Source organism: Coprobacter fastidiosus, assembly GCF_982245605.1.
Genome location: NZ_CEVCIF010000025.1, coordinates 1 through 51684 on the forward strand (window position 1 = coordinate 1; position 51684 = coordinate 51684).

Sequence of the window (51684 nt, forward strand, 5' to 3'; positions counted from 1 at the left end):
AAAATTGTTCCGCGGAAGTTCAAAGTATATAAATAACCGACAGGAGTATGAAACGGATATTAATCACTTTATCGGCATTGCTACTGATCACGACAGCCAGGTATGCACAAAAACAGGTTCGAGAAAACGTTCCCAAAGCAACAAGACAGAAATATGGATTGAGACAGCTAAAATAACTACAAATACTTACCGGATTTCCCAATGACAGAAACAAATAGAACAAGAGTAGATGAATTTACAGAACCGAAGAAATATATAGATAAATTAACCGGTCTGATTTTCAGCATATATATCGTCTCTCTACCTATACTCTGGAATATCTGTCACAGTCTTTTATTGGGAAAAGAACTACTTATAGTTTGTACTCTGCTATTTTGCAGCATCCTTTATGCCGGAACAGCAATTTCAAAGTCAACCGGTTTTTCCAAACAAAAATTTATAAACATATCTTATGCCGATATATCAATCGTACTATTCTCCTTTATTCTTGTTTTTAATTCCATTAAAAACGGCCGATTGATTTTTATTCCGGTAGAAGAATGGTGTGCCATATTAGCGGTCTATCTTCTGATGCGGAATATACGATGTGCAGACATAATACCGGAGACACTTATTCTCAGCGGAACGATGCAATCGGCAATAGTCTTATTCCAAAAAACCGGATATATGAAGAGTAACAACGAATGGTTCGAGATTACAGGATCATTCGGCAATCCCGGACCATTAGGCGGATTTTTGGCTATCTGCATCGTTATATGCCTGTGCCGGATATATGAAACCCGAAAGCAAAACAAAATAATACATAGCATATATATTATTGCCGCCGGAACAATGCTAACGGCTTTTTGTTTTGCCGATTCGCGCGCGGCATTTGTAGCAACAGCAGCAGGTTGCTCATTTTATTTCTTTCAAACAATACGGATTTTTCTGAAAAAGCATCCGCATATTATCCCGATAATCGGAGGAATATTGATATTGTCATCCATCCTTATATTCAATTATCGGGAAAACTCGGCAAACGGCAGACTCCTGATCTGGAGAGTGTGTTCGGAAATGATCTGTCATAAGCCGTTCTCAGGATACGGAACCGCATCATTCGGACAGGATTATATGCTGCACCAAGCGCACTATTTCGAAACGCATCCCGACTCGCGCTTTTCTCAAACTGCCGATGATACGGTCTACCCTTTCAATGAGTTTCTACATATATTGGTAGAACTCGGCATCCCGGGATTATCGGCAATCGGCGCTTTCTTGATCTCTCTATTTTTATCCCGATCGAAAAACGGGACAAAACGGATTTTAAAAGCCGGATTAATCGCTTATTTATGCTTTTCGTTGTTTTCCTATCCGAATTCGGTCTTCCCTCTATTTGTCCTTTTCGGAATATTTTCGGGATGCATCGAGAGCCGGAAGGTATTTAAAATACCGGTATCCGCCTTGACAACGGGAAGCCTGCTAATTCTATCGGTTTTGATCTGTTCCGTTTCAATTCGGGAAATCAGATTTTATTATAACGGAGCGAAAACTCTCGAAAAATTTTTCACGGGAAACAGTTCGGAAGCGATTTTATTTTCAGACCGACATTATGAACAGCTAAAATATAGCGAATCATTCAACAATATTTACAGCATGTGGCTGGAAAAACATCCGGATATAAAAAAGTTGTCGAGACTGCCGGCGGGATGCAACAATTATTGCAATATAGGAAAAACATATATGCTCTCTGAACAATACGACTATGCAGAGGAATATTTGAAAACAGCGTCTTTTATGGTTCCCGGGAAAATAACTCCCAACTATTTGTTATGGCAAAACTCATTACAAAGAGGGGACACGACGACCGCAATCACCATTGCCGAACGGATATTGAAACAACCTTTAAAAGCAGAAAGCACTTATACTCTCCGCGTCAAAAGCGAAATACGTAGATTTTTAGAAACCGAACAGGGAAAAACACAAGTTCCTGCCCAATAAATACTTAGCATCTATCTGAGCGCTAAATATTTTTCCAACTTATCGAATCCGGTCATTACAATCTTATTCGTCACCGTAAAGAACCATACGCAAGGGACAAAGCAGAAAAGAAAACGCTTGGCGGAATAAGCCAAAACATTTTCTATCGTATCCCATTTATAATCGATCTGATATAAAATAATCACATAGAACAGAGATGCCAACAAAATCATAGATAACAGACGAAGGTTATCACGTGTCTTTATCACATTCCGGATATTGACAAGCAGCGAAAGAAGAGCAGCGGAAAACGACCAGCCGTAATAATAATTATTGACATAAAGATCTTTCATATAGTTATAGATAGTCTCGACCTTCTCCCCATCCCAGAAAAAGCGGACAATGGCTATACCTTCGGCATACAGTCCGTTCAGTTTCATAAACAGACTCCAAAGCAAAGCGGGAGACAATGACAACAAAACCGGCAATAAGTCTTTATACTGTTTTCTTCTGAAAGAGTCGTAACCGACAACACAAAGTGCAGCACCGATAAATACGATTCCTTCGGTACGTGTCCAAATATTCAATGCCAGCAAAAGGGAGGCCAGATACAGGTCTTTCCGCTCACGATACCGAAACCAGACGGCAAGATATATGACTCCCAAAGAAGCGGTTACGGCATGTATGACGTTTGTCCCCGAAAGCGAAGAGAAACCGAGCATATCGGGAGTTATCAACATAAAGAAAGTGGCTATTACAGCGCCTGTACGGTTAACTACCCGACATAAGACCGCATAAAAAGCAATCAGGAAGAAAAGATACATCAACCCCGGAATCAACTTCGACATGGGTGCTCCCAATAAATAAACATAGGCATAACTGAGCTGAACCATAGGAGTATAGGTAATATAACTTCCCGGTCGGTGTATAGACGGCATATAATCTCCCTGAAATATGGAAAGGCCTTTTAACGTATGCTCTTGGGAAATGATGTACCCGATCGTATCGAACCCCGAAAGACTGTCCCGGTCATAAGTAGGGAAATAGACACACCGAGAGAAATTCATATATTCCAAAATGATAATGAGGAGAACAAACAGCAGCCATACCAGGTTAAAACCGGAGAAATCGAAAGAGACCGGTTTCCGAATCTCCTGAACAAGTTCTTTCCGACGGAAAATCATCGGGAACGAAAGCGATAGGATGAGCAAGACACTCGCCACTAAAATCGAGACTCTTGTAAGCGGAATACCGACGGCATCCATCAACAGCATCAACAAAGTCTGCAAAGCTATACCTATCGGGAAAGAGAGTCCCAGTTTCTCGATCAAACTGAACTTCAATGATATAAGATTGACCGTCACAAATCCTGTCAGGAACGAAAGAAATATACCAAACGATACCATAATGCTTATTTGTTTTCAGGTTTCTTAACCGGTAAAATACCGTTTTCGAACTTTTCCACTTCATAAGGGACATATTCAAATCCTTCACCGTTTACAATGGCGACATGGGTAATCTCATCGACATAATGGCTTTTTCCGAAATCAAAAGGGATAACCAGTTTTCGGGGATAAAGGAAGCGGAGCGCATATATTTTATTCGATATCTCAGCCGTAAAAGGGCTTTTCCCTTTTGTAAAAGCTTCTGAAGAAGGCCATAAAATAACCGCATTCTCCGGTGTATGTTCCCGAGTATTTTTCAGATACATATAATTAGCCCCGAGCTTTATAGACATTCTACCGTCATAATTAAGGTTCGGATATTTCCTGACAATTTCCATATTTTCAGGAAGCATCGTAAAGCATACCCAGTTATAGGTAGGCTGTAAAACCATGACGACCTTCAATAAAAACAACGTAAGCGCAACAGCTACGATATTCTTAAACAACCATCTGGAATAAGCCGGTTTCACGGCTTTTCCGTTTATTTCCGTTTTCGGGCTTTTTACTGTTCTTTCCTTACTTCCCATAATATCACCTTATCCGATATTTCAACAAAACCCAGATCGCCTCAAGGCCATCTGTCCATTTTATTTTTTTCCCCTCCTCCACAGATCGAGGAGTATAGCTTATTGCCACTTCTTTTATCTTATATCCTTTTTTTAAAACTTTAGCCGTTATTTCCGGACAAAACTCAAAGCCGGTGCAGTCAAGAGGTATCGATTTTAACAAAGACGACCTGAACATTTTATAACAAGTCGGTTCGTCGGTCAAGACCTGCCCGTACAACAAACTCGCAATAAACGAGACTAAACGGCCTCCCCAATAAAATGCCGGATAAGAATGCCGGTTTTGCCTATTCAGGAAACGAGAACCGTACACAACCGAATATTCACCGGAATGCAAATAAGGCAAAAGCAAAGAATAATCGTGCGGATCATACTCTAAATCGGCATCTTGTATAATCACATACTCTCCGGTAATATGTTTTATCCCGGTACGGATAGCCATCCCTTTTCCCCGATTTATATCATGAACGACATATTTTATCGGAACTTCCGGATGTTCCCGGATAAATGATTCGACAAGCATTCCGGTCTCATCGGCAGAACCGTCATCGACAACCACGATCTCTTTTTTTATTTCGAACGGCAATAACACCGACAAAACCCGAGTCAAGATATGACAAATGGTCTTTCCTTCGTTATACGAAGGAATGATCACCGACAAAGTTTTTTCATGATCTGCCATAGACAATAACTGTTTCAGAACATATCTCCGTTCGGACCGACTTCTAATCGTGTCACGGTATAATTGCACCCTATCTCAGAATGAGAAAACAAAGTTATGATTTTTTCTTTAAGTAAATAAATTTAATTTTATATTTCAACAGATCAAAACTATGTTTAGGATTACGCATAAGGGCATTTGACAAACTCTCAATCAGGACTTTGCATATATAAAAAATTTCAGACTTTTCTTTGTTATAGAAATAAGTCTCTATTCATACAATAAACATGTAACCTTCAATTTATATTTTTGTATATTTACGAAAATATAAATATACGTAAAAATGAATTGCTTAAAAACAAAACGATTGATATTAAGGCATTTCACGGAAAAAGATATAAATGCTCTATTCGCCATTTTAAGTGATAAAGATGTAAACACGTTTCTCCCCATGTATCCTTTGAGAAACATAGAAGAGACAAAAAGATACTTTCAATATATAAAAAATTATATTCAACAGAAAGGACTCTACTATGCTATTTGTCTTAAAGAAGACAATATACCTATCGGCTGTATTCATGTAAGTGCTGACGACAGTCATGATTTAGGATATAGCATCAAGAAAGAGTTCTGGCATAAAGGGATTTGCACCGAATCTTGCTTGGCAATAATCGATATGCTGAAACAAACAAATATCCCCTATATCACAGCTACACATGATGTAAATAATCCGAGAAGCGGAAAAGTAATGAAAGCCATAGGCATGACATATCAGTACTCTTATGAAGAACTGTGGCAACCTAAAAATTTTCTGGTCACATTCAGAATGTACCAACTAAATTTTGATGGACAAAAAGACAGAGTATATAAAAAATATTGGGATAAATACCCCAACCATTTCATAGAGAAAATGCCTTTATAATGATGAGATCGTTGATAAAAAGCATAGCATAAGATTTGAAATTTCAGATAACCCAAAAGATTTATGATTATTCTTATTGCAGGAGATACGCATACGGGAAAGACCTTATTAGCGCAAAAGTTGCTGGGAAAATATAAATATCCCTACTTTTCGATAGACCATTTGAAAATGGGAGCTATTAGAAGCGGACAATGTAAATTGTCAACTGATAGCAATGATATGGAATTAACCAATTATCTGTGGCCGATTGTCAAAGAAATAATAAAGACCTGCATCGAGAATTCGCAAAACCTGATTATTGAAGGATGCTATATTCCTTTCGGCTGGGAAAATGACTTTACTGATGAATATAGAAAACAGATAAAATACGTCTGTCTTATATTCAGTCAGGAATATATACGACAAAATTTTCAAGATATCTTGAAATATGAAAATGTTATAGAAAAGAGGCAAACAACAGATATAATCTTGAAAAATATGAACAAAACTAATAGATATAACCTGGAACAGTGTATGTCAAGAAAATACAATTACATTCTAATTGACAAGAGCTATTTAATAAATATAGATGACATATAATATAATCCATCGGTGATGAAGGGTATTCCCCATATAAAAGAAAAAACTTAATGTAATTATTTTATTCCTAAGACACGTGGAAACAATCTGGAAAACCTATAAAAAGAAAGAAGTCAAACGATTTACATTTGACTTCTTTCTTTTTTCGTACCCAGAGCCGGGATCGAACCGGCATGGAAGTGAATCCACTGGTGTTTGAGACCAGCGCGTCTACCAATTCCGCCATCTGGGCTTTTATACGGGGCAAAAGTAGATATTCTTTTTGATTGTGGCAAGCTTTTCAGACTTTTTTTTCAAAAAAAGGATATATATAGATTTGTAAAGAAAAATATTAGTTACTTTAGCAAACGGTATAAATACAAAATATATTTCGGAATAGAATCGGACAAATAAATGAAAAACAGCATTTAATCTGTATTTTATTCGCCCAACCGACACAAAAAAGCTATAGTATGAAAAATAGATATTGCATCATTATGGCTGGCGGAATCGGAAGCCGATTCTGGCCTGTCAGCCGAACAAACCGCCCCAAACAGTTTTTAGATTTTTTCGGAACCGGACATACTCTCTTGCAACTGACCTATGATCGTTTCCGCAAAATCATTCCTCCCGAAAATATCTTCATCGTAACGAACGAACAATATGAAGGTTTGGTAAAACAACAAATACCGGATGCCGATGATAAACACATTTTGTTAGAACCCCAACGAAGAAATACAGCTCCTTGTATTGCTTGGGCAGCATACCGCATACAGTCTATCGATCCGGAAGCCAATATCGTAGTAACCCCGTCAGACCATCTTATTCTCAAAGAAGATGCTTTTGCGGAATGTATCGATAAAGGATTAGAATTTGTAGAAAAATTTCCGGCTCTTCTTACATTAGGAGTAAAACCCAACCGTCCGGAAACCGGATACGGATATATACAGATCGGAGATGAAAGTAACGGAGATATCAACACCGTTAAAACGTTTACGGAAAAACCCAATCAGGAATTGGCTGAAGTTTTTGTAGAAAGCGGAGAATTTTTCTGGAACTCCGGAATATTCATCTGGAATGTGCAGACCATTATTAAAGCGTTCCAACGATATCTTCCCGAAGTCTCGGCTCGATTCGAATCTGGAATCGGAAAATTCAATACATCTGAAGAAAAAGAATTTATTCAGGAAAATTTCCCCGCTTGCCAAAACATCTCCATAGATTTCGGACTGATGGAAAAAGCATCGAACGTATTTGTTCTCTGCGCCGATTTCGGATGGGCAGATGTAGGGACATGGGGATCTCTTTATGATATTTCGTCTAAAGATAAAAACGGCAATGTAAATCAAGAAGGAAAATCTCTCATTTATGAAAGTGATAACAACATCATTGCTGTTCCGAAAGATAAATTGGTCGTCATCGAAGGCTTAAAGAACTATATTGTCGCCGATTCGGACAATGTACTGCTCATTTGCAGAAAAGATGAAGAAGAACGTATCCGACAGATCGTGAATGATGCAAAAGTAAAATTCGGGAACGAATTTATTTGATAAATGGTCCTATAATTTGTCAATTTGAATTTATAACATAAAACGGCAGATTCTTGTAGAAAGGACCTGCCGTCTCTATATAGAAGTAATGAACTATTCCATCACTATCTTTATACTCTTTACAGCCAGTCTTGCCTCAAGCCATCGGACAAAACGCGATTGTTCCGCTTTCGACATAGGTTTCGCATAGCGTACCACAGCTAACGTCATCGTATCCAGTTTTCCGGTTTCTACACTACTGAATACAGATTTCGTAACTGCAATATTTTCAACTAACGGGAAAAGGACTTTAATCTCGGGTGAAATTGCAACACCTATCGTATCATACTGCTGATAACGAGACACGACTGTCCGCAAAGAATCGACTTTCTTATTCAATAAAGCAATCTGCTGCTGATTATCCTTATAAATATCTTGAAACATCATGCTGTTCAGGCTCTTCAAATCAATCTCCTTATTGGATGCAAATCCTTGTGAAAGGATCAATTTTGTACCGGCTAACCCATATTTGGGCAGTCGGGACTCGATCGCCAATATCGAATCTTTCGAAAGTTCTTGTCCTATAAGAGAAACCCGAATAACTTTCTGTCCGCTCTCAAATGAAGCCGTTTTACTTAAAACCTGAATATCAGGTAAATTAAACTGCTGATTCACAAACTGGAATGCAGATGTCTCGAAGTAATTCTGACGTATCATATTATAGGTAATGATCACGCTCGGTGTCATTGTAAGGAGCAGAATAGAATATACAATACGTTGTACGGTTTTCTCACGGTCTTTATCGACAAACTGCTTTTTAGAAAACTTCATTGCCTTTACTCCCATTGTCGTTGCAAAAGCAATAAAAACAGAATTGATAAAGAACAGATAAAACGCTCCGAAAAAATAGTGCATATTTCCATTGGCCAGGCCGAAACCTGCCGTACATAAGGGAGGCATCAAAGCCGTAGCAATAGCCACTCCCGGAATTACGTTTCCCTTTTGTTTGGTAGCCATGGCTACAATGCCTGCCAATCCGCCAAAAAGAGCAATCAACACATCATATATCGTCGGGGATGTACGTGCCAGCAATTCCGACCGGGCTTCATTCAACGGAGAAATCAAAAAATAGAGCGTAGAGGTCAATACGCTGAAAATAGTCGCTACACCTAAATTCCGAAAAGACTTTTTTATCAACTCGAAGTCATTGATTCCAAGCCCCAATCCAATGCCCATTATAGGACCCATTAATGGAGAAATCAACATCGCGCCAATAATAACCGCCGTAGAGTTTGTATTAAGCCCTAAAGAAGCAATAAAAATGGCAAAAATAAGTATCCATATGGTAGAGCCTTTAAATTCTATCCCTTCACGGATGGCCTCGACTGTCACCTGTTCACTTTCTCGGTCCTGACTCTGGTCTAAATAATGCCCCAAAAACTGCCTGACAGCAAGAAACGACTCTTTAAAAAACATATCCTCACTTTTTTATCAATTTATTTATCAACGGAATCTCTTTTATCGGTAAATCCCGTTTTACCATATAAACAACGAAAACAGATAAAAGTGCTGTACGGAACAATAATTTTAAAACCAGATTATCTATATCCACCCATATCGCAACAGCATATAAAACAAGAGTCAATACCGCATAACGTCCCATCGAGGGCAAGTCGTATTTAATCGGGTATTTTTTTTGTCCTATAAAATAGGAAACCATCATCATCGAGAAATAACAGAAAAAAGCAGCCCATGCACATGCCATATATCCGAAACGAGGGACGAACATTATATTTATAGCCGCCGTAACAACAAACCCGAATAAAGAAAACCAAGCCCCCCATTGCGTCTGGTCCGTGAGCTTATACCAGAGAGAAAGATTAAAAAATATTCCGAAAAACAACTCTGCCAACATAACGATAGGAACGACTTCGATGCCTGTAAAATACTCCTTCGGCATAAGAAAACGTACCAGATCCAAATAAAACATCACCCCCAAGAATATGAAGAGTCCGAAAATAACAAAATACTTCATCGCATCTGAATAGGATTTTTTATTTTCATCTCCGGATTCTTTGTTTTTTGCAAAAATAAACGGTTCATAAGCAAAACGAAACGCCTGCGTAAACATAACCATGACAATAGCTATCTTATAAGCCGCACCGTATATTCCCAACTCAGACATCGCATTAGGCCGTGATTCAGCCAACAACGGATAAAACATTTTATCAAATGTCTGATTCATAATACCGGCAATACCCAATATCAACAACGGGAATGAATAACGAAGCATACGTTTCCAAATCACCGCATCAAAACGATAACGAATCTTAAATATTTCGGGAATCAACATCAATAATACAGCTCCCGAACTGATCAAATTGGAGACTAAAATATAGCCTACCATAAAATCAGGATCAAAAAACCATGAAATCAAGGTGGGATTAGTTTTGTATATCCACGGACACAATAAGAAAAAAAACAGATTCAATGCGATATTCAAAAATATAGAAAAAAGTTTAAGCGCGGCAAAGCGTATCGGACGTTTCTGATAACGCAAATAAGCAAACGGCAAAGCGGTAAAAGCGTCTATTGCGATTATCAATGCCACCATCCAAACATAATCGGTATGAGCGGGATACCCCAACCATGCAGAAACCGGCTTCAAAAAAATAAGCATCAATATAAAAAACAAAGACGATGTAGATGCTAAAGAAATCAGTCCGGTAGTATATACTTTAAGAGGGTCTTTATACTCCTTATCATTGGCAAAACGAAAAAATCCGGTTTCGAGTCCATAGGTCAGAATAATCAACAACAAAGCCATATAGGCATATAAATTTGTAACTATCCCGTACTCTGCGGTAGTTTTTAGTGCGTTAATATACAAAAAAACAAAGCACCAATTCAAGAAACGCCCCAAGATACTGCTCAATCCGTATATCGCAGTATCCTTGGCAAGACTTTTCATTCCGGACATAAATAATCGTTTTAAAATAAAGAACCCTGTTCCGAGAAACGGGAACGACGCAAATGCGTATATGCCAAATCGGTCACTTCCCGCCCACGTGGAGTCCGTTTAATAAATCCTTCTTTAATTAAATACGGCTCATAAACTTCTTCAAGAGTACCCGGATCTTCGCCTAAAGCAGTAGCTATGGTCGTAAGCCCTACGGGACCGCCCTTAAATTTATCGATAATCGTGATCAGTATCTTGTTATCGATTTCGTCCAATCCATATTGGTCTATATTCAAAGCCTCCAGAGAGAACTTGGCAATATCTATCGTTATCTTTCCGCTACCTTTTACTTGTGCAAAATCCCGCACACGGCGTAATAAAGCATTTGCTATACGGGGTGTTCCCCGACTACGCATGGCAATCTCATCCGCAGCTTCGATCGTACAAGGGACTTGCATAATCGAGGCAGAGCGTAAGACGATACGGCTCAATACCGTATGATCATAATATTCAAGATGGCAATTAATGCCGAATCGAGCACGTAAAGGACTGGTCAACAACCCGCTTCGGGTAGTAGCTCCGATCAGAGTAAAAGGATTCAGGTCGATCTGTATAGAACGAGCGCTCGGACCTTTATCGATCATAATATCGATACGATAGTCTTCCATAGCGGAATAAAGATATTCTTCTACTACGGGACTCAGCCGATGTATTTCATCGATGAAAAGAACATCGTTAGGTTCTAACGAGGTCAAAATCCCGGCCAAATCTCCGGGTTTATCCAATACCGGTCCGGAAGTGATTTTAAATCCCACACCTAACTCATTCGCCACGATATTCGAAAGAGTTGTCTTTCCCAATCCGGGAGGCCCGTGCAGCAGGACATGATCTAAAGCCTCTTCCCTCATACGGGCAGCCATAACAAAAACCCTCAGATTCTCTATAATTTTATCTTGTCCGCTAAAATTATCAAAAGTCAGCGGACGAAGGGCTTTTTCAAACTCCCGTTCATTTTCAGAAATATTTTGCTCTCTTATATTAAAATCAGATTCCATATACAGGCTAAATGTTTCATACTTTCGAAAAACAAACTTAGATATTTATTTCGGGACAAACGATCTTTATGAAAAAGCATCTGGTTAAACTTCAAAACAAAATCGTTAAAATCAAGAATCTTTGCGCATTTTATTTTTCAGGGCCGCTTTTTTAGCTACTTTTTCCCAAAACTTTCTCTTATAATATAATGCTGTTTCCACTGAAGAAGCAATATCCCAGCCCCGAAGACGGGAATATTCGGTAACAATATACGAAGTTACTTCATCACTCGGGCTGATTCTATCAAAATTACGAAGACACTCCTTTTTCGTCAGCTTGCCAAAACGCATCCTGTTCAAATCTACCAAACTAAAGTGCACGTCATCTCCGACTTGTTCATAAAGGACATTTCCCGGAGAATAATCCAGATGCAAGATTCCCGACTCATGAACTTTTAAAGTAAACTCGGCAAACTTGTCGAGGATATATTCACCCGACCCTATCGAATTATAAAAGTCACGCATCATTCGAGGATAATTTTCCATTTTACTTATAAAATATCCTTGATAAAAAAACAGACCTTTTTTTACTTCTATATAGGCTATCGGTTCAGGAGTGCGTATTCCTTTACTCAAAAGAAACATAGCATAATCATAAGCTCTCTTCGCTTTACTAGGGCGAAAAAAAGCATAGATAATACGGTTGATACAAATCGGAACTTTATAGCGTTTCACTACAACATCGATATCTTGTACCCTGAATTTCTTAATTTGATTACGAGCCTCATAAATCATATCCCCCCCATTACTGAAATCAGAGGGAAGTTGCTTTATAAAAAGTGAAAGTTTCGAATAATCCGGATTAATTACAATATTCATATCACCGAGTTAAAACTCTTCTTCGTTAATTCTATACAAATATACCTATTTTCTTGAATATAGCTTTTTACAAAACTATTTTTGGGCATATATTTCCTTTTTTATCTTATCCGCTATCTCTTCAGGAGAAATTTCATTTAAACAAGCATAATCATTCCGCCAACAAGGACGATTTCCAAATATCGAGCATGGACGACAGGGTAAATCGAGCTGAACAACATTATCCAGAGATTGTCTCCACCCTAAAAAACCCGCATAGGGATGAGTCGCACCCCAAACAGATATAACCGGAAGTCCGACTAAAGAAGCCAAATGCATATTTGCAGAATCCATCGAAACCAACAATTTCAAATGACTCATCAAGGCCAATTCTCCGGAGAAACCCAGTTTCATGTCCGTTAAAGAAACAACCTTATCCGGAAAATCAGATGCCCATCGGTTTAAAACCAAAGACTCTTTTTCCCCTCCGCCGAAAAGAAATATTTTATATTCTCCCGTTTTTGCCAACATTGATATTAGTTGTTCCATCTTTTTTTCCGGATATATCTTTCCTTGATGTTTTGCAAATGGCGCTACACCTATACAATGCTCCTCAGAAGAGTACTCCGGTAATAAGATTTCCGGTAAAGCGGCTTTTTGCTTTCCATAAATCGAAACGAAATTTTCAGGAAAAGAAAAGCCGAGTTTCCTGAACACATCCGTATAACGATGAAAAGAAGTAGGTAATTGCCGCAACTTTTTATGTCGACGTGCCGTAATTTCACATTTAGCAATCCGCCCCTTATTTATATGAATACTTTTAACCCCCGAAAGACGCAATAATGCGCACAATAAACGTGAACGCAAAACATTATGAAGATCAGCTATCCCGTCAAAAGATAACGCCCGAAGCTCTTTATATAGTACATAAATACCTTTTATCCCCCTATGCCGTCCCCGAATTTCAGCCGGATAAATCTTCAAATTATCCGGTCGGTTTATGAATATCCGAGATACCACAGGAGTAGTCAGCATTGTAAAATTCACATCGGGATAAGCTTCACACAACGAGTAAACCACCGGAATAGTCATCGCAACATCTCCCAATGCGGAAAGCCGAATAATCAAAATATTTCTTAATGGTCGGGGGAAAATCACAGAACAATTATTTTTTACCATATAGCACCGGATTCAGGGCCGGATCATTATACATTTTCATTTGCTTATATACTTTCATATATTTCTTCCCCGACTCAATATCAAGTAAAAGCTGATCTATCGCAGAAGACAAATCGATTCGTTGCTCAAGCAACACCCGCAATTTTTCACGGCACTTTTCTATATGTTCCGGAGAAGCGTCACGGCGTTCTACCTCCTGCTGCATATGATAAATCTTAAGGGCCAGAATAGAAAGTCGATCTATTGCCCATGCAGGACTTTCGGTATTGATCTTTGCATCTGCTTCCACCTTTACATTCTTATACTTATCCCAGAAATAACTGTCTATCAATTCGACCAAATCGGTACGATCCTGATTCGACTTGTCAATACGGCGTTTTATCTGCAACGCTTCTGAGGGATCGATAGCCGGATTGCGAATAATATCTTCCAAATGCCACTGGACGGCATCGATCCAATTTTTCAGATATAAATAATAATCGATTGTTTTTTCTTCAAAAGGATTCTGAATCTCAGCATCCACGTCATCTATATTGTGATAAGCCAATGTGGCATTCCAAAATATCCGGTTACTTTTTTCACTAAAAGTCATATCGAGTCTGTTATTGTATAGTTAAGTCTACAAACATAACAATTGTTTCATAAACGAACAATCTTTCGGACAAATAAATACGGTTTAACGCCCTTTACCGAATACATACCGAAAAAAGAGTTAATTTTGTACCATTTCCCGTAGATATGAAAAAGAATATCAATATTATTATCGATAATAAAATACCTTTCATCAAAGGTATTCTCGAACCGTATGCAAACGTTAGATATTTACCCCCTTCGGAGATAACAAAAGATCAAGTAAAGGATACTGATATTTTGATCATACGCACTCGTACACGCTGCAATGAAAATCTTCTTTCAGGAAGCCGTTGCAAATTTATCGGTACGGCAACAATCGGATTCGACCACATCGATACCGAATATTGCAAACAAAACGATATCGAATGGAAGAATGCGCCGGGATGCAACGCCTCATCGGTCGGGCAATATATATTAGCATCTTTGCTTCTGCATGCAGAACAAAACAATTATTCGCTTAAAGGGAAAAAGATCGGAATAGTCGGTGTCGGTCATGTCGGTTCGATAGTCGCTCACCATTGCCGAACTATCGGGATGACTGTTTTGCTCAATGATCCGCCTCGGGCAAATACGGAACAAAACGATACTTTCGTTTCTTTAGACACGATTGCCGAAGAATGCGATTTTATCACTTTTCATACACCGCTTAATCGCACGGGGATATACCGAAGTTTTCATCTGGCCGACAATAGCTTTTTCAAAAAGTTGAGAAAGCAACCCGTTATCATCAATTCTTCCCGAGGAGAAGTTGTCGATAATAAAGCCTTATTAACCGCATATCAAAAGAAAGAAATATCGGATATAATCATCGATTGTTGGGAAAACGAACCGGATATACTTCCTGAATTACTTGAGAGCGCCTTTATCGCGACACCTCATATTGCCGGCTACTCAGCCGACGGAAAATCGAATGCCTCCCGGGCTATGGTTCGGGAAATATCCCGAATACTCGGGATCGAGATCGACACCTCAAAAATAACACCTCCGCCAGCCCCTTTTCCGGAAATAGATCTAAATGTATGTTCGGGAGATCCGATAACGAATGCCGTAATCGCGTCATACGATCCCCGAACCGACACAACCAATTTGCGTTCCGCACCTGAACAATTCGAAAATTTACGCGGGAATTACGGACTTCGTCGAGAATTCGGCGCATATAAAATCATGCTTTCCGCATCCGAAAAAATTCCGGTTTTAAAAGAATTAGGGTTCATTAGCCCCTCAAAATCATAGTCGTGAGACAATATCCTCAATTATCCGAGGATAAAACTCATACTCCAATCGGTGCACTTTTCGAGCTACATCTTCATAAGTATCAGCCGGATCTACCGCACATTTTTCTTGATGGATAATAGCCCCTGAATCATAGTGTTCGTTTACATAATGTATCGTTATACCGCTTTCTTTCTCTCCCGCCTCGACAACAGCTTTATGAACATGATCTCCATACATACCCTTCCCACCGAAACGAGGTAACAACGCAGGATGGATATTTATAATTGCACCGGGATATGCCTGAATCAAATACTTCGGGATCTGCAATAAAAAACCGGCCAAAACGATAAAATCGATATGAAAATCCCGAAGTTTTGTCAGTACATAATACTCCGATTCAGAAAACTCCTTTTTCGTAATGATAAGTTCAGGAACTTTCAATAACCGGGCACGCTCAAGGACATAAGCATCCGACCTGTTAGAAACAACAAGGGAAACTTCAATACTCTTCGATTTGGAAAAATATTGAATAATGTTCTCTGCATTAGTACCCGAACCGGAAGCAAATATGGCAATGTGTGTATTCATTTTTCATTCTATCATTTCAAGTCTTGACAAAACTACAAAAATTTATAAAACAGCCGAAGAAACGATACAATTAATATAAAGGAGCAGTCAAACTCTATCAAGAATACAAGCCTCAATTATTCTGATAGACATCAATATGCCGGTACTCGACAAATACGGAACGACAAAAAAATCCGTGAAATACCTTCATCAGCTCCAATCATTGCCGTAACAGCACCGAAGATGAAGATAAGATCCTAAAAAGCGGATTCGACGGGTACACGTCAAAACCTATCACTATTAATACCAATTACATTAAAAGATAAAATTGTCGATCTATTGACAAATCGAATTCTATTTATTTAATTATGTATCGAAAGATGTTCTAAACGGCAAATAAAAATGCGAAAAATATCCGTTTTCTTCCCTAAAGTCAGTATAGAACAATTCATTGTCCGTTCTATTTTTCCATTGAAAATTGAAAGTTCAAAGAAAAACGGCACAGGAAATCATTATCAAAAAGGATAAAATGAACTCAATTTTTATCTTCAGAGAGCCATCAAGAGGCAAAAAATTGCACAAACAGACTAAAAGTGTGCAGTTTTTTTGATTTTATACAGTAAATATTTTTTTTGTTTGGAGAAAAATGTATTTCTTTGCACAGCAAAAATAAGAAGTAAATTTATTAATTAACTAAAAACTGGAAGTTATGTCTGAAATTGCATCAAGAGTAAAAGCAATCATCGTTGACAAATTAGGAGTAGAAGAATCTGAAGTTACACCAGAAGCAAGCTTCACAAACGATCTTGGAGCAGATTCTCTTGACACTGTAGAATTGATCATGGAATTCGAAAAAGAATTCGGTATCACGATTCCTGATGATCAAGCAGAAAAAATCGGAACTGTTGGCGATGCTGTATCATACATCGAAGCTAACGCGAAGTAACTGAATACTCTACTTTTATGGAATTAAAAAGAGTTGTTGTAACAGGTCTGGGGGCAGTTACGCCATTGGGACTCAACGTTGATGAAACTTGGGAAGCCCTGTTGAATGGAGTAAGTGGTGCCGGACCTATTACTCATTTTGATGCTTCACAATTCAAGACACAGTTTGCTTGTGAAGTAAAAAATTTCGACCCTACACTTTATCTCGATAAAAAAGAGGTGCGCAAATTCGACCGATATGCGCAATTTGCTGTTGCTGCAGCAAAAGAAGCTGTCGGAGATTCGGCTTTAGACCTTGAAAAAGTAGATAAAAACAGGGTGGGAGTTATATTTGCTGCCGGTATCGGTGGTATACGGACTTTTGAAGAAGAAGTCGGCGGATACTTTACCAACATAGAACGCGGCCCTAAATTCAATCCGTTTTTCATCCCTAAAATGATTGCCGACATCGCTGCCGGTCATATCTCTATGATTTACGGATTTCATGGTCCTAACTATGCAACGGTTTCGGCTTGTGCATCATCTACTCATTCCCTGATCGATGCATTCAATAATATTCGTTTAGGAAAAGCCGATGTTATCGTAACTGGTGGAGCTGAAGCAGCAATATCCGTAGCAGGAATCGGTGGATTTAACGCAATGCACGCCATTTCGACCCGCAATGAAGATCCCCAAACGGCATCTCGCCCATTCAGTGCTAGCCGTGACGGTTTCGTTATGGGAGAAGGCGGTGTTTGCCTTATACTCGAAGAATTGAATCACGCTTTAGCTCGTGGAGCAAAAATATATGCAGAAGTTGTCGGTGGCGGTATGTCTGCAGACGCCTATCACTTGACAGCAACTCACCCTGAAGGTCTCGGAGCAAAATTAGTTATGCAAAATGCCCTGAGTGATGCAGAGATGAAGCCTGAAGAAGTAGATTATATTAATGTACACGGTACATCGACACCGGTAGGCGATATATCGGAAGTTAAGGCGATCAAATCTGTATTCGGAGATCATGCTTATGAGCTGAATATAAGTTCAACCAAATCGATGACCGGACACTTATTAGGTGCAGCCGGAGCTATTGAAGCTATGATTTGTGTAAAAACCGTTGAAAATGACATCGTTCCTCCGACAATAAACTTTACCGAAGGAGATGAAGATCCGGAAATTGATTACAAATTGAATTTTACATTCAACAAACCTCAAAAGAGGACTGTTAATGTAGCTCTGTCCAATACTTTCGGATTCGGCGGTCATAATGCAAGTATCATCGTAAAGAAATTCAAAGGATAACGTGTTTCTGAACTTTTATAAAAGAATACGGCTTTTTGTGCAAAAGCACAAAGGGCAGTATTCTTTGTTTTATCAAATACTCGGATTCTACCCCAATAACATAAATTTATACGAACAGGCATTTGTCCACCGTTCATCGGATATCCGTACCCAAGAAGGGCAACGAATCAACAACGAACGATTAGAATTTTTAGGGGATGCAATTCTCGACGCAGTTGTCTCAGATATCCTGTTCAATAAATTTCCGAATAAAAAAGAAGGCTTTTTATCCAATACACGATCAAAAATCGTAAAAAGAGATACACTGAACGACATTGCCATAAAAATGGGATTGGATAAACTCGTACAGACTTCTATCCGGACAAATACTCACAACAATTATATTTACGGCAATGCTTTCGAAGCCTTCATCGGAGCTATATATCTTGATCAAGGGTATGAAACATGCAAAACATTTATCCAAGACCGCATAATCGCACCTTATATAGATTTATCGGCAATTGCACGGAAAGAAGTCAATTTCAAATCAAAATTGATAGAATGGGGACAAAAAAACCGTATCGATGTATCGTTCTCTCTCATCGAAGCCTTTACTGACAAAGAAAATAATCCCATATTTCAGTTTCAAGCAATTCTCGCCGGAAATCCATGTGGAATAGGGATCGGCTATTCTAAAAAAGAAGCTCAACAAAATGCAGCACAAATAGCCTTAACTCGTGTAAAAAACGACCAAACATTCGCCCAATCAATACTTAGTGCACAAAAAAAACAGGAATTAAATCTTTCAGAAAAAGAAAATAACGAAAATTTTAGAGAGCAATTCTCCTTATCTTTTACAAACCACGATTCTCCAGATAAACCTCACGAATCTTAAATAACTTTATTTAATTAATAAAGTAAAAAAAACATTTACTTAAAACTGGTATTATAGGCTCATAAGAACTGTCTGAATTTTCTAATAAGCGAACATTATCAGGTCATTTTTACGTTTTCTCCCGACAAAACTTTTATACCGACCTTAATTTTGATCCAGAATTAGCCAATATCGGAAACTATAATAATATAGAAATCAATATTTCAAACTACCTTGTTAATCTCAATTTTAATTCTTATATTTACCAAGCATGATTAACATTACAAAAATCAGATTTGTACACAACTGCATACACATCATACTTAACCCTAATACCCCAACAAAATGAAACAGATTTTACAAAAACTACTGATTGTAACTTTTTTACTCGCACTTACACAGCTATTGCATGCCCGTAAAATTGAAGTTACCGACGCTCTATCAACGGCTAAAAATTTTATTGCTAATACTGAATACGGCAAAATACGACAAAAGGCTATTGCCACAAACTTGGAACTCGTATACACCGAGAGCGATGCCAATGCTCCTCTCTACTACGTGTTCAACATAACTGGAGGCGGTTTTGTCATTACCGCTGCCGACGACCGCGCAACAAAGATACTTGCATACGTAGACAAGGGTTCATACAATCCCTCAACACTGCCCGCAAACATGCGCTGGTGGCTTGGCGAATACGCCCGGCAAATAAAGGCAGTATGCTCCATGCCGGAAGTTACAGAGCAAACACACGCCGCTAAAGCCGTAAAAACAGAAATAAAGCCCTTGCTCGAAACCGAATGGTCACAAGAAGCCCCATTCAATCAACTTTGCAGTTACAATAATGGTACAAGTATCTCACCCGCTTTAACCGGATGTGTAGCCACCGCAATGTCGCAAATCATGTATTTCCACAAATGGCCCGAAAAGGGCACGGGATCGTACAGCTACGACTACTCGATAGACGTAAACGGCAAAGAAGTACAGCAACACAAAGAAAGTAGCTTTGCTGAGCACTCATACGATTATGCAGCCATGATACCCTCATACCGTTCCGGCTACACACAACAGCAAGCCGATGCAGTGGCTCTTTTGATGTTCGACTGTGCAATTAGCGTAAATTCGCTTTTCAATGACACAAACATAGGCACAGCCGGCGCATCGAACTGGGCTGTTTATTCATTTCAAGATTACTTTGGATATGCAAAAACAGCAGCAGAGATAAGCCGCAGCAACATTACTAACGATGATGAATGGGAAACGCTTGTATACAACGACTTACAAGCAGGACTTCCGGTTTTCTATTCCGGTAATGACGATAGCGGCAGCGGACACACGTTCGTTTGCGATGGTTACAAAGATGGCCTTTTCCATATTAATTGGGGATGGGAAGGTACTTTTAACGGATACTTCGCCCTATCGGGTACCGATGCCCTCAATCCTTATACCGGAGCAGGACTTCACGGTCAAGGCTACCATAACGACCAGCGTATTATAACAGGACTAAAGCCGGCTAAAGCCAGCAGTGGTGTTGTTGCACAAGACGCCATTACCATTTCGCAAAACTCGGCAACTCGCGGTGATGAACTATTCGTTTCGGGAAACATGATAAATATCTCCAACACCGAGGAAGTTTACATGGGATTAGAATTGACTGATGTAGCAACGGGTGAGAAAATTATAGCGGGTATAACCGACTACACCTTTGCTCCGGGTAACCGTTTCAGCGCATTACTACTGAACACGAGCGATATTGTAAAGAACGGCACATTCGAAGTATGGCCGGTTTACCAAATAAGCGGCACCACAGAATGGATACGCATAGAAGCAGCTACGGGTCAGAACAAAGCACCGCAACTTACCATTTCGGGCAAAACACCGACAATATACGTAACCGCACCTATCAGTTTCGAACACGGGAATTTCACATCTATAGAAAACCTCAAACTTTATGTAAAACTGCAAGCTCTCGAGAACGTAAGTAACATAGAATTCCGCGCATATTTCAAGCAACCTTGGGACGGCCAGACCGGAGCTACATTGACCGGTACTGTTGCTTCACTAGAAAACGGAGACATAACCACCCTTGTCCTCACACCGCTCGGCTCTACGGCCAATCTGCGACAAGAGATACCCTACTCGCTCGAACTATACTTGTACGAAAACGAACAGAATGTCAAAATTCCGATTTCGAGCAATACCAAAATTAACAATGCTATAATTGTAAGCGCAGAAAAAGAAGAAGAACTTGGTATCGAGAACGTGACGACCGACAATACCATAGTAGACGTTTTCACGATTGACGGTGTTTTGATTCGTCACAAAGTAAGCAACGACAGAGCTTTGGAAAACCTTCCTAAAGGCATATACATTGTAAACGGACGCAAGATGTTAGTAAAGTAACATTCGTACGTACTACAAAGAAGAGGCTGTCCAAAAATTCAGGCTGAATTTGAGATGGCCTCTATCTTTTATTTCAGGTTTAAATTGGGATATTCAATAAATGGAAAAAGCCCGGTACGATACCGAGCTTTATTCCGATCTAATAGTGTATTTCAACAATGTTTAACCATAACTTGGGGACACATCAAAGTGTCAACATCCCTATTCTTATTTTACAAGAATCTTTCTACAAATAATTAATCTTTGTTTTCTTTTTTCGAACGGTCACGTTTGTCTTGACGTTCAGGACGTGGCTGTAATGCTTTCATAGAAAGGCGGAACTTTCCGGTCTTTTTATCGATTTCGATCAACTTAACCGTAACCTCATCTCCTTCCTTAATTCCAGATTGTTCCATTGATTCAATGCGGTCCCAGCTTATCTCCGAAATATGCAGCAAACCGTCTTTTCCCGGCATAAACTCAATAAATGCACCAAAAGCAAGAATCGATTTTACTTTTCCGGTATAAACTTCCCCTTCTTCGGGAACAGCCACTATACCTTTGATTCTGGACAGAGCCGCATCGATAGACTCCCGGCAAGGTGCAGCAATCTCGATACGTCCGATATTATCCACTTCTTCAATCGTAACAACAGCTCCTGTTGCTTCTTGAATTCCTTGAATAATTTTCCCGCCCGGACCTATTACCGCACCGATCATATCTTTCGGAATAGTCAAAGTTTCGATACGCGGAGCATGAGGTTTCATGTCAGGACGCGGTTCTGGTATCGTTTCAAGAATTTTACCAAGTATATGCATACGACCTTCACGAGCTTGTGCTAAAGCCTTTTCAAGTACTTCATAAGAAAGTCCGTCAACTTTTATATCCATTTGGGTTGCCGTAATACCGTCTTTTGTACCTGTTACCTTAAAGTCCATGTCTCCAAGATGGTCTTCATCTCCAAGTATATCGGACAATACAGCAAATTTCACATTATCTTTATCCGTAATCAATCCCATAGCGATACCGGATACAGGCTTCTTGATTTTAACCCCGGCATCCATCAATGCCAAAGTTCCGGCACAAACCGTTGCCATAGAAGAAGAGCCGTTTGATTCAAGAATATCCGACACGATACGAATCACATAAGGATAGTCTTTAGGGATCATCCGTTTCAATGCACGATTTGCCAAATTACCATGACCGATTTCCCGACGGCCGACTCCTCTTTGCGCTTTAGCCTCACCGGTAGAGAACGGAGGGAAATTATAATGAAGTAAGAAACGCTCACGAGTTTGATCCAGCACATCGTCAACAATTTTCTCATCCAATTTAGTACCCAATGTCACTGTTGACAAAGATTGAGTTTCTCCACGTGTAAATACTGCCGATCCGTGAGGTCCCGGAAGATAGTCCACCTCACACCAGATAGGACGGATTTGAGTCGTGGTACGACCGTCCAAGCGTTTCCCTTCATCCAAAATACACCGACGAACAGCTTCTTTCTCGACATCATGATAATAGCGTTTTACCAAAGCTTCCTTTTCTACGGCAACCTCAGCATCCATCCCGGCAAGATACTCGGTTACGATAGCTTCAAAAGCTTCAGAACGAGCATGTTTATTCGCATTACCAGACTGTGCTATAGCATAAGCCTTGTCATAACATTTTTCCCAAACATCCTTACGAAGTTCTTCGTCATTCACTTCATGGCAATAGGTACGTTTTACAGTAGAACCGACAGCTTCCGCCAATTCGATTTGCACCTGACACTGTTTCTTGATAGCTTCATGAGCGACTTTCATCGCTTCGAGCAATTCTGCTTCCGAAACTTCATCCATTTCTCCCTCTACCATCATGATATTTTCCATAGTCGCTCCTACCATAATATCGATATCGGCTTTTTCCAACTCTTCGAATGTAGGATTAATTTTAAATTGTCCATCGATACGAGCAACACGAACTTCAGAGATAGGACCGTTAAACGGAATATCAGAAACGGCAAGAGCTGCTGATGCTGCTAATCCGGCTAATGCATCGGGCATATCGTGACCGTCAGAAGAAAACATTATTATATTTACGAACGTATCTGCATGATAATTATCAGGGAACAAAGGACGTAATACACGGTCAACCAAACGTGCCGTCAAGATTTCATAATCCGAAGCACGGCCTTCTCTCTTTGTAAAACCTCCCGGGAAACGCCCGTAAGCTGAATATTTCTCTTTATACTCTACTTGTAAGGGCATAAAATCCACCCCTTCGCCGGCTTCCTGTGCCGACACTACGGTAGCCAAAAGCATGGTATTACCCATTCGGACTTCTACTGCCCCGTCAGCTTGTTTAGCCAATTTTCCAGTTTCGATCGTGATGGTTCTTCCATCTCCTAAATCGATCGTTTTCTTAATAGGATTAATCATAAAATTTTTTCTTGTTCACTTTCTTTCCAAATTCATGCAAAGATAATTAAAGTTTAAGTGCAACAAGGTGAAAATGAAAGAAAAATCTTATCGAACACTCTATTTTCACCTTTTATTACAGTTAAAATCTCTATTTTGGGTCTTTAAATTTATAAAATGCGGTTTGTTCTATGAAAAAATATATCTTTGCAAAGAGAAAAGCATAAAAATATCTTATGAAAAAGTACCTTTATCTATTAACTGTTATCGTGACCTTTTCGGCTTGCCACCGCAATGATTTTACCGTAACGGGAAATGTTTCGGACGCAGAAGGAAAAACGCTCTATTTCGAAGCTACGCAAATCGACAAAATCGTCACTTTGGATTCTATAAAATTGAAGTCGGACGGAAAGTTCACATTCTATGCCCCGAAAACCGAATTCCCCGAATTTTACAGATTACGCCTCGGCAGTTCATATATCCACTTTGCCATAGATTCTACAGAAACCGTCACTTTTCAGACATCCGGCAAATCTTTTACGGATTACTCTGTAGAAGGGTCGGAAGAAAATAAACAAATACAAGAAGTTTCTAAAGCAGGAAGTCTATTAAAAAATGAAGTTGATAAAATTTTAAGTAATACCGGAACTTCGGACAGCATCCGAATAGCAAACGCCAAAAGGTTATTAAACGCTCTCGATCAATACAAAAAAACGACCTTACCTATTATATATGGAAACCCCAAATCAAAAGCCGCTTATTTTGCCATTTTTCAGCAAGTTAACGGAAACATAATTTTCGATCCGTTCGACAAAGAAGACAGTAAAGCCATCCGTGCCGTAGCAAACGCGTACGATGTATATTATAAAGGCTCACATCGAGCCAAGCAACTTTACAATATGGCCATAGCTTCTCTTCAAGCCGAACGACAACTAAAACAGCCGACTTTGTTAGAACAAGCAAAAGAGGCATCTCTGATAGATATATCGTTGCCTGACATCAAAGGGAAACAACAGAAGTTATCAGATCTGAAAGGAAAAGTTGTTTTACTCGATTTTACAGCTTATCAAACCGATTATTCACCGGAATATAATATCTTACTTGCCAAAATATATAAACAATTCAGAGACAAAGGATTTGAAATTTATCAAGTATCTTTAGACAATAATGAAAATTTCTGGAAAGTATCGGCATCAAATCTTCCATGGATATGCGTACGGGATGAGGCCAGCATCTACTCTACCGTAGCGAACTTATACAATGTAAAAAATCTTCCGAGCGCATTTCTTATCGACAGGACAGGTGCAATACAAAAACGGATAGCTTCAATAGAATCAATTTCAGGAGAGATTCAAAAACTCCTATAAAGAATAGTTCTAAAATAAAAGTTTTATTCAGAGAAAGTTAGAAAGATTGTCGTTTTTATTTGGAAAGTAAAAAAAAGAACTTATCTTTGCAATAGAGAACACACAAAAAGGAGTTCCGGCTTAACAGCGGGAATTCTTTTTTGTTTTATAACACAGAAGACAAAACAATTAAAAATTAAACTATAGGAGATCAAAATTATGGCTATTGTTTATATGACCGAAGAAGGTTATAAAAAAATGCTTGAAGAGATTACTTTTCTCGAAACTGTAAAAAGACCTGAAATATCAAGGCAAATCGCGGAAGCTCGTGATAAAGGCGACCTCTCGGAAAATGCGGAATATGATGCGGCAAAAGAGGCGCAAGGTCTATTGGAAATGAAAATCGCCCAATTAAAAGATAAAGTCGCAAATGCACGCATGATCGATGACACAAAACTGAACACTCATACCGTACAGATACTGAATAAGGTAAAAATAAAGAACACAAAAAATAACGCGGTTATGCAATATATGCTCGTATCGGAAAGCGAAGCAAATTTGAAAGAAGGAAAGATTGCCGTAAGCACACCGATAGGGAAAGGATTACTTGGAAAAAAAGTAGGAGATATTGCAGAAATACAAGTTCCGTCAGGAATTATGACATTCGAAATTATCGATATATCGATTTAAAATGGAACGACACCTCGGGTTTGATGCCCGGACGGTGTCGTTCTTGCTATACAGACTGCCCCTGCGTACATATCCTATAGTTTACCGTACGTTGCGGGCAGTTTTTCAAAAAATACTTAATTCAAATAAATATAACTATGCCAACTATTTTCAGTCGTATCGTAGCAGGAGAAATTCCATGTTACAAAATTGCCGAAGACGAGAAATATTTTGCATTTCTCGATATCAATCCTTTAGCAGAAGGTCATACATTAGTCATTCCCAAGGCAGAAGGAGATTACATATTCGACATGTCAGACGAAGCCTATGCAGGGCTGACTTTATTTGCAAAAAAAGTTGCTAAAGCTATCGAAAAAGCAATTCCCTGTAAACGTGTGGGTGTAGCCGTTATGGGATTGGAAGTCCCGCATACCCACATTCATCTAATCCCTATTAATAAAGAAACAGACATGTACTTCTCAAAGGAGAAATTAAAAGTATCTTCCGAAAAAATGGAAAAAATAGCAGCTTCTATCGCTTCAAAAATAAAATAGTCCGTTTAAACGGAAATTTGCATTCGAATCACGCAATCATTCAAAAAAGCATTACCAATATATACAAGAAGCTAACCCAATTGAAAAAGCCGGTTTCATCTCATAACAAACCGGCTTTTTTACTTTCCAATATAGCAAACCCACAATTTTTTTATAAATTCACATCGTCACTCTCAAAGGTCATATACTAATAACATCAGACTAACAATAATAGAATTTTATACATCAAGATAATGAAAGACATAATAAATACACGCTGTGGCTGGGCAGGAACAGATGAGCTATATATAAAATATCATGACGAAGAATGGGGCAGGCTTGTTACCGATGATAAAACATTATTTGAATTTCTGGTTCTTGAAAGTGCCCAAGCCGGATTGGCATGGATTACCATTCTCAGAAAACGAGAAGGATACAAAAAAGCTTTTCATCACTTTGACGTAGAACAAGTTGCACGCATGACTTCAGAAGACATAGAACAACTAATGCAATTTGACGGCATTATACGAAACCGTCTAAAAATCAAATCTACAATTACAAATGCAAAACTTTTTCTCACCATACAGAAAGAGTTCGGGAGCTTTTATAATTATATATTATCATTCTTCCCTGATAAAAAACCGATAATTAACAAATTCAAGTCATTAAGTGAAATACCCGTGTCGTCTCCCGAATCCGATGCAATGAGCAAAGACATGAAAAAACGGGGATTCAAATTCTTCGGAACTACTATTTGCTACGCTTATCTACAAGCGACAGGATTCATCAACGATCACCTGACAGACTGTATTTGTCGAAAAAATAAATAAAGATGATACAAATAAAATTTCAATTCGCATAATATTAAAATTACCGACAAATCATACATGGAACAGCTCATCAACAAAAATTCTCGTATTGAAGTCGTAGATGCTCTACGAGGATTTGCTGTAATGGCAATCATCTTGGTTCATAATCTGGAACATTTCATTTTTCCGGTTTATCCGACCGACTCGCCAAACTGGTTGAATATCTTAGATCAAGGTATATTCAACGGAATTTTTTCTCTTTTTGCGGGAAAAGCCTATGCCATCTTCGCTCTTTTGTTCGGATTTACATTCTACATACAAACCAACAATCAAAGAAAACGGGGTAAAGATTTCGGCTATCGTTTCCTCTGGCGTTTAATATTGTTAGTCGGTTTCGCAACATTAAATGCAGCCTTTTTCCCGGCAGGAGATGTCTTACTGTTATTCGTAGTGACAGGACCGATATTATTTTTTACACGAAATTGGAGTAACAAAGCCATTATCATAACCTCTGTCATTTTTCTGTTGCAACCCATCGAATGGTATCATTATATCGCCAATCTGATAAACCCGACACACCGGTTGCCTAACCTCAAAGTAGGCGAAATGTATGCAGAAGTAGCAGAATATATAAAAGGCGGAAATTTTTGGGATTTCATCTTAGGAAACATCACATTAGGACAAAAAGCCAGTTTGTTATGGGCCATAAACGCAGGACGCTTTTTCCAAACAGCAGGATTATTTCTATTAGGTTTCTATATCGGCAAAAAGCAACTTTTCGTTTCTTCCGAAAAAAATCTCCATTTCTGGGTAAAGATACTGATTGTCTCCGCTATTGCATTTGCACCTTTATATACATTGAAAGATCTTATTATGGACAATACTCCAATCATACGACAAACAGCAGGAACGGCATTTGACATGTGGCAAAAATTAGCCTTTACTCTGGTCTTGGTAGCATCTTTCATACTTCTTTACCAAAACAAGAAGTTTCATAATAGGGTCAACAATTTATGTTTTTATGGTAGAATGAGCCTTACCAATTACATCGCCCAATCTATAATAGGAGCAATTATTTATTTTCCATTTGGCTTGTACCTCGCACCATATTGCGGATATACAGTCAGTTTATTAATCGGATTTTTTACATTCCTATTGCAAGTAAAGTTCTGCAAATGGTGGTTGTCGAAACATAAACAAGGGCCATTAGAACTTATTTGGCACAAATGGACTTGGTTGGGCGTAAATAAGCAATAACGGATAAACTAGAGAAGCAACATCAAGAACTATATTGCCAAAGCGAACCAAATGCCTGTTTAAAATTTCTTGCATCGTAGCATTGAGAAAAATGCAAAAAGAGCAGCTCGATTTTATCCGGTCGTTATCCTAAAAAAACAATCGTTATTTTTTAGATAAAAATCTCTTGCTCAACCATCTTCTTATAGGCTCGTCATATAACTTCAGGCAAAGATACGCGAGCAAAATATTTCCGAAAAAAAGTAACAAAACTACCGGCCACACTTGCCCAAATGTCAGATCATTATTCCACACCCATGCATAAAAAAGGTACATAAAAGGATAATGAACAATATACACAGGGTAAGATATATCTCCAAAAAACTTACATATTTTTAATGTCCATTTATCTGTTGTTTTACCAGATGCTCCCCAATAGACCAATAACGGAAAAAGCAAAATAGCACACACCGAATCATAAATACCATTTATCCACGAAAATTCTTTATTACCGACATACGGGACAGAGAGTAATACGGCAATCACCAAACTACAAATCCAGAAAGCGCCTCTGATTTTAACTGGTTTGAAGACTCGAGACATAAGCAAACCTGCGGAAAACGAAAACATCAAACGTAAAAAACCTCCGATCAGATTATAATCCAGAAGTGTCCAACCTACCCCTAAATGTCCATAACCCGAAAGGCCGGAGATCGCAAATGCAGCTAATCCGATTCCGGACAATGAAACAAGCAAAGCAAGTGACTTGGTAGACAATCGACGAATAAATAAAGCATACAGGATATTTCCTATATACTCAAAAAACAAAGACCAGCTCGGACCATTTAAAGGATACATCTCTCCATTTCCCCGAACTTCTACCTTCGAACCGGGTATTGCTGGGATAAGAAAAAGATTGAGTAGCATAGCAAGCATTAACACTGATAAAGAGACTTGCGAGCCATCCCATTTTTCGCTACCTTGTATATAAAATGTACAAGCTCCTAAAATAGCCCCCATAACAACCATCGGATGCAGACGAATCAACCGGCGTTTCACAAAATCCTTCACTGTCATTGTCATCTTCCAACGATCGTCATAAGCATATCCTATAACGAACCCCGACAGAATAAAAAAGAAATCGACAGCTAAATATCCATGATTAAATTTCTGATCTATGGGACTTGTTGCAAAAGCTTCAAAAACATGATACCATATCACCAAAAGAGCTGCGACACCCCTTAATCCATCAAGAAGTTCATAATGAGGTTTTGAATCTGAAAATGCAGAAGAAGATAATGTTTTTTGCATATATATTTAGAATTTAAGTTTTACTTAGAGCCTGTATAAACTTTCCGACAAAAAATATTGTCAGGTCATTTTTGTGTTTTCTTCTGATCTTTTTTCCTGTTTTCACTTGTCAGATAGCCCACTATCAACCTCGTAAACACAGAAAAACATCCTCAAAAGAAACTCTCAAGCCTGGCCCGAATAAAATTCAGACAGGCTCTTTGGCTTTGACAATCGGAGTTCAAAATTACGATATTTATATCGTATTTCGATTGTCCTACATCAAATTCGCCTTCTTAAATATCATTTTTGGGCTCTAAGTCGACTCAATGTCGGGAGAGTTATACCCAAATAAGAAGCGACATACCCCAATTGTACCCGCTGGTATATATGAGGAAATTGACGCTTGAATTCTTCATACCGCTCTTTTGCAGACAATGTAAGACGATCTTTGTGCGAACGATGTAAACGTCGATACTCATTTTGATGAATAATCCTACCCCAATTAGCCAATTCTATATTGGTCCGAAAAAGATGCAACAAATCATCCAATGATATTTTATAGGTCACGACATTCTCAAGAGTCTCCACAAACTCTTCACTCATTCTATTATAATAAAGTTCATCCATACTGAATACAATACCTCCTTCGCAAGAAAAAGACGTGGTTATCTCTTCCCCGTTCACCAACCAAAAAGAACGGGTCGCTCCTTCTTCAATAAAATAAGCGAACTTACAGAAACTATCAGCTTTTATCAACTGAAATCTTTTAGGGAAACGGCATAATTCCACATGTTTCTTCAAAATACATATGGTATCGTCAGAAATAGGATACAAAGATCTCATCTGATTGATTACATTTTTCATAAATACTTAATACAAGGTAAACAAAGAGATATTATTCAATAGACAAAAATAAACAAAATGTCTGTTAATCATTTCAGAAAAAAGATAACATAAATTTTGTCTGAAAAACAAGAGGCCGTTTATACCATATTTTCTGCCGAACATTCGCCATCTGCCTACAATAAATCCCGAATTGTTTGAAATCTTTAAACTCTTGAATAACTTTTATCCATTAACATCTTGAGCAAAAAGTAATACGACTTCAAATAAAAAAGAGTACCCGAATATTCGGGTACTCTTCTTGTTTAATAAGAAAACACTCTTTTTATTTCGTCAAAGAAGAAATATCATATTTTGCAAATTCAATATCTGCAGCAGCAAAAGCCTTCATCTGATTATCCAAACTGATAGCTTTTTGCAGATTTTCCTTAACCATCTTTTCGTTGTTTGTACGAGCACCTACAACAGCCAACAGATAAAGAGTCGTAGCGTCTTTTCCGTTGTTGATAGAAGACAATGTATTCTTAGCTTTGTTATAATCTTTAGTCAAGATCTGTGCAATAGCAGCATTGTTGCTCTTTGTATCGCCGAATGCTTTAACAGCTTTCTGATATTCACCTTTCTTCAAATAAAGAACACCGGTAGCTTCTTTCAATTCATCGATACCTGCAGCATTACCGAATTCTTGAGCTGCTTTATTATAATCATTCTTAGCCAAGCTGATCAAACCTAGGTTCATTTGAACTTCCGGAGCTTTCGGATCGATCTTAGCAGCTTTCTTGAACCAGTTTTCTGCTTCAGCTACATTTTGTTTCTGATAATAAGCCATACCTACATTGTTATAAGCACGGTAATCGTTCGGATAAATTTCTGCAGCTTTTTTATAGATAGCGATCTTGTCATCTTTAGAATCGGTCAACGTACCGGCATATAATAATTCATCCAATGTCAAAGATTTAGGATCAGAAGCTGCGAGCTTACTGATTTCAGCATCTGATTTACCGATAATATCAATACTTGCCGTGATTCTTGAATAACGCAATTGAGGAAGAATTTCATCAGCCAATACTTTAAATGTACTTGACATATTCTTTATCTCTTTTTCACGTTGTTCGGGATCTGAATACATAGAAAGAACACGAAGGATAAGGTCTTTGTCCTGAATATTCGATTTTTCAACCAATTCTTTGAAACCTTCCCAGTCTTGAGCTGTAAACTCAGCAGTCATATCAGTTTCGATATTGCCTTTTTTCAACTGTTCGTTCATATATTTCACCGTATTCTTTTCACGGTTTTCAGCCAATTTGGTATTCAATTCAACACCACCATCGGGAGATGCATAAGAAGAAATATTGATTCCTTTAAGTTCTTTATTTGCAGCGCTGGCAGCATTAGCCACTTCGTTGTGGAATTCTTTCATCTGATCAGTAGATAACTGATTTGCACGGATATTAGCTTGTTGAATCAAGAACAAAATATCTGCTTTACGGCTTTCGTTGATAATGCGTTGGAATTTATCTGCTGCAAGTGCAGGTTTTACAGTAGCTGCATTGCTGATTTCGGCTGTAGCCAACACTCCTTCTGCAACTTTTACACGAGGCAAATCATAAGATTTAGAACCTTTTTGTACTTTAAAAGCAAGATATAAATCAGATTTTCTCATTTGAGGAATATAATCAAATGAAGCCTTCATTGTGATATTTCCACCTAATTTATAAGAAATAGTCTGATTATTTCCTTTCACTTTTTCTCCTTGATAAGTATATGAAGCAGCTGCAGTCTCGCCTCCTTCATAAACCAAATAAGGAGTAACGGTAACCGTAACTTTCTTTTTGAAATACTTTTCAGGGAATTTTCCTGTAATCGTTGCGGCAACCTTTCCGCCTACAACTTCAAGTGGAGAGGGAGTTACGGTAAAGTAATCTGCCGATAATCCACCCATTTTTTTACATCCTACAAAGGCCACTAAAACAGCCAATAATAAGGGTAAATAGAGTTTTTTATTCATAACTAATTGTTTAATTGGGTTATACTTCTTCTTAATATTCACAAAAGTAACACTAATTTTTAATTTAACATCCTATTATGCAAAAAAATAGGAACAAACTGTTTCCGACATCATATAAGACATCAAATTATCGAGACAAATATAGTTAAATTTCTGACAATCGAATACTGAAAATAATATTTTTTTTAGTATAAAAGTCAGATAATCCGCCCTCAATCTCGCCTTTTTCTTGTTTTTGTATTTTTTGCGTAAAAAAACTGTCTTTTTAACACAATATTTCAGAAATCGTTCAATACCCATACAGATCTAAAAAAAATCTGAAGATACTTTGCAACTTCGGGAAAAGACTACAACGCATCTGTAGAGAAATAAAAACAGAGCAGAAAAAGATTCAAACAGATTCTCAAACGAGACTTATGTCCGAAACTTCATATTTCTCGGATGATGATTTAAAATTTCACTTTTTATAAATTCCTTATCCAGATGAACATAAATCTCTGTCGTAGTAATACTCTCATGTCCCAACATCTGTTGAATGGCACGTAGATTAGCTCCTCCCTCAAGAAGATGAGTAGCAAAAGAATGCCGTAGGGTATGAGGACTGATTTTTTTATGAATGCCGCAAATCTCACATTGATTGCGAATAACATAAAAAATCATGACTCTGGATAAACGTCCCCCCCGACGGTTCAAAAAAAGAATATCCTCATCACCTTTCTTTACATTCAACAGCTCCCTATCTTTTTTATATTTCCTAATTTCAGCCAATGCAACCTCTGAAATAGGGACGAGCCTCTGCTTATTTCCTTTTCCTTCAACAGTTATAAACTCTTCCTTTTCATAAATCCGGGACATTTTTAAATTTATCAATTCCGACACTCGCAAACCGCAACCATACAAAACCTCTATAATTGCCTTGTTACGCTGACTTTCAGGCAATGACATATCGAAAGAGTCAACCATGCGATTTACTTCCTCAACACTTAACACCTCCGGAAGATGAAGTCCGATTTTAGGACCTTCTATCGACTCGACAGGATTAACGCTGATATAATCCTCTAAACACAAAAATTTATAAAACGATTTTAATCCGGACAATATGCGGGCTTGTGATCTGGGATGTATTCCTATATCCTGTAACCCGCATATAAATTGTTGAATATCGACTTTCTGAAGTATTTCCCGGGTCAAATTCTCAGTACCTATATACAATAATAATTTATACACATCATTTCGATAACCCTCGACCGTATTTTGAGAAAGCCCTCTTTCAAGCTTTAAATAACTCAGATATTTTTTCATTAAATCTCTCTCGGTAAGTATCATCTTATTTACGAACTAAATATTCGATTTTTTTATTTACTTTTGCAACATCTTACCGAAGGATTGAAAACATCGAAATCTTCGGATAAGACAAAGGTATAAAAAAGATTCTTTATGAATATACTTATCATTAACGGACCCAACCTGAACCTTCTTGGAAAACGGGAAAAAAGCGTTTACGGAGAAAATTCTTTCGAAAGCTATCTGGAATTTTTACGGAACAAATACTCGGAACACCAATTGGTTTATTTTCAGTCCAACATTGAAGGTGAATTAATCAATACTTTGCATCAATACGGGTTTGGGGATACTGATGGCATTGTTCTCAATGCCGGAGCCTATACACATACTTCCATAGCCATCTCAGATGCCATACGTGCAATTAATGTTCCTGTGATAGAAGTACACATTTCCAACATACATGCACGAGAGGCTTACCGCCACACCTCTATGATTGCGGCCGCATGCAAAGGCTCAATAGCAGGTTTCGGCATGGATTCATACAGACTGGCTATCGAAGCATTAATCAGTAATAAATAAATACTCTCAGATTGTTATATTAGTTATATAGATCAAATTATGTCAAAACAAACTAAGATTGTTGCCACAGTTTCAGATAAACGTTGCGACGTTGAATTCGTTCGGGATCTTTTCGAAAACGGAATGAACGTTGTTCGTATGAATTCAGCCCATTTGGATGCTGAAGGATTCAATAAAATTATAACGAATGTAAGAGCCGTCTCGAATACGATCGCCATTCTTATGGATACGAAAGGACCGGAGATGCGGACCACAGCGATTGCTGACGACGGACGCATCAACTTTTCGACCGGAGACTATGTAAAAATGAGTGGTAATCCTAATCAACTGACGACTAAAGAGCATATATGCATCTCTTATCCGAATTTCGTCAAAGATCTTTCGGTCGGCAGTTTAGTTTTGATCGATGATGGAGAAATAGAATTCAAAGTTATAGAAAAACACGACGACTTTTTACTTTGTATTGCAGAAAATGAAGGAGAACTGGGATCAAGAAAAAGCGTTAACGTACCGGGTGTCCGCATCAATCTTCCGGCTCTGACCGAAAAAGACCGTAAAAACATTTTATATGCTATCGAGCACAATATCGATTTTATCGCACACTCCTTTGTACGCAATAAGCAAGACGTCCTCGATATACAAGAGATACTCGATGCGCATAACAGCAGCATAAAAATCATTGCGAAAATAGAAAATCAGGAAGGTGTCGACAATATCGATGAAATACTTGAAGTCGCTTATGGCGTGATGATCGCCCGCGGAGACTTAGGAATCGAAGTTCCCCAAGAAAAAATACCAGGAATACAACGCATTCTTATCAAGAAATGCGTACAAGCCAAAAAGCCGGTTATCGTAGCGACACAAATGTTACACTCGATGATCAAAAATCCCCGTCCTACACGGGCAGAAGTAACAGATATCGCTAACGCCATCTATTATCGTACCGATGCCTTGATGCTTAGCGGAGAAACCGCATACGGTAAATATCCGGTAGAGGCTATCGCTACAATGTCGAAAGTAGCGGAAGAAGCCGAAAAAACAAAACTATCGGATAACGATATCCAAGTATCGACAGAAGAAGACAAGGAAGATATTACGGCATTTCTTGCCAAACAAGCCGTACGCTCATCGATAAAACTCGGTGTAAAAGCAATCGTTACCGACAGTTATACCGGACGTACAGCTCGAAATATCGCTGCATACAGAGGGAAATATCCTGTTCTTGCCGTTTGTTACCGAGAATCGACAATGCGAGAGTTAGCTCTGTCTTATGGAGTAATTGCCGTATATCAACCAGAAACAAATACCTCCAGAGAATATCTTCATAACGGACTGAAACTGATGATCGACCGCGGCTGGATAACCAGAGACGACCTAATAGCATATATCGGAGGCGCTTTCGGAGAAGGAGGTGGCAGTACATTCCTTGAGATCGACCCGGTAGGAAAAGTATTGGATTGTTACAACAGTTACTTACTCCCGAACTTAGAAGATCTGCGATAAGAGCATCGGAAACATGGAAGAACTGCTGGAAGAATACATCCTGAGCCATATCGACGAAGAAGGTGAATATCTGAAACGACTGAATAGGGATACTCACGTAAATCTATTACGTCCGCGTATGCTGTCGGGGCATTTACAGGGACGCATTCTTAAAATGCTCTGCCGGATGATTCGTCCCGACAAAATTCTCGAATTGGGGACGTTTACAGGTTATTCCGCTTTATGCATGGCAGAAGGACTAAATCCCGGAGGCGTACTTCACACAATTGAAATGGATGACGAATTGGAAGATTTCACCCGGCCTTATCTGGAGCAATCGCCTTATAAAGAAAATATACGCTTCCATATAGGAGATGCAATAAAAGTCGTACCGACTCTTGATGAAACATTCGATCTGGTATTCATCGACGCCGACAAACGCCACTATTGCGAATATTATGATCTCGTATTCGACAAAGTACGTCCGGGAGGATTTATTTTAGCGGACAATACTTTATGGGACGGTAAAATAATCGACCCGCAAGCCAGAGACGGACAAACCGTCGGAATTCGGAAATTTAATGATCTGATAGCTTCGGACACCCGTGTGGAAAAAGTAATCATACCACTACGTGACGGGCTAACCTTAATCTGGAAAAAATAAATTTCTTATATCCGGGTCACATTTCGCGAAAAGTTCGTATATTGAACTGTCGTAACATTGCGATCCGGATTTTTTCAAAAAAATCCCGGATCAAAAATAAAATATTCAAATTATGGAAACTACAAGACAAAGTAAAATAAGCCGTCTGATTCAAAAAGACCTAAGTGACATTTTTCAAAACGAAACCCGTAAAACTCATGGTACACTCATCTCGGTAAGCGTTGTACGCGTAAGTCCCGATTTAAGCATAGCTAAAGCATATTTAAGTATTTTTCCTCCGGAAAAATCACAAGAAATTCTTGAATCGATACAAAACAATGCACGATCGATACGTTATGAACTCGCACAACGGGTTCGATTCCAACTACGCAAGACACCCGAACTGATGTTCTTTCTGGACGACTCTCTCGACTATATCGAAAATATCGATACGTTATTGAATAAATAAACAAAGATGCGATGAGTCTTTCCCTGAAAATAGCGATCCGGTATCTTTTTTCAAAAAAATCTCATAGTGCGATCAATATTATATCCATGGTATCTATATGCGGTGTTGCCGTAACTACCATGGCATTGATTTGTACATTATCGGTCTATAACGGGTTTCAAGATCTTATAGCCTCTCTATATTCCTCTCTCGATCCGCAAATAAAAGTCATACCGGCCACGGGAAAGACTCTATCGCTGCAAGACCCTTCGATAAAATCTCTTGCAGAATGGCAAGAAATAGACGCAATCGCTCCGGTAATAGAAGAGAACGCCTTATTGATATACCGGAACCGACAAATGCCGGTATTATTAAAAGGAGTACCGGACAACTATTCTCAAGTAAGCAATATCGATAGCATATTATTAGACGGGAATTTTTTTTTAAAAGATTCTGTTGCCAATTATGCAACCATAGGAGTCGGAGTAGCAAATCGTTTGGAGGTGGGAGCACATTACGTATATCCTCTTTCTGTTTATACTCCTAAACGCAAAGCAAAAGTAAATTTAGCAAATCCCTCGAATGCATTTAATGAAGACCGGATGTTCGCGACAGCCGTATTCAGTGTAAATCAACCTGAATATGACGATCAAATGGTTATTGTTCCGTTAGACATGGCGGCCAAACTGTTCGACTATCCTCAACAAGCTTCCGCATTGGAAATAAAGCTAAAACCCAAAACTAACGAAAAGCGCGTTATTGCTTCGTTATCGGAACATCTGGGAAAAGATTATCTTGTCAAAGACCGCATGATGCAGCAAGAGACCTCTTTCAGAATGATGCAAATAGAAAAATGGATGACATTTCTGATACTGGCTTTTATTCTTATGATCGCCACATTCAACGTTATAGGGTCTCTTTCGATGCTGATCATAGACAAGCAAAACGATATTAAGACTTTGCAAAATTTAGGAGCTGATGAAAAGCTTATTTCCAGAATATTCTTAACCGAAGGGTGGCTTATTTCGGCAATCGGAGCCGGGACAGGACTCATCGCCGGAATATTTTTATGTTGGCTACAACAAGAATACGGATTACTCCGATTAGGTCAAACCTCCGGAGCATTCATCGTAGATGCTTATCCTGTACGTCTTTTGTGGAGCGATGCACTTGCCGTACTGGCAATTGTCACGTTATTAGGACTACCCGCAGCGTGGTATCCGGTAAAATATTTGCGTAACAAATGGTTAAGAACAGAATAAAAAATCCTCACAAAAATTAAACCGTTCCTAATAACCGGTATTTAATATTTTGGATTTGGCAAAAGAAGAAAAGCCGATTTCTTATTTTTTTCTATACATTTGCAACAGAATAATAAAGAAAATTTTTTGTCATGTGTAAAATAAACTTCAAGAAAACTCTTCCGTATATCGGTTCTATTCTGTTTATGATTATTCTCTCCTATATTTATTTTTCTCCGGATATTTTAGAGGGGAAAGTGTTATTTCAAGGAGATACTCAACAAGGAATCGCAATCGGTCAGGAAGGAAAAGCTTTCCGTGAAGCAACCGGAGAAACGACACGTTGGACCAATTCGCTTTTTTCAGGAATGCCTAATTTCCAAATTTCACCCAGTTATGCCAATAATTACTGGATGGGACAAATCGGAAGAATATATCATCTCGGACTACAATCTCCGGCATCACTCGTATTCATTATGATGTTAGGTTTTTTCATCCTATTATCGGCAATGAAAATCCGTTGGTATCTTGCATTGGTGGGAGCAATTGCCTACGCCTTTTCTTCTTATTTCTTTATTATCATAGGAGCCGGACACATCTGGAAATTCATCACTCTGGCATATATACCGCCAACAATTGCCGGTATAATATTGGCCTATCGTGGTAAATACATCGGAGGAGCTGCATTAATCGGATTCTTCGGAATGATGCAGATCACATCAAACCATATTCAAATGAGTTACTATTTCATGTTCTTTATAGCCGCTTTGGTTATTGCCTACTTTTTCGATTTCAAAAAAAGACATGAACTTCCACAATATTTTAAGGCCACCGGAGTAATTATTTGTGCCGGATTACTGGCTATTGGAGCGAATATTCCGAGTCTTTATAATACTTATGAGTATTCTAAAGAAACGATGCGCGGACAAGCGGAACTCACAAATGCCAATGAAAAAATATCGGCTAAAAGCGGACTGGATACTGAATATATAACTCATTGGAGTTACGGAATAGGAGAAACTTGGTCATTATTAATTCCGAACGTAAAAGGGGGAGCAACCGGAGCTATCGCCAAAAATACCGAAGCTATGCAAAAAGCTGATCCTTCAGTACGGGAGTATGTAGCTCAAATCGGGAATCATTATTGGGGAGACCAACCCGGAACGGCAGGGCCTGTATATGCCGGGGCATTTGTCATGTTGCTCTTCATATTGGGTTGTTTTATCGTTAAAGGTCCTTTGAAATGGGCAATACTGGCAGCAACAATATTAACGGTGCTCTTGTCATGGGGAAAGAACTTCTTACCGCTAACCGAATTTTTTATCGAATACTTCCCGATGTATAACAAATTCAGGACAGTATCAAGTATTCTTGTGGTAGCAGAGTTCTGTATTCCCTTATTAGCGATTTTAGCACTGAAAGAAATAATCACAAACCCCCGTATCCTCATCGAGAAAAAGAGAGAAAGCATCATCTCCTTTGCTCTAACCGGGGGCATATCTCTTTTATTCTTCCTTTTCCCCGGATTGTTCTTTAATTTCTTGAGCTCGGAAGAACAGGTGTTTATGGGCGAACACATGGAATACCGAGATGTGTTCTACAACCTCGAACTGGTAAGGGAATCTATTTTTACAGATGATGCATTACGCAGTTTCTTGTTCATATTGGCAGGTTCTATCGTTTTGTTCTTATTTGCCAAAGGTAAAATCAACAAAACAACTTTGGTCGCACTATGCGGCATTATTATTCTTGCCGACATGTATCCGGTAAACAAGCGTTATTTGAACAGCGAAAACTTCGTATCGGCAAAAAAATTGAAAGACCCCTTCCCCATAACAGAAATAGATAAGCAAATACTTGCCGATCCTGATCCGAATTATCGGGTATACAATCTTCTGTATGATCCATTTAACGATGCCATCACCTCTTACAGACATAAATCTATCGGAGGTTATCATGCTGCAAAATTGCGGAGATACGATGACCTGATCAAGTACCAGCTCAGTAAAAACAACCCGCATGTGATAAACATGCTCAATACAAAATATTTTATCCTTCCCGGAGAAAACGGTGCTGCACCTCAAGTAGTACAAAATCCTGAAGCTGCGGGCAATGCATGGTTTGTATCCGAAATTAAATGGGTCGAAAATGCTGAACAGGAAATGAAGGCATTGGATGATTTTAATGAAAAGAAAACGGTGATAGCCGACCGCCATTTTGCAGACAAAATAAAAACCGATATCTCTGCTCCGGCTGCAGGAGATACGATCTTTCTGACATCTTACAAACCCAATGAATTAAAATATAAATCCCATACATCAAAAAATAATTTCGCAGTATTCTCCGAAATTTATTTCCCTTGGGGATGGCACATTTCCATAGACGGAGAACCGGTCGAAATGGCAAGAGTAAATTATGTATTACGGGGATTGGATATTCCTTCGGGAGATCATGAAATCATTTTCCGTTTCGATCCTCAATCAATACACATCACGGTAGGAATTGCATTCGTATGCATCGGACTGATTCTTATTTTAGGTATTATTGCTATTTATACCAATTGCAGGACTAAGAAAGTGCAGAAATAATGGTTGACCCGCATTTAGTAAAAGTTATAATACCGATCTATATTACAGAATTATCCGACACCGAATGGATATCCTTAGATCGATGTTTCGATATATTGAAACGTTACAGTATATGTTTCGTGATTCCGGACGGTTTAGATATGACCGCAATAGAGAAACGATATGGCAAAAGAGAAACATACTCTTTTGACAAATCGTATTTTAAAGGGTTAAAAGGATATAACCGGTTAATGCTCTCTTCTGAATTTTACAAAACATTTTCAGATACCAAATATATACTCATACATCAGACCGATGCATTCGTATTCAGAGACGAACTTGAACAATGGTGCAGTCACAATTTCGATTATATAGGCGCACCATGGATTCCTAAACGTAAATATACACGATGGTATTATCATTTGTTTTTTAAACTGAAAAAAGGCTATAACAAACTATTCAATGCATCGGATTATACAGAACTTTTTTATAAAGTCGGCAATGGAGGTTTTTCTTTACGCAAAGTATCCGCCTTCCTTGAAATAGCCCAAAATGAACGACCGATAATAGAAAAATACATATCTCAATGTAACCATAACCGATTCAACGAAGATGTATTCTGGGGAGTAGAAGTAAACCGGAAAGAACATAAACTCAGAATTCCCTCATGGAGAGAAGCCATCGCTTTTGCATTCGACAAATTACCGGAAGAGGCATTTCAGATACACGGACACCAACTTCCTTTCGGATGTCATGGGTGGAACAAACCGGCAATGCTTCCTTTTTGGAGCCCGATCATCGAAAAATTAATACATTCCCGGAAATAAAAAATATTTAAAGGGCTGTCTAAATTTTCCAACAAAAAACAAACTGACAAGAGATTCAAAAAAATCCGAATACATAAATTTTACCGGAAAACTCAGACAGTCTTTCAACCAATACATATTTTTTAATAGCTTTTTTGATTTGAAACAATTTTTATTTCGATAAGATACAATATATTTGTAACGTTTATTAAGTGTAAATACTTAAATACTAATACTAAAAATGACAAATTATAAAAAGACATTATTTGCAGGAATTGCAGGCGTACTCATGTGCAGTAATCTGTATGCACAAGAAACAAATTTCGATTTATCCTCACAACGTTCCGAAAAACAAGATGTATTACCTGTTCCGGGGAGAAAAATAGATCATCAAGGGTTAGTCATCAATCCGACTCCACAAAAGCTGAGTTTCATAGGAAATGAGAAACTGGATATTTCTCAAGGATTTATCTTGAAAGATAAACAGAAAAAATTTACAAACGACTTAAATTTTGTCATATTCAATAAAAATGGAGCAAAACTGATCGTTGACTTCGGGAAAAAAGTAGCTGAAAAACAAAAAGTAAAGGATGTATCCGGAGCTTATGCCCTGAATATTCATAAAAACGGCATATCCATTACCGGATATGATGAACGGGGAGCATTTTACGGCATCCAGACTTTACGTCAATTATTGGAAAGCCCGATTGCCGCAAACAAGCAATTGCCTTATCTGGAAATCAACGATTATCCCAACCTGCCGAATCGCGGAGTGGTCGAAGGCTTTTACGGAACTCCATGGTCTCACGAAGTAAGAATGTCTCTTATCGACTTTTACGGAAAGTTCAAAATGAACACTTACTTATACGGACCGAAAGACGACCCTTATCACAGTTGTCCCAATTGGCGTCTTCCCTATCCTGAAAAAGAGGCAAAAAACATTAAACAGCTGATCGAAGCCAGCAAACGGAATCGTGTAGATTTTGTTTGGGCAATACATCCGGGACAAGATATTAAATGGAACGAAGAAGACTACAAAAATCTGGTCAATAAATTCAATTGGATGTACGATCTCGGAGTACGCCACTTTGCAATTTTTTTCGATGATATTTCGGGGGAGGGAACTAATCCGTCGAAACAAACCGAACTATTGAACCGGTTAACGGATGATTTTGTAAAAGTCAAAGGTGACGTATCTCCACTCACTGTCTGCCCGACCGACTACTCCAAACTTTGGGCAGATCCTACGGAAAAAGGCAGCCTCGCTATTTACGGTAAAACTCTCTATCCTGATATAAAAGTTTTCTGGACGGGAGATGTTGTTTGCAGCGACCTGACTAAAGAAACACTGGATTTTATAAATTCCCGTATTAAACGGCCGGCTTATTATTGGTGGAACTACCCTGTAACAGACTATGTGCGCAATATTCTCTTACAAGGTCCGGCATACGGCTTGGATACATCGCTCACAGAAAAAGAAGTCTGCGGAATTGTCAGCAATCCGATGGAACACGGAGAAGCTTCGAAATTGGCTTTATATGGGGTCGCAGATTATACATGGAACATTGCTGCCTACAACGCTTTAGATAATTGGGAAAGAGGCTTAAACGAACTGATGCCGAATGCCCGGGATGCTTATCGCACCTTTGCTATTCACTCTTGCGATACAGAAACTGGTTATCGTCGGGATGAATCATGGGAAACCACCACTTTCAGGCTTGCAAACTGGACAGATGAAGCTGCCCGAAATTTAGAAAAGGAGTTTGAAAAAATCGAAAACGTTCCTGCTGAAATAGAAAAAGGTTGCACCAACCAGAACCTGATGAAAGAGCTTCGCCCATGGCTAACGGAGTTCGGGAAATTAGGGACAAGAGGAAAACGTGCAGTAGAACTAACCCGCATCTATCGTACCGGACAGAATGATACATTATTCTGGAACAAATACATACAAAATCTAATGAGCAAGGAAGACCGAAAAAATTACGAAGCTCATAAATCCGGGACAATGAAACTTCAGCCATTTTATGAAAACGCAATGGATGATATGGCTCACGAATTTTTGAAACATCTTACCGGAGAGATACCGATGGATTATAAAGGCATCGGTTCGTTCGGAAATTCCAGTACCACACAAACCAAATTGATGCTCGACAATGATACCACGACTTATTACACTTCTGGTATTGCTCAGAAAGCAGGAGACTGGATCGGTGTCGATTTGAGAACAATACGAGAAGTTTCAGAAATATCCATCCTACAAGGGAGAAATTCGATCGATGATGTGGATTATTTCGACCATGCTGTCCTTGAATATTCCGAAAACGGGAATAATTGGAAAGCCTTAACAGGAGAGTTAGAGAAACAATATGTTATTCATTGGAACGGTGATCCTGTAAAAGCCCGTTATGTACGGTTGAAACGCCTTGAGTCTAAACGGACCAACTATGCCTCGGTACGTTCATTCGAGGTAAATCCTCTACATGCAGAAAATCTGGGATTCAAATTAGAAACAGAAGACCGGCAACAAGCTCTCTACGCATTTGACCGTAATCTCGGCACATCTTTTGAGTGTAGCGAATCTATAGTTTTTGAAGTAGAGAAAGGCATAAAAAGCTATATCTTGTTAACAAATCGTTTATCAACTCCTCTCAAATGTAAACAATTAGATGCAAAAGGTAATCTGGTCTCTGAAACAATACTCGATTCGCCATTCTCCAAAATACAGTTAGAAAATAAGAATGTAGAAAAAATAAGGATAGAAGGTACTGCAGAAATATTCGAGATTATAGCAGAAAAAGAATAAAAGCTAATCTAAATTGAAAGCCGTTTCAGCTAATGAATCTAATGCTGAAACGGCTTTTATATTTTCTGACCGGACAGATCCAATCCCATCAAAAAAGAGGTTTCCCCGTCTTTCGGATATAACGTTTATTCCTCCAATAATAACGATTCAAAAAATTAGGATAAAAAGAATAAATCAAGATACGAAGACGTTTTCCCGGAGCAAAATAAGGAATGTATTTCTCATATTTTTTATAAATAGAATAATCAAGCCCTCCGGCCGCCCGTTGTTTTTTAAGATGCCGTTTCCCGAAAAGACGTGTTTTTTTACCATGAAAAGCTATACAATAGCGTTTTGCCTCCATCGAAAGATTATCCGGTAAAGAAAGAATCAGCTCGGTCCACGCACCTCCGAAAATTTCCATAACCCGACCCGGGTTCCAACTATTTCCTTTCGGCAGCATACTGCCATGTATCAAATCCAAACCGCTCCATACTGCCGTAAATTTATCAAGACGGGCAAGAGAATCGAATACGACACCCAAATGCAAGAAATGTGTATTTCTATATTTCTCAAAATTTCCCATCTGAATAATCTTTTGGGAAAATATAGTAGAAGAGAGCAAAGTCATATGCCAGCCTAAATCATGCAACAGATCGCTTGCATCAGTATAAACCTTAGGAGGAAAAGAGGAGAGAGCCCGATGCACCTCATCGACAATATAAATATCCGGCATTTGTTCTGAAAGAGTCTTCACTATTGCCGGAAAATTCTGTGCCTGCAATCTGTTTCCGTCTCCTATTACCCAACAATACGGTGTTTTCGCTAATTTTAACGCCGTTTCGAAATTAATATCATATCCCTTATTCTCATCTTGTCCGAAATATTCTAAACGATCATATAACCCCTGATAAGCCTCAACGACCTTACGGGTATTGTCGGGCGAACAGTTATCAACAACGATCAAACGGAAATTATACGGTTTTATTTTCGGAATAATATCTTCTAAAGCTTCACAAACATTTACAACCCGATTATAAGTCGGCATACACAATGTCAGCAATTCAGATGGATCTATTACCTCCGGTTTGTTATCCATATTATTATACGATATTATTTTGCGACAAAGATAATAAATCCCTGTCAAATCTTATTTGAATATACACAATAGTTAGAAAAGAAGAATTTTCAACAAGAATTTGTTTATAAAGGCCTCTTTGACCAATTCATTCGATAGTCTTCAACCTGAATATCCTGCTGACTAATCGTTGCAGATTCAGTTCCTTCAAAACATTTCGAATAAACCTTACTCATCGAATCTGCCAAAATATTTTCCTGAAAACGCTGCAAATAGATATTTCCTGAAGCAATCATCTTTTCACGCAAAGCAGGATCTTCCAATATCCGGTTCATCGCTTCAGCCATTCCGGAAACATCATCCGGATCGACATATAAAGAATCTTTTCCTCCGGCTTCCTCCAAGCAAGATCCGGTAGCCGCAATAACCGGAAGCTGAGAATGCATAGCTTCTATAATAGGTATTCCGAACCCTTCGAAACGCGAAGGGTATACAAATAAAGTGGCCGACTGATAAACTGCCGGGAGATCTTTATGCGGAAGATCATGAATCAAATGAACCCGATCTCCAAGATTATTTTCAGCCACATAATCCATTATTTTATTCACATAAGGAGTTTTACGCCCGATAGCAACCAAATGCACATCGGAAGGAATGTCTTTTAAAGCCTGAACCGCCAGCATAAGATTTTTGCGTTCTTCTATACTCCCGACATTCAAAATAAATTTTTCCGGCAAATTATACTTTGCTCCTATCTCCGCCTTACGGGATTCACTTACCCGAACCGAATACTGCGGATCGCAGCCTTGATATACGACATCGATCTTTTCTTCAGGGATATGATAAAAATGCATAATATCCCGTTTCGTACATTCACTGATCGCAACAATACGGTCTGCAACCTGACAAGCATACCGGAACTTAAAATTATATATCTTACGGTCTATGGGTTTATAATATTCGGGATAACGTAGGAATATAAGATCATGTATAGTTACCACGCTTTTGATTCCCGTCTTATGTATTCCTATCGGTAATTCATTACTTAATCCATGATATAACTGTATACCGTTCCGTACAAGGTCTTTTTTAATAAACCAAGTACGCCACAAAGAAGAAAAACGCTTCATCGTAGTAGATTGGGGAAACGACGAACGGACGTTATTATGATGCAACAATTTATCGAACGAACTGTTCTTTTTTTCTTTCGGGACAAATAACCGGTAATTATTGCTCTGATGATAAGTTGCCAATATATCTACCATATACCGGCTATAATTTCCCAAGCCGGTATGATTTGCCATCGCCCGCTTTGCATCTAACCCAATAATCATACTATTCCGATTTATACGTTTTCTTTTCGTTTTACTTTTTCTGAATTTCATTTTCATAAAATGAAATAAAAACAGACATCTATACAGAAAGACGTATCTTCTCCATAATATGCTGCATGGATTAAAGAAACTTTTATTTTCTTCCAAAATCGGCAGGAATCTCCCCCCATTCTTTAGTTTCCCATTTTACCAGCCGATTTGGATATGTGTTTTCAGCCAACCATTTTTCGGCCCGCGCTATCAACTCGAATATTTTTGCATTTTTTTCTGTTCGGACAAGTTTTGTTTTACATTTCTTATCTCGCACCCAAGCCATGGCATTCCGGCTGTCAGAGCAAATTGTCATTGAACTATTCTGTTGTTTTAATAAGGCCAAACCATGCACTAAGGCTAAAAACTCCCCCACATTATTAGTCCCGTCTTCAAAAGGACCTTGCCGAAAAATTTCTTTTCCGGTACGGACACTAACTCCACGATATTCCATGATACCGGGATTTCCCAGACAAGAAGCATCTACAGCCAATGAATCTTTCAGATACTCAGGAACAGCATCCAAATTCACCGTATGACTTTTCTTCATCACATCGGCCAATTGTCCCAGTATTCCCAAATGTTCATCGTATCCTGCCCGAAATGCCTTTATTGCAGCATCTTTGGTCGGAAAACTTTTATATTTAGCTCCTTTATAATTTTTTACCTGCAATTGACACTCCTCCCAAGAATCATAAATTCCCGGAGCCAGACCTTCCCACACGACATAATATTTGAACTTATTCCCCATATATGGAATGTTAAAAAATCATTTTACACAAAAATAGATATATTTATTGAGTATTGTAGTAAAATGGTCTATTTTTGCAAAACAGTTATCATAACAATCAAATCTATACCGCCAGTTATGAAAAGAATATTCCTTACCGGATACATGGGTTCTGGAAAAAGTACTCTCGGATTGCGTCTCGCACAAAAAGCCGGACTCTCGTTTATCGACCTCGATCATTATATCGAAACCCGGTTCAGGAAAACCATAAATGAAATATTTGCAGAAAAAGGAGAAAAGGAATTTCGCATTATCGAACGGAACATGCTTCGAGAAGTCGGAGAATTTGAAGATGTGATAATCGCCACCGGCGGCGGAGCTCCCTGCTTTTTTGATAATATCGACTATATGAATAAACAAGGATGTTGTATTTATTTACAAACAACCCCTGAGATTCTTTTTCAAAGATTGAAACACGCCCGTAGTAATCGTCCGCTATTACGGGATAAAACCGATTCGGAGCTAATGGAGTTCATAAAAACAAATCTTTCAGCTCGTGAAGAAAAATATAAACGATCATCTATTATCTTCGATACCGGTGAATTGGAAAGTTACGATGCCATAGAAAAAGCCGTAGAACGACTTTATACTATTATCGAACAAAAATAAATTAACACTCTCTTCTATTTTTCTCTTTTCCATGAAAAAAACTCACAGAAATAGCTTATTTTTAAAATTTCATAAGGATAACTTCTCAAAAGTTGGTTTAGTTACCAAAAATTTTGTTTCTTTGCGTTGTAGCAACAAATTAGCTTCATAAAAAGCACATTTGCTATACAATAAATACCATTTCAGCAAAATATATAATAATTTGAAACTTGAAATATTCCTGTTTTTCATTACAAACAATTCGATCGAAACAATAAACTAAATAAGGGAGATTATGTCAGAACAAACGAACGTGAAAGAACTGGAAAAAGTGGTTATCCGTTTCTCCGGAGATTCCGGAGACGGAATGCAATTGGCAGGAAACCTCTTTTCAAACATTTCGGCAGCTATCGGAAATGAAATTTCCACTTTCCCCGATTATCCGGCAGAAATACGTGCCCCTCAAGGGACATTGGGCGGAGTATCCGGATTTCAAGTGCATATCGGTAAAGGGGTATATACTCCGGGAGATAAGGCCGATGTTTTGGTTGCCATGAACCCGGCAGCATTAAAAACCAATACTAAATATGTAAAACCGAATGCAGTGGTTATCATCGATACCGATTCATTCCAAAAAAATGATCTCGAAAAGGCAGCATTCCTAACCGAAGATCCTTTTAAAGAATTGAACATGAATTCGGTACAAGTAGTTCCCGTAGCCATCACATCTCTTGTCAAAGACTCTTTAGCAGACTCGGGATTAGATAACAAAACAATTCTTCGTTGTAAAAACATGTTCGCATTAGGACTGATTTGCTGGTTATTCGACCGACCCTTAGATCAGGCCGCACACTTATTGAAAAACAAATTTGCAAAAAAACCGTCCGTTCTCGAGGCCAATATTAAAGTCATGACCGACGGATATAATTACGGAAACAACATACATGCTTCAGTATCGACTTACCGTATCGAGACAAAGTCGGCAAAAAAAGGATTCTATACCGATGTAAACGGAAACAGGGCAACTGCATTAGGATTGATCGCTGCATCTGAAAAATCGGGGTTACCGTTATTTTTAGGAAGTTATCCTATCACTCCGGCAAGTGATATTCTTCATGAATTGGCCAAGAGAAAAGATCTGGGTGTAAAAGTCGTTCAAGCAGAAGATGAAATAGCCGGAATATGCACGGCGATCGGAGCTAGCTTTGCCGGTAACCTTGCAGCCACATCGACTTCCGGCCCGGGACTTGCACTAAAAAGCGAAGCAATCGGTCTTGCCGTTATGGCAGAGCTGCCGTTAGTGATTATCGACGTACAACGCGGAGGCCCTTCTACAGGACTCCCGACTAAATCGGAACAAACAGACTTGCTACAAGCTTTGTACGGAAGAAACGGCGAATCTCCCGTAGTCGTTCTCGCGGCTTCGACCCCGACCAACTGTTTCGATATGGCCTTCGCCGCATCAAAAATAGCATTGGAACACATGACTCCGGTCATTCTTTTGACAGATGCTTTTATCGCAAACGGCTCTTCGGCTTGGCGCATTCCCGAAATGGAAGAATATCCCGAAATACATCCTCAATACGTTTACAATGATTTATTGAAAGATAACTGGAAACCTTATAAACGTAATCCTGAAACGAATGTCCGTTATTGGGCTATTCCCGGAACAGAAGGTTTTATGCACCGATTGGGAGGGTTGGAAAAAGACTGTATTACCAGTGCCATATCAACCGATCCGGCCAATCACCAAAAAATGACGGATATGCGACAAGCAAAAATCGATTATATAGCAAACGAAATACCCGAACTTGAGATATTGGGTAATCCGGAAGCTGATTTACTGGTTGTCGGATGGGGTGGTACATACGGACATCTTTATTCTGCTGTGGAATCAATGAACGCTATCGGCAAAAAGGTAGCAATGGTTCATTTCAATTATATCAATCCAATGCCCAAAAACACGGAAGAGATATTAAGACGATACAAGAAAATCGTAGTTTGCGAGCTGAATAACGGACAATTCGCCACCCAATTATGTGCCAAAATTCCGGGACTTACCAATGTATCACGATTCAACAAAGTTCAAGGTCAACCGTTCATGGTAAGTGAACTGACCGATCATTTTTCAAAACTGATGGAGGAATAACTCATGAGCAGCAATACAGAATATACCGCCAAAGATTTTAAAAGCGACCAATATGTACGCTGGTGTCCGGGGTGCGGAGATCATGCCGTAGTAAATACATTACAAAAAGCAATGGCCGAGTTAGGCATTCCGCCTCACAAAACGGCTGTGATATCGGGTATAGGTTGTTCATCCCGGTTACCGTATTATATGAATACTTACGGATTTCATACGATTCACGGACGGGCAGCAGCTATCGCAACGGGTGTCAAAACCGCCAATCCCGATCTCACGGTATGGCAAATTACCGGAGACGGAGATTGTCTGGCTATCGGTGGAAACCACTTTATTCATGCCTTACGAAGAAATGTAGATCTTAATATTATCTTGCTGAACAACAAAATATACGGACTCACAAAAGGCCAATATTCTCCGACCAGTGATCGAGGAGCTGTTACCAAATCATCTCCCTACGGTACGGTCGAAGACCCTTTCGTACCCGCAGAACTGACATTCGGAGCTCGAGGGCATTTTTTTGCCCGGGCAATCGATGTCGATCTGGCCGTATCTAAAGAAGTAATGGTAGAAGCTGGAAGACATAAAGGGGCATCGGTCGTTGAAATTTTGCAAAACTGTGTCATATTCAACGACCACATACATAGTTATGTAGCGGATAAAGAATTCCGGGCAGAACGAACAATACATTTGAAGCACGGAGAAAAAATGCTTTTCGGTAAAGATCTCAATAAGGGATTGGTTCTCGACGGTTTCACATTAAAAGCAGTCACAATAGGAGAAAACGGAGTAACACTTAATGATATACTCACTCATGATGCGACAACCCGAGATAATTTCTTACATCAACGCCTTGCCATGATGGACGGTCACGAACTGCCTTTGGCCGTAGGTGTTATTCGATCGGTCGATGCTCCCGTCTACGATCAAGAAGTAAAAAAACAGATCGACTCCATAAGAGAGAAGAATCCGAAAAAGACTCTTCGGGATCTTTTATTAAGTGAAGAGACATGGGAAGTCAAGTAAAATCTTGTCCGAATTTTTACAAAGTTGACTTTGTGTGTTTTTTTGAGTTTTGCAAAGATGTTCTAATTCAGAGTTTCTTTATCGAAAAGATAAACTTTTAATCTGAAACCTAACTCAATTCAACAGTAACCCAAAGAAGGTGTCTAAAAAGGATGCCTTCTTTTTTTTGTCATGCCGCCCTTTTATT

General features: G+C 38.8%; 44 protein-coding genes and 1 tRNA gene. 26 read left to right on the plus strand and 19 right to left on the minus strand.

All coding sequences use genetic code 11. From position 1 onward, the window contains the following. Together AC0UMU_RS07835 and AC0UMU_RS07840 are read left to right on the plus strand one after the other, a co-directional pair. Positions 1 to 205 (plus strand): hypothetical protein (locus tag AC0UMU_RS07835; RefSeq protein WP_302276282.1); only part of this gene is annotated, 205 nt, incomplete at its 5' end. Then, positions 202 to 1977 (plus strand): O-antigen ligase family protein, encoded by a 1776-nt coding sequence (locus AC0UMU_RS07840; protein WP_278715387.1) that lies wholly within the window; start codon positions 202 to 204, stop codon positions 1975 to 1977. The genes AC0UMU_RS07835 and AC0UMU_RS07840, both read left to right, overlap by 4 nt. Positions 1978 to 1988: 11 nt before the next feature. On the opposite strand, the gene AC0UMU_RS07845 is transcribed toward AC0UMU_RS07840, so the two are convergent. Genes AC0UMU_RS07845 through AC0UMU_RS07855 form a run of 3 tightly spaced genes read right to left on the minus strand, consistent with a single transcriptional unit; the run spans position 1989 to position 4649 of the window. Next, a complete protein-coding gene (locus AC0UMU_RS07845; protein ID WP_278715384.1) occupies positions 1989 to 3362 on the minus strand; it encodes a hypothetical protein in 1374 nt (457 codons plus the stop codon). Positions 3363 to 3367: 5 nt separating this feature from the next. Beyond that, positions 3368 to 3928 (minus strand): hypothetical protein, encoded by a 561-nt coding sequence (locus tag AC0UMU_RS07850; RefSeq protein ID WP_009318225.1) that lies wholly within the window; start codon positions 3926 to 3928, stop codon positions 3368 to 3370. Between the two features lie 4 nt (positions 3929 to 3932). Beyond that, a complete protein-coding gene (locus AC0UMU_RS07855; RefSeq protein ID WP_278715381.1) occupies positions 3933 to 4649 on the minus strand; it encodes a glycosyltransferase family 2 protein in 717 nt (238 codons plus the stop codon). 322 nt (positions 4650 to 4971) lie between these two features. On the opposite strand from AC0UMU_RS07855, the gene AC0UMU_RS07860 reads away from it, so the two are divergent. Next, positions 4972 to 5550, plus strand: a complete 579-nt coding sequence (locus AC0UMU_RS07860; protein WP_278715380.1) for a GNAT family N-acetyltransferase — start codon at positions 4972 to 4974, stop codon at positions 5548 to 5550. 63 nt (positions 5551 to 5613) lie between these two features. After that, a complete protein-coding gene (locus tag AC0UMU_RS07865; RefSeq protein WP_009318228.1) occupies positions 5614 to 6129 on the plus strand; it encodes a hypothetical protein in 516 nt (171 codons plus the stop codon). A 148-nt stretch (positions 6130 to 6277) separates the two neighbouring features. On the opposite strand, the gene AC0UMU_RS07870 is transcribed toward AC0UMU_RS07865, so the two are convergent. Then, positions 6278 to 6361, minus strand: a tRNA-Leu gene (locus tag AC0UMU_RS07870). A gap of 220 nt (positions 6362 to 6581) precedes the next feature. Between AC0UMU_RS07870 and AC0UMU_RS07875 the strand changes: the two genes are divergently transcribed. Continuing rightward, the gene (locus AC0UMU_RS07875) at positions 6582 to 7658 is read left to right on the plus strand and encodes a mannose-1-phosphate guanylyltransferase (protein WP_122304472.1); all 1077 of its coding nucleotides are present in this window, start codon (positions 6582 to 6584) and stop codon (positions 7656 to 7658) included. Between the two features lie 93 nt (positions 7659 to 7751). On the opposite strand, the gene AC0UMU_RS07880 is transcribed toward AC0UMU_RS07875, so the two are convergent. From AC0UMU_RS07880 to AC0UMU_RS07905, 6 genes are all read right to left on the minus strand, one after another. After that, the gene (locus AC0UMU_RS07880; RefSeq protein WP_022389872.1) at positions 7752 to 9113 is read right to left on the minus strand and encodes a TIGR00341 family protein; all 1362 of its coding nucleotides are present in this window, start codon (positions 9111 to 9113) and stop codon (positions 7752 to 7754) included. Positions 9114 to 9117: 4 nt separating this feature from the next. Continuing rightward, complete coding sequence (locus AC0UMU_RS07885) at positions 9118 to 10617, minus strand: lipopolysaccharide biosynthesis protein (protein WP_288640037.1); 1500 nt, start codon at positions 10615 to 10617, stop codon at positions 9118 to 9120. Between the two features lie 11 nt (positions 10618 to 10628). Next, complete coding sequence (gene ruvB, locus AC0UMU_RS07890; protein ID WP_009318232.1) at positions 10629 to 11651, minus strand: Holliday junction branch migration DNA helicase RuvB; 1023 nt, start codon at positions 11649 to 11651, stop codon at positions 10629 to 10631. 111 nt (positions 11652 to 11762) lie between these two features. After that, entirely contained in the window at positions 11763 to 12509 is a 747-nt protein-coding gene (locus AC0UMU_RS07895) for a lipopolysaccharide kinase InaA family protein (RefSeq protein WP_022389874.1), read from the minus strand. A gap of 75 nt (positions 12510 to 12584) precedes the next feature. Beyond that, positions 12585 to 13667 (minus strand): glycosyltransferase family 9 protein, encoded by a 1083-nt coding sequence (locus tag AC0UMU_RS07900; RefSeq protein WP_278715374.1) that lies wholly within the window; start codon positions 13665 to 13667, stop codon positions 12585 to 12587. Further along, complete coding sequence (locus tag AC0UMU_RS07905; RefSeq protein ID WP_022389876.1) at positions 13654 to 14259, minus strand: DUF4254 domain-containing protein; 606 nt, start codon at positions 14257 to 14259, stop codon at positions 13654 to 13656. Before AC0UMU_RS07905 ends, AC0UMU_RS07900 begins: the two co-directional genes overlap by 14 nt. A 146-nt stretch (positions 14260 to 14405) precedes the next feature. Between AC0UMU_RS07905 and pdxB the strand changes: the two genes are divergently transcribed. Next, on the plus strand, positions 14406 to 15533 hold the full coding sequence (pdxB, locus tag AC0UMU_RS07910; protein ID WP_022389877.1) for a 4-phosphoerythronate dehydrogenase PdxB: 1128 nt from the start codon (positions 14406 to 14408) through the stop codon (positions 15531 to 15533). On the opposite strand, the gene purN is transcribed toward pdxB, so the two are convergent. Then, positions 15528 to 16103 carry a phosphoribosylglycinamide formyltransferase gene (gene purN, locus AC0UMU_RS07915; protein WP_022389878.1) on the minus strand — a complete coding sequence of 192 codons (576 nt, stop codon included), beginning with the start codon at positions 16101 to 16103 and terminating at the stop codon, positions 15528 to 15530. The genes pdxB and purN overlap by 6 nt on opposite strands. 688 nt (positions 16104 to 16791) lie before the next feature. Here purN and AC0UMU_RS07920 point away from each other — a divergent pair. The 4 genes from AC0UMU_RS07920 to AC0UMU_RS07935 all read left to right on the plus strand — a co-directional run bounded on the left by AC0UMU_RS07920 (position 16792) and on the right by AC0UMU_RS07935 (position 21561). Further along, complete coding sequence (locus AC0UMU_RS07920; protein WP_009318239.1) at positions 16792 to 17028, plus strand: acyl carrier protein; 237 nt, start codon at positions 16792 to 16794, stop codon at positions 17026 to 17028. A 17-nt stretch (positions 17029 to 17045) separates the two neighbouring features. Further along, a complete protein-coding gene (gene fabF / locus AC0UMU_RS07925; protein WP_009318240.1) occupies positions 17046 to 18308 on the plus strand; it encodes a beta-ketoacyl-ACP synthase II in 1263 nt (420 codons plus the stop codon). 37 nt (positions 18309 to 18345) lie between these two features. Next, complete coding sequence (gene rnc, locus AC0UMU_RS07930; protein WP_278715369.1) at positions 18346 to 19182, plus strand: ribonuclease III; 837 nt, start codon at positions 18346 to 18348, stop codon at positions 19180 to 19182. Positions 19183 to 19506: 324 nt separating this feature from the next. Further along, entirely contained in the window at positions 19507 to 21561 is a 2055-nt protein-coding gene (locus AC0UMU_RS07935) for a C10 family peptidase (protein ID WP_009318242.1), read from the plus strand. 236 nt (positions 21562 to 21797) lie between these two features. Here the strand turns inward: AC0UMU_RS07935 and pnp are convergent, their stop codons facing one another. Continuing rightward, positions 21798 to 23960, minus strand: coding sequence for a polyribonucleotide nucleotidyltransferase (gene pnp / locus AC0UMU_RS07940; protein WP_278715366.1), 2163 nt, complete (start codon positions 23958 to 23960; stop codon positions 21798 to 21800). Positions 23961 to 24175: 215 nt separating this feature from the next. Between pnp and AC0UMU_RS07945 the strand changes: the two genes are divergently transcribed. The 5 genes from AC0UMU_RS07945 (at position 24176) to AC0UMU_RS07965 (ending at position 28553) form a co-directional block, all read left to right on the plus strand. Further along, the gene (locus tag AC0UMU_RS07945; RefSeq protein ID WP_022389880.1) at positions 24176 to 25306 is read left to right on the plus strand and encodes a TlpA disulfide reductase family protein; all 1131 of its coding nucleotides are present in this window, start codon (positions 24176 to 24178) and stop codon (positions 25304 to 25306) included. 198 nt (positions 25307 to 25504) lie between these two features. Next, on the plus strand, positions 25505 to 25975 hold the full coding sequence (gene greA / locus AC0UMU_RS07950) for a transcription elongation factor GreA (protein WP_009318245.1): 471 nt from the start codon (positions 25505 to 25507) through the stop codon (positions 25973 to 25975). 137 nt (positions 25976 to 26112) lie between these two features. After that, entirely contained in the window at positions 26113 to 26508 is a 396-nt protein-coding gene (locus AC0UMU_RS07955) for an HIT family protein (protein ID WP_022389881.1), read from the plus strand. A 233-nt stretch (positions 26509 to 26741) separates the two neighbouring features. Next, on the plus strand, positions 26742 to 27317 hold the full coding sequence (locus tag AC0UMU_RS07960) for a DNA-3-methyladenine glycosylase I (protein WP_009318247.1): 576 nt from the start codon (positions 26742 to 26744) through the stop codon (positions 27315 to 27317). Between the two features lie 57 nt (positions 27318 to 27374). Next, a complete protein-coding gene (locus AC0UMU_RS07965; protein ID WP_022389882.1) occupies positions 27375 to 28553 on the plus strand; it encodes a DUF418 domain-containing protein in 1179 nt (392 codons plus the stop codon). A gap of 144 nt (positions 28554 to 28697) precedes the next feature. On the opposite strand, the gene AC0UMU_RS07970 is transcribed toward AC0UMU_RS07965, so the two are convergent. The 4 genes from AC0UMU_RS07970 to xerA all read right to left on the minus strand — a co-directional run bounded on the left by AC0UMU_RS07970 (position 28698) and on the right by xerA (position 34002). Then, positions 28698 to 29843, minus strand: a complete 1146-nt coding sequence (locus AC0UMU_RS07970; RefSeq protein WP_022389883.1) for an acyltransferase family protein — start codon at positions 29841 to 29843, stop codon at positions 28698 to 28700. Between the two features lie 282 nt (positions 29844 to 30125). Beyond that, a complete protein-coding gene (locus AC0UMU_RS07975) occupies positions 30126 to 30689 on the minus strand; it encodes a Crp/Fnr family transcriptional regulator (RefSeq protein ID WP_022389884.1) in 564 nt (187 codons plus the stop codon). 304 nt (positions 30690 to 30993) lie between these two features. Then, on the minus strand, positions 30994 to 32676 hold the full coding sequence (locus AC0UMU_RS07980) for a tetratricopeptide repeat protein (RefSeq protein ID WP_031258149.1): 1683 nt from the start codon (positions 32674 to 32676) through the stop codon (positions 30994 to 30996). Positions 32677 to 33090: 414 nt separating this feature from the next. Beyond that, complete coding sequence (xerA, locus tag AC0UMU_RS07985) at positions 33091 to 34002, minus strand: site-specific tyrosine recombinase/integron integrase (protein WP_278715361.1); 912 nt, start codon at positions 34000 to 34002, stop codon at positions 33091 to 33093. Between the two features lie 111 nt (positions 34003 to 34113). Here xerA and aroQ point away from each other — a divergent pair, with 111 nt between their 5' ends. The 8 genes from aroQ to AC0UMU_RS08025 all read left to right on the plus strand — a co-directional run bounded on the left by aroQ (position 34114) and on the right by AC0UMU_RS08025 (position 44529). Next, positions 34114 to 34539 carry a type II 3-dehydroquinate dehydratase gene (gene aroQ, locus AC0UMU_RS07990; RefSeq protein WP_022599963.1) on the plus strand — a complete coding sequence of 142 codons (426 nt, stop codon included), beginning with the start codon at positions 34114 to 34116 and terminating at the stop codon, positions 34537 to 34539. Positions 34540 to 34575: 36 nt separating this feature from the next. Next, positions 34576 to 36042, plus strand: a complete 1467-nt coding sequence (pyk, locus tag AC0UMU_RS07995; RefSeq protein WP_031258150.1) for a pyruvate kinase — start codon at positions 34576 to 34578, stop codon at positions 36040 to 36042. Positions 36043 to 36055: 13 nt separating this feature from the next. Continuing rightward, on the plus strand, positions 36056 to 36685 hold the full coding sequence (locus AC0UMU_RS08000) for an O-methyltransferase (protein ID WP_009318275.1): 630 nt from the start codon (positions 36056 to 36058) through the stop codon (positions 36683 to 36685). A gap of 112 nt (positions 36686 to 36797) precedes the next feature. After that, positions 36798 to 37133 carry a 30S ribosome-binding factor RbfA gene (gene rbfA / locus AC0UMU_RS08005; RefSeq protein WP_009318277.1) on the plus strand — a complete coding sequence of 112 codons (336 nt, stop codon included), beginning with the start codon at positions 36798 to 36800 and terminating at the stop codon, positions 37131 to 37133. Positions 37134 to 37144: 11 nt separating this feature from the next. Then, positions 37145 to 38374, plus strand: coding sequence for an FtsX-like permease family protein (locus AC0UMU_RS08010; RefSeq protein ID WP_009318279.1), 1230 nt, complete (start codon positions 37145 to 37147; stop codon positions 38372 to 38374). Positions 38375 to 38505: 131 nt separating this feature from the next. After that, complete coding sequence (locus tag AC0UMU_RS08015; RefSeq protein ID WP_473979908.1) at positions 38506 to 40941, plus strand: hypothetical protein; 2436 nt, start codon at positions 38506 to 38508, stop codon at positions 40939 to 40941. Next, a complete protein-coding gene (locus AC0UMU_RS08020) occupies positions 40941 to 41747 on the plus strand; it encodes a DUF5672 family protein (RefSeq protein WP_473979909.1) in 807 nt (268 codons plus the stop codon). The genes AC0UMU_RS08015 and AC0UMU_RS08020 overlap by 1 nt, the downstream gene beginning before the upstream one ends. A 220-nt stretch (positions 41748 to 41967) precedes the next feature. Beyond that, positions 41968 to 44529, plus strand: a complete 2562-nt coding sequence (locus AC0UMU_RS08025; protein WP_009318286.1) for a glycoside hydrolase family 84 protein — start codon at positions 41968 to 41970, stop codon at positions 44527 to 44529. 88 nt (positions 44530 to 44617) lie between these two features. On the opposite strand, the gene AC0UMU_RS08030 is transcribed toward AC0UMU_RS08025, so the two are convergent. From AC0UMU_RS08030 to AC0UMU_RS08040, 3 genes are all read right to left on the minus strand, one after another. Beyond that, complete coding sequence (locus tag AC0UMU_RS08030) at positions 44618 to 45607, minus strand: glycosyltransferase family 2 protein (protein ID WP_009318288.1); 990 nt, start codon at positions 45605 to 45607, stop codon at positions 44618 to 44620. Between the two features lie 104 nt (positions 45608 to 45711). Continuing rightward, positions 45712 to 46920: a glycosyltransferase family 4 protein gene (locus AC0UMU_RS08035; RefSeq protein ID WP_473979910.1), complete on the minus strand. Its 1209-nt coding sequence runs from the start codon at positions 46918 to 46920 to the stop codon at positions 45712 to 45714. Positions 46921 to 47053: 133 nt separating this feature from the next. Continuing rightward, the gene (locus tag AC0UMU_RS08040) at positions 47054 to 47701 is read right to left on the minus strand and encodes a ribonuclease H1 domain-containing protein (RefSeq protein WP_122338293.1); all 648 of its coding nucleotides are present in this window, start codon (positions 47699 to 47701) and stop codon (positions 47054 to 47056) included. Between the two features lie 117 nt (positions 47702 to 47818). On the opposite strand from AC0UMU_RS08040, the gene AC0UMU_RS08045 reads away from it, so the two are divergent. The 3 genes from AC0UMU_RS08045 to AC0UMU_RS08055 all read left to right on the plus strand — a co-directional run bounded on the left by AC0UMU_RS08045 (position 47819) and on the right by AC0UMU_RS08055 (position 51497). Then, positions 47819 to 48349 carry a shikimate kinase gene (locus AC0UMU_RS08045; RefSeq protein WP_009318291.1) on the plus strand — a complete coding sequence of 177 codons (531 nt, stop codon included), beginning with the start codon at positions 47819 to 47821 and terminating at the stop codon, positions 48347 to 48349. 274 nt (positions 48350 to 48623) lie between these two features. Next, positions 48624 to 50477, plus strand: a complete 1854-nt coding sequence (locus AC0UMU_RS08050) for a 2-oxoacid:acceptor oxidoreductase subunit alpha (protein ID WP_122303623.1) — start codon at positions 48624 to 48626, stop codon at positions 50475 to 50477. Positions 50478 to 50480: 3 nt separating this feature from the next. Beyond that, a complete protein-coding gene (locus AC0UMU_RS08055; protein ID WP_009318293.1) occupies positions 50481 to 51497 on the plus strand; it encodes a 2-oxoacid:ferredoxin oxidoreductase subunit beta in 1017 nt (338 codons plus the stop codon). Positions 51498 to 51684: the final 187 nt, after the last annotated feature.

Coding starts and splice junctions, on each gene's coding strand:
- AC0UMU_RS07840 (WP_278715387.1), top strand. CDS start 202: ATGACAGAAACAAATAGAACAAGAGTAGATGAATTTACAGAACCGAAG.
- AC0UMU_RS07845 (WP_278715384.1), bottom strand. CDS start 3,362: ATGGTATCGTTTGGTATATTTCTTTCGTTCCTGACAGGATTTGTGACG.
- AC0UMU_RS07850 (WP_009318225.1), bottom strand. CDS start 3,928: ATGGGAAGTAAGGAAAGAACAGTAAAAAGCCCGAAAACGGAAATAAAC.
- AC0UMU_RS07855 (WP_278715381.1), bottom strand. CDS start 4,649: ATGGCAGATCATGAAAAAACTTTGTCGGTGATCATTCCTTCGTATAAC.
- AC0UMU_RS07860 (WP_278715380.1), top strand. CDS start 4,972: ATGAATTGCTTAAAAACAAAACGATTGATATTAAGGCATTTCACGGAA.
- AC0UMU_RS07865 (WP_009318228.1), top strand. CDS start 5,614: ATGATTATTCTTATTGCAGGAGATACGCATACGGGAAAGACCTTATTA.
- AC0UMU_RS07875 (WP_122304472.1), top strand. CDS start 6,582: ATGAAAAATAGATATTGCATCATTATGGCTGGCGGAATCGGAAGCCGA.
- AC0UMU_RS07880 (WP_022389872.1), bottom strand. CDS start 9,113: ATGTTTTTTAAAGAGTCGTTTCTTGCTGTCAGGCAGTTTTTGGGGCAT.
- AC0UMU_RS07885 (WP_288640037.1), bottom strand. CDS start 10,617: ATGTCCGGAATGAAAAGTCTTGCCAAGGATACTGCGATATACGGATTG.
- ruvB (WP_009318232.1), bottom strand. CDS start 11,651: ATGGAATCTGATTTTAATATAAGAGAGCAAAATATTTCTGAAAATGAA.
- AC0UMU_RS07895 (WP_022389874.1), bottom strand. CDS start 12,509: ATGAATATTGTAATTAATCCGGATTATTCGAAACTTTCACTTTTTATA.
- AC0UMU_RS07900 (WP_278715374.1), bottom strand. CDS start 13,667: ATGGTAAAAAATAATTGTTCTGTGATTTTCCCCCGACCATTAAGAAAT.
- AC0UMU_RS07905 (WP_022389876.1), bottom strand. CDS start 14,259: ATGACTTTTAGTGAAAAAAGTAACCGGATATTTTGGAATGCCACATTG.
- pdxB (WP_022389877.1), top strand. CDS start 14,406: ATGAAAAAGAATATCAATATTATTATCGATAATAAAATACCTTTCATC.
- purN (WP_022389878.1), bottom strand. CDS start 16,103: ATGAATACACACATTGCCATATTTGCTTCCGGTTCGGGTACTAATGCA.
- AC0UMU_RS07920 (WP_009318239.1), top strand. CDS start 16,792: ATGTCTGAAATTGCATCAAGAGTAAAAGCAATCATCGTTGACAAATTA.
- fabF (WP_009318240.1), top strand. CDS start 17,046: ATGGAATTAAAAAGAGTTGTTGTAACAGGTCTGGGGGCAGTTACGCCA.
- AC0UMU_RS07935 (WP_009318242.1), top strand. CDS start 19,507: ATGAAACAGATTTTACAAAAACTACTGATTGTAACTTTTTTACTCGCA.
- pnp (WP_278715366.1), bottom strand. CDS start 23,960: ATGATTAATCCTATTAAGAAAACGATCGATTTAGGAGATGGAAGAACC.
- AC0UMU_RS07945 (WP_022389880.1), top strand. CDS start 24,176: ATGAAAAAGTACCTTTATCTATTAACTGTTATCGTGACCTTTTCGGCT.
- greA (WP_009318245.1), top strand. CDS start 25,505: ATGGCTATTGTTTATATGACCGAAGAAGGTTATAAAAAAATGCTTGAA.
- AC0UMU_RS07955 (WP_022389881.1), top strand. CDS start 26,113: ATGCCAACTATTTTCAGTCGTATCGTAGCAGGAGAAATTCCATGTTAC.
- AC0UMU_RS07960 (WP_009318247.1), top strand. CDS start 26,742: ATGAAAGACATAATAAATACACGCTGTGGCTGGGCAGGAACAGATGAG.
- AC0UMU_RS07965 (WP_022389882.1), top strand. CDS start 27,375: ATGGAACAGCTCATCAACAAAAATTCTCGTATTGAAGTCGTAGATGCT.
- AC0UMU_RS07970 (WP_022389883.1), bottom strand. CDS start 29,843: ATGCAAAAAACATTATCTTCTTCTGCATTTTCAGATTCAAAACCTCAT.
- AC0UMU_RS07975 (WP_022389884.1), bottom strand. CDS start 30,689: ATGAAAAATGTAATCAATCAGATGAGATCTTTGTATCCTATTTCTGAC.
- AC0UMU_RS07980 (WP_031258149.1), bottom strand. CDS start 32,676: ATGAATAAAAAACTCTATTTACCCTTATTATTGGCTGTTTTAGTGGCC.
- xerA (WP_278715361.1), bottom strand. CDS start 34,002: ATGATACTTACCGAGAGAGATTTAATGAAAAAATATCTGAGTTATTTA.
- aroQ (WP_022599963.1), top strand. CDS start 34,114: ATGAATATACTTATCATTAACGGACCCAACCTGAACCTTCTTGGAAAA.
- AC0UMU_RS08000 (WP_009318275.1), top strand. CDS start 36,056: ATGGAAGAACTGCTGGAAGAATACATCCTGAGCCATATCGACGAAGAA.
- rbfA (WP_009318277.1), top strand. CDS start 36,798: ATGGAAACTACAAGACAAAGTAAAATAAGCCGTCTGATTCAAAAAGAC.
- AC0UMU_RS08010 (WP_009318279.1), top strand. CDS start 37,145: ATGAGTCTTTCCCTGAAAATAGCGATCCGGTATCTTTTTTCAAAAAAA.
- AC0UMU_RS08015 (WP_473979908.1), top strand. CDS start 38,506: ATGTGTAAAATAAACTTCAAGAAAACTCTTCCGTATATCGGTTCTATT.
- AC0UMU_RS08020 (WP_473979909.1), top strand. CDS start 40,941: ATGGTTGACCCGCATTTAGTAAAAGTTATAATACCGATCTATATTACA.
- AC0UMU_RS08025 (WP_009318286.1), top strand. CDS start 41,968: ATGACAAATTATAAAAAGACATTATTTGCAGGAATTGCAGGCGTACTC.
- AC0UMU_RS08030 (WP_009318288.1), bottom strand. CDS start 45,607: ATGGATAACAAACCGGAGGTAATAGATCCATCTGAATTGCTGACATTG.
- AC0UMU_RS08035 (WP_473979910.1), bottom strand. CDS start 46,920: ATGATTATTGGGTTAGATGCAAAGCGGGCGATGGCAAATCATACCGGC.
- AC0UMU_RS08040 (WP_122338293.1), bottom strand. CDS start 47,701: ATGGGGAATAAGTTCAAATATTATGTCGTGTGGGAAGGTCTGGCTCCG.
- AC0UMU_RS08045 (WP_009318291.1), top strand. CDS start 47,819: ATGAAAAGAATATTCCTTACCGGATACATGGGTTCTGGAAAAAGTACT.
- AC0UMU_RS08050 (WP_122303623.1), top strand. CDS start 48,624: ATGTCAGAACAAACGAACGTGAAAGAACTGGAAAAAGTGGTTATCCGT.
- AC0UMU_RS08055 (WP_009318293.1), top strand. CDS start 50,481: ATGAGCAGCAATACAGAATATACCGCCAAAGATTTTAAAAGCGACCAA.